Origin of the sequence: Bradyrhizobium diversitatis, assembly GCF_016031635.1 — a bacterium.
Taxonomy (GTDB): Bacteria; Pseudomonadota; Alphaproteobacteria; order Rhizobiales; family Xanthobacteraceae; genus Bradyrhizobium; species Bradyrhizobium diversitatis.
Genome location: NZ_JACEGD010000021.1, coordinates 164,866 through 218,973, shown reverse-complemented (window position 1 = coordinate 218,973; position 54,108 = coordinate 164,866). Strand labels below are relative to the sequence as shown.

At 65.3% G+C, this 54,108-nt stretch carries 59 protein-coding genes (2 of these 59 cut by a window edge); 34 read left to right on the top strand and 25 right to left on the bottom strand.

From position 1 onward, the window contains the following. Positions 1-810, bottom strand: partial view of a PAS domain S-box protein gene (locus H1B27_RS23995; protein ID WP_246515638.1) — the 5' portion only. Its footprint begins 2,016 nt before the window's first position; the window shows 810 of its 2,826 coding nt (coding positions 1-810); the start codon lies at positions 808-810; its stop codon lies beyond the left edge, outside the window. Positions 811-1,048: 238 nt separating this feature from the next. Between H1B27_RS23995 and H1B27_RS23990 the strand changes: the two genes are divergently transcribed. Next, entirely contained in the window at positions 1,049-1,435 is a 387-nt protein-coding gene (locus H1B27_RS23990; RefSeq protein WP_197967722.1) for a response regulator, read from the top strand. Positions 1,436-1,517: 82 nt separating this feature from the next. Here the strand turns inward: H1B27_RS23990 and H1B27_RS23985 are convergent, their stop codons facing one another. The 5 genes from H1B27_RS23985 to H1B27_RS23965 all read right to left on the bottom strand — a co-directional run bounded on the left by H1B27_RS23985 (position 1,518) and on the right by H1B27_RS23965 (position 6,611). Next, a complete protein-coding gene (locus tag H1B27_RS23985; RefSeq protein ID WP_061882924.1) occupies positions 1,518-2,636 on the bottom strand; it encodes a branched-chain amino acid ABC transporter substrate-binding protein in 1,119 nt (372 codons plus the stop codon). Between the two features lie 158 nt (positions 2,637-2,794). Continuing rightward, a complete protein-coding gene (locus H1B27_RS23980; protein ID WP_061882923.1) occupies positions 2,795-3,538 on the bottom strand; it encodes an ABC transporter ATP-binding protein in 744 nt (247 codons plus the stop codon). After that, positions 3,535-4,368: an ABC transporter ATP-binding protein gene (locus tag H1B27_RS23975; RefSeq protein WP_061882922.1), complete on the bottom strand. Its 834-nt coding sequence runs from the start codon at positions 4,366-4,368 to the stop codon at positions 3,535-3,537. The genes H1B27_RS23980 and H1B27_RS23975 overlap by 4 nt, the downstream gene beginning before the upstream one ends. Further along, entirely contained in the window at positions 4,365-5,666 is a 1,302-nt protein-coding gene (livM, locus tag H1B27_RS23970) for a high-affinity branched-chain amino acid ABC transporter permease LivM (RefSeq protein ID WP_197967721.1), read from the bottom strand. The genes H1B27_RS23975 and livM overlap by 4 nt, the downstream gene beginning before the upstream one ends. Positions 5,667-5,693: 27 nt before the next feature. Then, the gene (locus H1B27_RS23965) at positions 5,694-6,611 is read right to left on the bottom strand and encodes an ABC transporter permease subunit (protein ID WP_028179275.1); all 918 of its coding nucleotides are present in this window, start codon (positions 6,609-6,611) and stop codon (positions 5,694-5,696) included. Between the two features lie 290 nt (positions 6,612-6,901). Between H1B27_RS23965 and H1B27_RS23960 the strand changes: the two genes are divergently transcribed. Both H1B27_RS23960 and H1B27_RS23955 read left to right on the top strand, forming a co-directional pair. Beyond that, positions 6,902-7,087 (top strand): hypothetical protein, encoded by a 186-nt coding sequence (locus H1B27_RS23960; protein ID WP_197967720.1) that lies wholly within the window; start codon positions 6,902-6,904, stop codon positions 7,085-7,087. 274 nt (positions 7,088-7,361) lie between these two features. Beyond that, positions 7,362-7,946 carry a hypothetical protein gene (locus H1B27_RS23955; RefSeq protein WP_246515636.1) on the top strand — a complete coding sequence of 195 codons (585 nt, stop codon included), beginning with the start codon at positions 7,362-7,364 and terminating at the stop codon, positions 7,944-7,946. On the opposite strand, the gene H1B27_RS23950 is transcribed toward H1B27_RS23955, so the two are convergent. From H1B27_RS23950 to H1B27_RS23940, 3 genes are all read right to left on the bottom strand, one after another. Next, positions 7,908-8,300 carry a carboxymuconolactone decarboxylase family protein gene (locus H1B27_RS23950; RefSeq protein ID WP_197967719.1) on the bottom strand — a complete coding sequence of 131 codons (393 nt, stop codon included), beginning with the start codon at positions 8,298-8,300 and terminating at the stop codon, positions 7,908-7,910. The genes H1B27_RS23955 and H1B27_RS23950 overlap by 39 nt on opposite strands. A gap of 108 nt (positions 8,301-8,408) precedes the next feature. After that, positions 8,409-9,191 (bottom strand): 3-oxoadipate enol-lactonase, encoded by a 783-nt coding sequence (gene pcaD, locus H1B27_RS23945; protein ID WP_197967718.1) that lies wholly within the window; start codon positions 9,189-9,191, stop codon positions 8,409-8,411. A 27-nt stretch (positions 9,192-9,218) separates the two neighbouring features. Beyond that, the gene (locus tag H1B27_RS23940; RefSeq protein WP_197967717.1) at positions 9,219-10,574 is read right to left on the bottom strand and encodes a 3-carboxy-cis,cis-muconate cycloisomerase; all 1,356 of its coding nucleotides are present in this window, start codon (positions 10,572-10,574) and stop codon (positions 9,219-9,221) included. Between the two features lie 171 nt (positions 10,575-10,745). On the opposite strand from H1B27_RS23940, the gene H1B27_RS23935 reads away from it, so the two are divergent. The 11 genes from H1B27_RS23935 (at position 10,746) to adhP (ending at position 19,960) form a co-directional block, all read left to right on the top strand. Further along, complete coding sequence (locus H1B27_RS23935) at positions 10,746-11,192, top strand: SRPBCC family protein (protein WP_131871258.1); 447 nt, start codon at positions 10,746-10,748, stop codon at positions 11,190-11,192. A gap of 134 nt (positions 11,193-11,326) precedes the next feature. Then, complete coding sequence (locus tag H1B27_RS23930) at positions 11,327-11,812, top strand: (2Fe-2S)-binding protein (protein WP_028137319.1); 486 nt, start codon at positions 11,327-11,329, stop codon at positions 11,810-11,812. Positions 11,813-11,839: 27 nt separating this feature from the next. Beyond that, the gene (locus H1B27_RS23925; RefSeq protein WP_197967716.1) at positions 11,840-12,646 is read left to right on the top strand and encodes an FAD binding domain-containing protein; all 807 of its coding nucleotides are present in this window, start codon (positions 11,840-11,842) and stop codon (positions 12,644-12,646) included. 62 nt (positions 12,647-12,708) lie between these two features. After that, on the top strand, positions 12,709-13,632 hold the full coding sequence (locus H1B27_RS23920) for an AAA family ATPase (protein WP_061882914.1): 924 nt from the start codon (positions 12,709-12,711) through the stop codon (positions 13,630-13,632). Between the two features lie 160 nt (positions 13,633-13,792). After that, complete coding sequence (locus tag H1B27_RS23915; protein WP_197967715.1) at positions 13,793-14,995, top strand: vWA domain-containing protein; 1,203 nt, start codon at positions 13,793-13,795, stop codon at positions 14,993-14,995. Between the two features lie 9 nt (positions 14,996-15,004). Continuing rightward, complete coding sequence (locus H1B27_RS23910; protein WP_007602422.1) at positions 15,005-15,328, top strand: XdhC family protein; 324 nt, start codon at positions 15,005-15,007, stop codon at positions 15,326-15,328. A 2-nt stretch (positions 15,329-15,330) separates the two neighbouring features. Continuing rightward, the gene (locus tag H1B27_RS23905; RefSeq protein WP_197967714.1) at positions 15,331-16,032 is read left to right on the top strand and encodes an XdhC family protein; all 702 of its coding nucleotides are present in this window, start codon (positions 15,331-15,333) and stop codon (positions 16,030-16,032) included. Then, positions 16,029-17,633, top strand: coding sequence for an NTP transferase domain-containing protein (locus H1B27_RS23900; protein WP_197967713.1), 1,605 nt, complete (start codon positions 16,029-16,031; stop codon positions 17,631-17,633). Before H1B27_RS23905 ends, H1B27_RS23900 begins: the two co-directional genes overlap by 4 nt. 203 nt (positions 17,634-17,836) lie before the next feature. Continuing rightward, positions 17,837-18,226 carry a DUF4189 domain-containing protein gene (locus H1B27_RS23895; RefSeq protein WP_061882910.1) on the top strand — a complete coding sequence of 130 codons (390 nt, stop codon included), beginning with the start codon at positions 17,837-17,839 and terminating at the stop codon, positions 18,224-18,226. Between the two features lie 161 nt (positions 18,227-18,387). Beyond that, positions 18,388-18,798 (top strand): DUF2000 family protein, encoded by a 411-nt coding sequence (locus H1B27_RS23890; protein WP_197967712.1) that lies wholly within the window; start codon positions 18,388-18,390, stop codon positions 18,796-18,798. Between the two features lie 136 nt (positions 18,799-18,934). After that, entirely contained in the window at positions 18,935-19,960 is a 1,026-nt protein-coding gene (gene adhP, locus H1B27_RS23885) for an alcohol dehydrogenase AdhP (RefSeq protein WP_197967711.1), read from the top strand. Between the two features lie 217 nt (positions 19,961-20,177). Here adhP and H1B27_RS23880 read toward each other — a convergent pair whose 3' ends face one another. Genes H1B27_RS23880 through H1B27_RS23870 form a run of 3 tightly spaced genes read right to left on the bottom strand, consistent with a single transcriptional unit; the run spans position 20,178 to position 21,397 of the window. Continuing rightward, entirely contained in the window at positions 20,178-20,588 is a 411-nt protein-coding gene (locus H1B27_RS23880) for a GFA family protein (RefSeq protein WP_197967710.1), read from the bottom strand. 15 nt (positions 20,589-20,603) lie between these two features. After that, positions 20,604-21,065: an SRPBCC family protein gene (locus H1B27_RS23875; protein WP_197967709.1), complete on the bottom strand. Its 462-nt coding sequence runs from the start codon at positions 21,063-21,065 to the stop codon at positions 20,604-20,606. Further along, entirely contained in the window at positions 21,062-21,397 is a 336-nt protein-coding gene (locus H1B27_RS23870; RefSeq protein ID WP_197967708.1) for an ArsR/SmtB family transcription factor, read from the bottom strand. The genes H1B27_RS23875 and H1B27_RS23870 overlap by 4 nt, the downstream gene beginning before the upstream one ends. 108 nt (positions 21,398-21,505) lie before the next feature. Between H1B27_RS23870 and H1B27_RS23865 the strand changes: the two genes are divergently transcribed. The 9 genes from H1B27_RS23865 to H1B27_RS23825 all read left to right on the top strand — a co-directional run bounded on the left by H1B27_RS23865 (position 21,506) and on the right by H1B27_RS23825 (position 30,540). Further along, the gene (locus H1B27_RS23865) at positions 21,506-22,201 is read left to right on the top strand and encodes a TetR/AcrR family transcriptional regulator (RefSeq protein WP_197967707.1); all 696 of its coding nucleotides are present in this window, start codon (positions 21,506-21,508) and stop codon (positions 22,199-22,201) included. After that, positions 22,198-22,986 (top strand): HlyD family secretion protein, encoded by a 789-nt coding sequence (locus tag H1B27_RS23860; protein WP_197967706.1) that lies wholly within the window; start codon positions 22,198-22,200, stop codon positions 22,984-22,986. Before H1B27_RS23865 ends, H1B27_RS23860 begins: the two co-directional genes overlap by 4 nt. Continuing rightward, on the top strand, positions 22,983-23,915 hold the full coding sequence (locus H1B27_RS23855; RefSeq protein ID WP_197967705.1) for an ABC transporter ATP-binding protein: 933 nt from the start codon (positions 22,983-22,985) through the stop codon (positions 23,913-23,915). The genes H1B27_RS23860 and H1B27_RS23855 overlap by 4 nt, the downstream gene beginning before the upstream one ends. Further along, positions 23,912-25,075 (top strand): ABC transporter permease, encoded by a 1,164-nt coding sequence (locus H1B27_RS23850; protein ID WP_061882903.1) that lies wholly within the window; start codon positions 23,912-23,914, stop codon positions 25,073-25,075. Before H1B27_RS23855 ends, H1B27_RS23850 begins: the two co-directional genes overlap by 4 nt. Positions 25,076-25,182: 107 nt before the next feature. Continuing rightward, the gene (locus tag H1B27_RS23845) at positions 25,183-26,490 is read left to right on the top strand and encodes an adenylate/guanylate cyclase domain-containing protein (RefSeq protein ID WP_197967704.1); all 1,308 of its coding nucleotides are present in this window, start codon (positions 25,183-25,185) and stop codon (positions 26,488-26,490) included. A 77-nt stretch (positions 26,491-26,567) separates the two neighbouring features. Then, on the top strand, positions 26,568-27,299 hold the full coding sequence (locus H1B27_RS23840; RefSeq protein ID WP_197967703.1) for a GntR family transcriptional regulator: 732 nt from the start codon (positions 26,568-26,570) through the stop codon (positions 27,297-27,299). Positions 27,300-27,348: 49 nt separating this feature from the next. Further along, positions 27,349-28,590, top strand: coding sequence for an MFS transporter (locus tag H1B27_RS23835; RefSeq protein WP_061882900.1), 1,242 nt, complete (start codon positions 27,349-27,351; stop codon positions 28,588-28,590). Positions 28,591-28,710: 120 nt separating this feature from the next. Further along, a complete protein-coding gene (locus tag H1B27_RS23830; RefSeq protein WP_246515633.1) occupies positions 28,711-29,505 on the top strand; it encodes an amidohydrolase family protein in 795 nt (264 codons plus the stop codon). 120 nt (positions 29,506-29,625) lie between these two features. Next, positions 29,626-30,540: a PhzF family protein gene (locus H1B27_RS23825; RefSeq protein WP_197967701.1), complete on the top strand. Its 915-nt coding sequence runs from the start codon at positions 29,626-29,628 to the stop codon at positions 30,538-30,540. Positions 30,541-30,646: 106 nt separating this feature from the next. Here H1B27_RS23825 and H1B27_RS23820 read toward each other — a convergent pair whose 3' ends face one another. Further along, on the bottom strand, positions 30,647-31,108 hold the full coding sequence (locus H1B27_RS23820) for a DUF488 domain-containing protein (RefSeq protein ID WP_061882897.1): 462 nt from the start codon (positions 31,106-31,108) through the stop codon (positions 30,647-30,649). A 154-nt stretch (positions 31,109-31,262) separates the two neighbouring features. Continuing rightward, on the bottom strand, positions 31,263-32,084 hold the full coding sequence (locus tag H1B27_RS23815; RefSeq protein ID WP_197967700.1) for a DUF72 domain-containing protein: 822 nt from the start codon (positions 32,082-32,084) through the stop codon (positions 31,263-31,265). 114 nt (positions 32,085-32,198) lie between these two features. Between H1B27_RS23815 and H1B27_RS23810 the strand changes: the two genes are divergently transcribed. The 4 genes from H1B27_RS23810 to H1B27_RS23800 all read left to right on the top strand — a co-directional run bounded on the left by H1B27_RS23810 (position 32,199) and on the right by H1B27_RS23800 (position 35,803). Beyond that, on the top strand, positions 32,199-32,579 hold the full coding sequence (locus tag H1B27_RS23810) for a hypothetical protein (RefSeq protein ID WP_061883055.1): 381 nt from the start codon (positions 32,199-32,201) through the stop codon (positions 32,577-32,579). Between the two features lie 141 nt (positions 32,580-32,720). Next, a complete protein-coding gene (locus tag H1B27_RS40300) occupies positions 32,721-32,924 on the top strand; it encodes a hypothetical protein (RefSeq protein ID WP_061882895.1) in 204 nt (67 codons plus the stop codon). A 239-nt stretch (positions 32,925-33,163) separates the two neighbouring features. After that, a complete protein-coding gene (locus H1B27_RS23805) occupies positions 33,164-34,297 on the top strand; it encodes a glycosyltransferase family 2 protein (RefSeq protein ID WP_061882894.1) in 1,134 nt (377 codons plus the stop codon). Positions 34,298-34,303: 6 nt separating this feature from the next. After that, a complete protein-coding gene (locus H1B27_RS23800; RefSeq protein WP_197967699.1) occupies positions 34,304-35,803 on the top strand; it encodes a glycosyltransferase family 39 protein in 1,500 nt (499 codons plus the stop codon). A gap of 6 nt (positions 35,804-35,809) precedes the next feature. Here H1B27_RS23800 and H1B27_RS23795 read toward each other — a convergent pair whose 3' ends face one another. Beyond that, positions 35,810-37,699, bottom strand: coding sequence for a CHASE2 domain-containing protein (locus tag H1B27_RS23795; RefSeq protein WP_061882892.1), 1,890 nt, complete (start codon positions 37,697-37,699; stop codon positions 35,810-35,812). Between the two features lie 60 nt (positions 37,700-37,759). Then, entirely contained in the window at positions 37,760-38,299 is a 540-nt protein-coding gene (locus tag H1B27_RS23790) for a FecR domain-containing protein (protein ID WP_197967698.1), read from the bottom strand. A 621-nt stretch (positions 38,300-38,920) separates the two neighbouring features. On the opposite strand from H1B27_RS23790, the gene H1B27_RS23785 reads away from it, so the two are divergent. Further along, a complete protein-coding gene (locus tag H1B27_RS23785) occupies positions 38,921-40,021 on the top strand; it encodes a DUF2778 domain-containing protein (protein ID WP_197967697.1) in 1,101 nt (366 codons plus the stop codon). Positions 40,022-40,028: 7 nt separating this feature from the next. On the opposite strand, the gene H1B27_RS23780 is transcribed toward H1B27_RS23785, so the two are convergent. Together H1B27_RS23780 and H1B27_RS23775 are read right to left on the bottom strand one after the other, a co-directional pair. Beyond that, a complete protein-coding gene (locus tag H1B27_RS23780; protein ID WP_061883054.1) occupies positions 40,029-40,658 on the bottom strand; it encodes a glutathione binding-like protein in 630 nt (209 codons plus the stop codon). Between the two features lie 11 nt (positions 40,659-40,669). Further along, positions 40,670-41,263 (bottom strand): cysteine hydrolase family protein, encoded by a 594-nt coding sequence (locus tag H1B27_RS23775; RefSeq protein WP_197967696.1) that lies wholly within the window; start codon positions 41,261-41,263, stop codon positions 40,670-40,672. Positions 41,264-41,393: 130 nt separating this feature from the next. Here H1B27_RS23775 and H1B27_RS23770 point away from each other — a divergent pair, with 130 nt between their 5' ends. From H1B27_RS23770 to H1B27_RS23760, 3 genes are all read left to right on the top strand, one after another. Continuing rightward, a complete protein-coding gene (locus H1B27_RS23770; RefSeq protein WP_061883053.1) occupies positions 41,394-42,233 on the top strand; it encodes a LysR family transcriptional regulator in 840 nt (279 codons plus the stop codon). Between the two features lie 137 nt (positions 42,234-42,370). Beyond that, the gene (lepB, locus tag H1B27_RS23765; RefSeq protein WP_197967695.1) at positions 42,371-43,117 is read left to right on the top strand and encodes a signal peptidase I; all 747 of its coding nucleotides are present in this window, start codon (positions 42,371-42,373) and stop codon (positions 43,115-43,117) included. Between the two features lie 71 nt (positions 43,118-43,188). After that, positions 43,189-43,476 carry a GIY-YIG nuclease family protein gene (locus H1B27_RS23760; protein WP_061882887.1) on the top strand — a complete coding sequence of 96 codons (288 nt, stop codon included), beginning with the start codon at positions 43,189-43,191 and terminating at the stop codon, positions 43,474-43,476. A gap of 320 nt (positions 43,477-43,796) precedes the next feature. Here the strand turns inward: H1B27_RS23760 and groL are convergent, their stop codons facing one another. Further along, complete coding sequence (gene groL / locus H1B27_RS23755; RefSeq protein ID WP_035696468.1) at positions 43,797-45,437, bottom strand: chaperonin GroEL; 1,641 nt, start codon at positions 45,435-45,437, stop codon at positions 43,797-43,799. 45 nt (positions 45,438-45,482) lie between these two features. Then, positions 45,483-45,797 carry a co-chaperone GroES gene (locus H1B27_RS23750; RefSeq protein ID WP_028137285.1) on the bottom strand — a complete coding sequence of 105 codons (315 nt, stop codon included), beginning with the start codon at positions 45,795-45,797 and terminating at the stop codon, positions 45,483-45,485. Positions 45,798-46,172: 375 nt separating this feature from the next. Between H1B27_RS23750 and H1B27_RS23745 the strand changes: the two genes are divergently transcribed. After that, positions 46,173-46,460, top strand: coding sequence for an usg protein (locus tag H1B27_RS23745; RefSeq protein WP_028177340.1), 288 nt, complete (start codon positions 46,173-46,175; stop codon positions 46,458-46,460). 130 nt (positions 46,461-46,590) lie between these two features. Here H1B27_RS23745 and H1B27_RS23740 read toward each other — a convergent pair whose 3' ends face one another. Beyond that, positions 46,591-48,720, bottom strand: a complete 2,130-nt coding sequence (locus H1B27_RS23740; protein ID WP_197967694.1) for an O-linked N-acetylglucosamine transferase, SPINDLY family protein — start codon at positions 48,718-48,720, stop codon at positions 46,591-46,593. 219 nt (positions 48,721-48,939) lie between these two features. On the opposite strand from H1B27_RS23740, the gene H1B27_RS23735 reads away from it, so the two are divergent. Beyond that, positions 48,940-49,467, top strand: a complete 528-nt coding sequence (locus H1B27_RS23735; RefSeq protein WP_197967693.1) for a cupin domain-containing protein — start codon at positions 48,940-48,942, stop codon at positions 49,465-49,467. A gap of 114 nt (positions 49,468-49,581) precedes the next feature. Here the strand turns inward: H1B27_RS23735 and H1B27_RS23730 are convergent, their stop codons facing one another. Next, a complete protein-coding gene (locus H1B27_RS23730; RefSeq protein WP_197967692.1) occupies positions 49,582-50,832 on the bottom strand; it encodes a NupC/NupG family nucleoside CNT transporter in 1,251 nt (416 codons plus the stop codon). A 47-nt stretch (positions 50,833-50,879) separates the two neighbouring features. On the opposite strand from H1B27_RS23730, the gene H1B27_RS23725 reads away from it, so the two are divergent. Beyond that, positions 50,880-52,073 (top strand): MFS transporter, encoded by a 1,194-nt coding sequence (locus tag H1B27_RS23725; protein WP_197967691.1) that lies wholly within the window; start codon positions 50,880-50,882, stop codon positions 52,071-52,073. Between the two features lie 210 nt (positions 52,074-52,283). Here H1B27_RS23725 and H1B27_RS23720 read toward each other — a convergent pair whose 3' ends face one another. From H1B27_RS23720 to H1B27_RS23710, 3 genes are all read right to left on the bottom strand, one after another. Next, positions 52,284-53,042, bottom strand: a complete 759-nt coding sequence (locus tag H1B27_RS23720) for an SDR family oxidoreductase (RefSeq protein WP_197967690.1) — start codon at positions 53,040-53,042, stop codon at positions 52,284-52,286. A gap of 26 nt (positions 53,043-53,068) precedes the next feature. After that, entirely contained in the window at positions 53,069-53,827 is a 759-nt protein-coding gene (locus H1B27_RS23715) for a proteasome-type protease (RefSeq protein ID WP_035678903.1), read from the bottom strand. A gap of 184 nt (positions 53,828-54,011) precedes the next feature. Next, positions 54,012-54,108: the 3' end of a carboxymuconolactone decarboxylase family protein gene (locus H1B27_RS23710; protein WP_197967689.1), read on the bottom strand. 311 nt of this gene lie beyond the right edge of the window; 97 of the gene's 408 nt are visible here — the last part of the coding sequence; its start codon lies beyond the right edge, outside the window; the stop codon is at positions 54,012-54,014.

Sequence of the window (54,108 nt, the reverse complement as noted above, 5' to 3'; positions counted from 1 at the left end):
ATAGAAGCCGAGATCGAAGCGTGCGACGTTGACGATCGCCGACAGCGCGATGTCGAACAGCCAGGCGCACATGACCACCATGAGCCAGACGTCGATCACTGTATGCGGCCTGCGGAACCAGAGCGAGACCAGTGCGGCAAAGCTCAGCGACCACACGAAGGACACGACGCCGATCATGGTTGGCGTGTACCGGCCGTCGCGCAACAGGACCGGCAGCAGATCGTGCTGCGCGGTCACGATCCAGGTGAAGACCGCCACCGCGGCGATGACGCCGAGCAGGCTGGCGTAAATCGCCCGGCTTGCCGCGCCGCGGATCCGGGGGCCACCGTCCTTTTCTTTCAGCCAGGCATAGCCCATCACGCACAGCGGAAAGACGGCGTGCCAGATCATGTAGAGCCAGACCGTGGTCTGCCGGCCCGCGCCGAAGAGCCCGGCGGGTGCGAACAGTCCGGGGAAGGTGAGGGCATGAACCAGCGCCGCCGCGGCGGTGAAGAGATAGCCCGTCGCGAGCCACAGCAGCGCGCGGGTCCGCAAGACCGCAAACTGCGACAGCAGCAGCACCGCCGTGACGATGTCGCTTACGGCGAGCGCCGATTGATAACTCGCGACGAAGGCCGGCACCGGCAGGAGCGGGGTACCCGCGAAGGGCACGGCCGCTGCGAACAGGAGCGAGGACATGCCGACGATCGTCGACGCTGCGGTGCGGTCGGCCGAAGTGGCCGGCAGGGTCGAGAGAAATGTGCTCCGGTCGACCGTCGCAGGCACATCCACCTCTCGCGGGTCGGTCTTGAGCTGGTCGGGTCTGAGCATCTCCGCAGGTCTCATTCGGCCGGCAGTCCGTTCATGGTAGCGGTTCTGGGCGCGGATCGTGAACAGGACCGGCCACGACTCAACCGAAGGTTACAGCTTTCTTAATCTCGGTGGGAACACGGAATAGGGCTTGGGTAAGGTGCGCTTTACCGGGGCGATGCCACAATGCCGCTCCGCCACGGCGGGTTCCAGGTTCGAACCTGGCGATTCTGATCTCGATATCGGGAGTTGTTCCCCCATGCCCCGCGTTCTCATCATCGACGACCAGAAGGACGTCCGTGCGATGGTCGCGATCGTGCTTCGGGTCAATCATTTCGAGGTCGCGGAGGCCGAAAGCGGCGCGGCGGGACTGAAGGCCTTCGCAGAAAGCCCCTTTGACGCGGCGATCGTCGACATCTTTCTCGGCGACACCAGCGGCGCCGACGTCATCGCGACCCTGCGCGAGCGCGCACCGGCGCTGCCCATCATTGCGATATCCGGCATGACGACGCTCGACTTCGTGGACCAATCGCCTCACCTCGCCAACGTGGTCTGCCTGCAAAAGCCGTTTCGGCCGAACGACCTGCTGCAGGCCTTGCGGAACGCCCAGGCCGCGGCCGGCGGCAAGCTGGCCGCAGCCGTCTGATCCTGCCGCAAGAAGAAACGCCCCGGGCCAGGCCGGGGCGCGATGATGCTTGGATGGCGGCCCAAAGGCCCGGCAAGCGCGCTCAGGTGCCGTTGCCGCTGATCTCGGCGTAGCCGCCCTTGGCGTCCCACTTGTAGACGACGTAGTCGATCTGCTTGATGTCGCCCTTGGCGTCATATTCGACCGGGCCGATCACGGTGTCCCACTTGCCGGCCTTCATCGCCGCCATGACCTTCTTGGCGTCGGTGGTGCCGGCCTTCTTGGCCGCCTGCGACCACACCTGCATCGCCGCGTAGGTGTAGAGGGTGTAGCCCTCGGGGTCGATGTTCTTGGCCTTGAATGCCTCGACGATCTTCTTGGCGGTCGGCTTGTTGCGCGGGTCGGGGCCGAAGGTGAACAGCGTGCCTTCGCCGGCGGGGCCGGTGATGGAGGCGTACTCCTTGTCGGCGAGCGCGTCGCCGGCCATCAGCACGGTCTTGAGGCCCTGGTCCCGCATCTGGCGCAGGATCAGGCCGCTTTCCTGATGATAGCCGCCGACATAGACGAGGTCGATGTTGTCGCGCTTCAGGCGGGAGACGATCGCGTTGAAATCCTTGTCGCCCTTGTTGTACGACTCGTACATCTTCTCGGTGACGCCGGCCTTGTTGAGCGCCTTCTTGGTCTCGTCGGCAAGACCTTTGCCGTAGGTGGTCTTGTCGTTGAGAATCGCGATGTTCTTGCCCTTGTAGTTCTTGGCGATGTACTGCGCGGCGATCAGGCCCTGCTGATCGTCACGGCCGCAGACGCGAGCCACGTTCCAGAGCTTGCGCTCGGTGAACAGCGGGTTGGTCGAGGCCGGCGTGATCTGGAGCACGTTGCCGTCGGCATAGGCTTCCGAAGCCGGGATCGACGACGACGAGCAATAGTGCCCGGCCACGAACGGGATTTTCGCGCCAGCGATCTTCTCGGCGATCGAGCGCGCCTGTTTCGGATCGCAGGCGTCGTCTTCGACGGAGAGCGCGAGCTTCTTGCCGTTGACGCCGCCGGCGGCATTGATATCGGCCACGGCCATCTCGGCGCCGTTCTTCATCTGGCGGCCGAAGGCGGACTCGCCGCCGGTCATCGGGCCTGCGACTGCGACGGTGACATCCTGCGCGAATGCCGCGCCCGACAGCGCGAGCGATGCGCCGAATGCCAGACCGATGAGCTTCAGTGATTTCATGAGATACCTCGCGGGTGGTCGCCTGTGGAAGTTGCCGGGAATGCCCGGTTCAAACCGGCGCCATTCTTGAATGAATTCGAGGAGAAGTCACCGGCAAAATACGGGCATTTGCGGAGATATCTCGCCACATTCGGCCGCACTTGTCGGTCTTGGCTCCGTCAGCCGTGGCGGCCGCCTTCCAGATAGGCGGCGCGAATCTCCGGGCGCTGCAGCAATTCGGTGCCGGTCCCGGCCAAAGTGATCAGGCCATTGACCATGACGTAACCGCGATGGGCGAGCTTGAGGGCATGGTTGGCGTTCTGCTCGACGATCAGGACGGTCAGACCGTCCTGCCGGTTCAGGGTCCGGATCGCATCGAAGATCTGGCGTGCGATCAGCGGTGCGAGGCCGAGCGAAGGCTCGTCGAGCAGGAGCAGGCGGGGGCGGCTCATCAGCGCGCGGCCGATGGCCAGCATCTGCTGCTCGCCGCCGGACAGGGTTCCACCGCGCTGGGCATAGCGTTCCTTCAGCCGCGGAAACAGCGCGAACACGCGTTGCAGCGTCGCCTCGCTCTCGGCGTCGGTGCATTCGGTCGAGTCCGCCCCCATCTGAAGATTTTCCGCAACGCTCATGCGCGGGAAGATGCGGCGGCCTTCCGGCGATTGCGCGATGCGCAAATGCGCGATCTCGTGGGTGGGAACATCGGTGATGTCGCGGCCTTCATAGAGGATCTGGCCGGCGCGGGCGCGCGGCTTGCCGAAGATCGTCATCATCAGTGTCGACTTGCCGGCGCCGTTGGCGCCGATCAGCGCGACGATCTCGCCGGCATTGATCTCGATGTCGACGCCCTTCAGCGCCTCGATCTTGCCGTAGGCGGCGCGAAGACCGCGGATCGCTAGCAGGGGAGTGGGCGCCGATGTCACGTCCCGTTCTCCATCACGGCCACGGCCTCGTCCTCGTCGGCGCCGAGATAGGCGGCGATCACCTTCGGATCGTCGCGGACCTCGCGCGGCGTGCCCTCCGCGATCTTCACGCCATGGTCCATGACCACGATGTGGTCGGAGATCTCCATCACCACCGACATGTCGTGCTCGATCAGCAGGATCGAGGTGCCGAGTTCGTCCCGGATCGAGAGCAGGAGCTCACTCAAGGCCGCGCTCTCGCGCGCATTGAGGCCGGCCGCGGGTTCGTCCAGGCACAACAGGGCGGGCTCGGTGCACATTGCGCGGGCGATTTCCAGCCGGCGCTGGTCGCCATAGGCGAAATTGCCGGCGGCGTCGTCGGCGCGGTCGAGCAAATTGACCCGCTTCAGCCAGTCGGTGGCCAGATCGATCGCACGCTTTTCGGCGTCACGGTAGGTGGGAACGCCGAGGAGACCGAGAAGGGTGTAGCCGGAGGCGCGCATCAGCGCGTTGTGCTGCGCCACCATCAGGTTCTCCAGCGCGGTCATGCCGGGAAACAGGCGGATGTTCTGGAAGGTGCGCGCGACCTTGGCCTGCTTGGCGATGCGGAAGTCGTTCAGCCGCTCCAGCGCCATCACCCTGCCGTCGTCGTGGGTGAGGCGAATGGTGCCGCCGCTCGGCTTGTAGAACCCGGTGATGCAGTTGAAGACCGTGGTCTTGCCGGCGCCGTTCGGCCCGATCAGCGCGGTGATCTTCTTCCGCTCCGCCGAAAATGACAGGTCCTGCACGGCAACGATGCCGCCGAAGCGCATGACGAGCCGGTCGACGCTCAGAATCTGGTCGGCGCTCATCCGTGCCCTTCCTTGACGAGGTCGGACGAGATCGCCTCCGCCTTGGCCAGATACACGGTGGGTGCGCGATGGCCGATCAGGCCGCGCGGCCGCCAGATCATGATCAGCACCATCGACATGCCGAACACCAGCATGCGGTAGGTCTCGAGGCCGCGGAACAGCTCGAAGCCGCCGATCATGGCGAGCGCGGCAAGCGCCACGCCGAGCTGCGAGCCCATGCCACCGAGAACGACGATGGCGAGCACCAGTGCCGATTCCTGGAAGGTGAAGGATTCCGGGCTGATGAAGCCCTGGCGGGTGGCGAAGAACGCGCCGGCGAAGCCGCCGAACATGGCGCCGGTCGCGAACGCCGTGAGCTTGGTGGTCGTGGTGTTGATGCCGAGCGCACGGCAGGCGACCTCGTCCTCGCGCAAGGCCTCCCATGCCCGCCCGATCGGCAGGCGCCGCAGCCGGATCGTCACCCAGTTGGTGAGGAGCGCCAGCGCCAGGATCAGGTAGAATAGGAAGACGATGCGGTGGGTCGGCGAATACTCGATGCCGAGCCTGGCGGCGAGCCCTTCGTCGCTGTTGTCGAGCGGGATGCCGAAGAAGGAGGGGCGCGGAATGCCGGAGACGCCGTTCGGACCGCCGGTCAGCTCCTGCCAGTTGATGATGACGAGGCGGATGATCTCGCCGAAGGCGAGTGTCACGATGGCGAGATAGTCGCCGCGCAGGCGGAGCACGGGGAAGCCGAGCAGCACGCCCCAGAACGCGGCGAGGATGCCGGCGAGCGGGAGGCAGATCCAGAACGACCAGCCGAAATTGGTGGCGAGCAGTCCGTAGGAATAGGCGCCGACCGCATAAAACGCGACGTAGCCGAGATCGAGCAGGCCGGCGAGTCCGACCACGACGTTCAACCCCCAGCCCAGCATCACATAGGTGAGCACGAGGATCGCGAGGTCGAGGATGTAACGCTGGTCATAGAAGATGACGGGCACCAGCACCGTAAAGATCAGAAGTGCCGGCGCGAGGTAGCGGCCGATGAAGGACATGCCGCTCTGCACCGCCGGCGGCACCAGCTTCTCGGCGCTGGTCGGGCCGATCCATTGCCGCAGCAGCTCGATCACGATCGAGCCGCCGAACACCGCCCCGACGAGGGAGGCGAGTTCGCCGAAGCGCGTCCAGTAGGTGAGCTGGCCGTCGGGGCCCGCCTCGGTGCGGATACCGACCATCAACGAGAACAGCACCAGCGCGATCAGCGCGTTGATGAAAGCCGTCTTCAGGAGGGAGGTGATGCCTGTTGCGGGTTTTGCCGTCATGGTCGAGGGAGCTGCCACGCGTGACCGTCAGACTTTTTCGACTTCGGGACGACCGAGCAGGCCGGTCGGCATGAAGATCAGCACGACGATCAGGATCGAGAACGCCGCGACGTCCTTGTATTCGACCGAGAAATAGGCCGACCAGAACGTCTCGATCAGGCCGATCGCAAGCCCTCCGAGCATGGCGCCGGGCAACGAGCCGATGCCGCCGAGCACGGCAGCGGTGAACGCCTTGATGCCGGCGACGAAGCCCATGAAGAAATCGACCAGGCCGTAATAGAGCAGGTACATCAGGCCCGCGACGGCGGCGAGCGCGGCCCCGATCACGAAGGTCATGGAGATTGTGCGGTCGACGTTCACGCCGAGCAGGGCCGCCATGGTCTGGTCCTGCTCACAGGCGCGCATGTCGCGCCCGAGCCGGGTGCGGGAGACCAGCCAGGTGAAGATCGCCAGCAGCACGATGGTCGTGACGACCACCATGATCTGGATGTTGGAGAGCTGGATCACGAAACCGTCCGCGCTCTCATGCAGCGTGTAGCCGCCGGTGATGAAGGGCGGGATCGGCTTGACGCGGGCGCCTTGCGCCACCTGCGAATAGTTGGTGAGCACGAAGGACATGCCGATCGCCGACAGCATCGGGGCGAGACGGAAGGAATGGCGCAGCGGCCGGTAGGCGATGCGCTCGATGGTCCAGCCATAGAGCGCCGTGATCGCCATCGAGACCAGTAGCACGACGAGCAGGATCACGGGGATGGCGGTCAGCCCGAGCGAGATCAGGATCACGAAGGTGATGAGCGCGATGAAGCCGCCGATCATGAAGACGTCGCCATGGGCGAAGTTGATCATGCCGACGATGCCATAGACCATCGTGTAGCCGATCGCGATCAGGCCGTAGATCGAGCCCAGGACGAGACCGTTGATGAGCTGCTGGGCGAAATAATCCATGGGCTGCCGTTACCAAACCTGACGCCGCTCAAAGGGAGCTATTCGAGAGAGAGTCTTGAGTTTCTTCTCGGGCCCCGGCAGCCCTTGAGCCTTCTTCAGGTTTTGTAACAGGAGGGAACTGGCGGCTGCAACTGGCGAAGCCGCGGCAGACGGGCTTGTACAATGGTCATTTCGTTACGACTGTCGTCTACTCCGGTTCCGCAACTGCGAGGAACCGGGTTCCCTCAGGCAACCAAAGCGGATGCCGGCCGTTATCTCAGCTCTGACGTCCAACAAGGGAGTTTCCCGAAATGACGAAACAGCAGAACCAGAATCCGGGCCAGCAGAGTCAGAACCCCGGCCAGCAGCGCCCCGGTCAACAGCCTGGGCAGCAGCAGGGCGGCGGCCAGAAACCCGGACAGCAGCAGCAGAACGATCCGATGCGCGAAGGCGATCGTCCAGGCCAGCAACAGGGCGGCCAGCGCGGTCAGGAATAGCGAGTTTGGGAGCCCAGGAGTGAGGAGGCCCTGCCGAGAGGCGGGGCCTTTTTTATTTAGTGATCGTTTGCCTGCGTCATTCCGGGATGGTGCGCCAGCACCAGACCCGGAATCTCGAGATTCCGGGTTCGGCTCCGCGAGCCGCCCCGGAATGATGGGTGCGAGGGCAGTTAAGGTAAACAAAGGGTTTAAATTGCCGCCACGGTCTGATGCGAGTTAGCTCGGCGAAGCCGCGGCCTTTTCGTCGAAGGCCGGCAAACAGGCGGGAAGCGGCATGTTCGGGAATTGGCGGATCGGTTCGGTCAACGGCGCGCTGCTGGCGGCCTATTTCATTCCGGCCTGGGCGATGGTTGCCTTCAACATCATTGTCGCCCCGGTGCACGGCCTCTACGAGCGCCCGAGCGTTGCGGTCGCGCTGTTCCTGAGCGACCATCTCCAGATGGCGGGGATGGACACGGTGCGCGCCGCCTGGCTGCTTGCGCTGGGCCGGCTGACGGTCGTGGCGTTCTTTGCATTCTTCCTCGTGCTGCTGTGCATTCCCCGAATCCGCAAGAACGGCGGCAGCGACGAGGCGCTCGGCATCGCGCTGGCGATCGGCAGCCTGATCTCGTTTGCCAGCATGGTGATGGCCTCGAAGGTCGGCGAGATGGCTGCGCTCCGGCTGCATGCCACCGAGCTCCTGCTCTTGCTCGGTGCCGCGATCGTTGTGGTGATCGAGAAGCCGGCGCCAGCGCCGAAGACGTCGGAGATCGCCGCGCCGCCAAGCCTTAAGCCGCCAAGCCTTAAGCCGCCAAGCCTTGAGCCGCCAAGCCTTGAGCCACTAGGCCTTGAGCAGGCCGAGCTCCTGCACAATCGCTGAGGCTTCCTTGACGGCGTGGTTCACCGCCGGCACGCCGCAATAGATTGCCTGCTGAAGAAGGATTTCCTTGATGTCGTCAGGCGTGAAGCCACCCTCGGCGAGCGCGGCGCGCACATGCAGGCGAAACTCGTCCCATTGCCCGAGCGCCACCATGGTGCCGATCACCAGCACGCGCCGCGTGCGCTCGTCGAAATGCGGCCGCGTCCAGATCTCGCCCCAGGCGTAGCGCGTGATCATGTCCTGGAAGTCGGTGTTGAAGGCGTTGCGGTTCGCGATCGACTTGTAGACCCAGGCATTGCCCAGCACCTTGCGGCGCACATTCATGCCGGCATCGCGGCGCTTCTGGTCGTCCATGGTGTCTCTCCGGATCAGTCATTCCGGGGCGATGCGAAGCATCGAACCCGGAATCTCGAGATTCCGGGTTCGCCTCTTCGAGGCGCCCCGGAATGACGGTGATAACAACTAGCGCTGCGTCAAAAATCCCACCACCGCATCCGTGAACGCATGCGGCTGCTCGACGTTGGAAATGTGCGCGGCGTCGATGATGGTCATGCTCGCGCCGGGAATGTTCGAGCGGATCAACTCGGCCGCCGAGATCGGCGTCGCCATGTCGTGGCGGCCGGCGATCACCAGCGTCGGGCTCTTGATCCTGGGCAGCAGCGCGCGTTGGTCGAGTGTCGACAGCGCCTCGCAGCAGGCGAGATAGCCCTCGACAGGGGAGGCGAGCAGCATCGCCTTCATCTTCGCCGTGATCTCAGGCTCGCGCTCGCGGAAATCTTGCGTCAGCCAGCCCGCGATCACGGCGTCGGCGACCGCCGCGATGCCGCCCTCCTTCACCGTCTTGATGCGGTTGTGCCAGTTTGTTGGATCGGGATAGTAGCAGGACGTGTTGGCAAGGATGAGCTTGCCCATGCGCTCCGGCGCGTTGGCGCCCAGCCATTGCCCGACCATGCCGCCCATCGATAGGCCGCACCAATGCACCTTCTCGATGTTGAGATCGTCGAGGATCGCCAGTACGTCGCGGCCGAAGCGCTCCATCGTGTAGGGGCCGGGCGGGAAGTTGGACTTGCCATGGCCGCGGCGGTCGTAGCGGATGACGCGGAACACCTGCGTCAGCGCCTTCATCTGCGGCTCCCACATCTGGAGCGTGCAGCCCAGCGAGTTGGACAGCATCAGGGTGGGCCCGCCGTCGCGGCCCTCGACGGAGACGTTGAGCAGGCAACCGTCGGCATCGATCATGGGCATGCGGCGTCTCCGTCGTATTTGCGGTTCTTATTCGCGGTCGAGGCTGTCGAGCAGCCGGTCGATCAGGGCTTGGGAGGCCCCTTGATAGGCCATCGGCTCGAACAATGCCGCAATTTTTTCCGGAGAAAGGTGCGCGTTGACCTGCGAATCGGCCGACAGCACCTCGCGCAGATGCTTCCTCTCCGCGACCGCGCGCTTGCTCGCGGCCTCGATCAGATGATGCGCATCGCTCTTGCCGATCTTTTCGGCCAGCGCGAAGGTGACCGCTTCGGCCATGATCAGCCCCTGCGTCGCATCGAGATTGCTGCGCATGCGCGCCGCATCGACCTCGAGGCCTTCGGCGATGTCGACGACGGCCGCAAGCGCGCCTGATGTGACCAGCATCAGTTGCGGCAGCGTCGGCCATTCCGCGTGCCAGGGGCCGGCGCTGCGCTCGTGGTCCTGCACCTGCGCGGCGAAAATCGTGGCGGCGAGCTGCGGGGCCATGGTGGCGGCGCCCAGCGCGCTCGCAGCGGCGACCGGGTTGCGCTTGTGCGGCATGGTCGAGGAGCCGCCGCGGCCTTCGCCGGCGGGCTCGAACGCTTCGGCGACGTCGGTCTGCATCAGCAGCGAGACGTCGCGCGCGATCTTGCCGCAGCTGCCGGCGAGAATTGCGAGGCAGGATGCAGCCTCGGCGATGCGGTCGCGATGGGTGTGCCAGGGCGCCTCCGGCAGCGGCAGACCGAGCTCCTGCGCCAGCCGTTCGGCCACCGCGAGCCCCTTGTCGCCGAGTGCGGCGAGCGTGCCGGCGGCACCGCCGAATTGCAGCGCCAGGCCCTCGCGGGAGAGCCGCCGCAGGCGGCAGCGGGCGCGGGCAAGGCTCGCGGCATATTCAGCCGCCTTCAGCCCGAACGGCATCGGCAGCGCGTGCTGGAGCCAGGTCCGCGCCACCATCGCGGTGTTGCGATGGCTGCGCGCCAGCGCGGCAAAGCCCTTGATGGCGCGGCTGAGGTCGACATCCAATGCATCGATGCCGGCACGAAGCGTCAGCATCGTCGCGGTGTCGATGACGTCCTGGCTGGTCGCGCCCCAGTGCACGTAGCGCGCGGCCTCCGCGTCGGTCTGGCCGACATGGGCGGTCAGCATCTTGACCAGGGGAATTGCGAGATTGCCCGATCGCGTCGCGGCCTCGGCTAGTGCGGCCATGTCGAAGGAATCGGCCTTGCATGCGGCCTCGATCGAGCCGATGGCGGATGCCGGAATCACAGCCGTGGCGGCCTCGGCGCGTGCCAAGGCTGCCTCGAAATCGAGCATGTTCTGCAGGGCAGACCGGTCGTCGCAGACCGCGCGCATGGCGGCGCTCGACAGCATCGGCGCGAGCAGGGGGGAGAGGGATGTGCTCATCTTGCGCGCGACCTAACCATCATGGCCCGGCTGTGCCAATCCCCAACCGGCCCCACACGTTTTTTTGCAGTTGCGAATATGCATTGCACGTGACCCGGCCCCGCCCTTTCCTTTGCCGCGCCGCTGCGTTACTTGATCAGCACTATAGTTGTCCGATCCGGGAGGCACCTCATGGCCATGACGATGAACGGCGAAGTCGAGCTTGCGGCGCCGCGCGAGGCCGTGTGGGCCAAGCTCAACGACCCCGAGGTGCTGAAGGCCTGCATCCCCGGCTGCGAGGAGCTGGAGAAGACCGACGATGGCGGCTTCCGCGCAACGGCTAAAATGAAGGTCGGCCCGGTGTCGGCGCGCTTCAAGGGCAAGGTCACGCTGTCCGATCTCGACCCGCCGAATGGCTACAAGATCTCCGGTGAGGGCGAGGGCGGGGTGGCCGGATTCGCCAAGGGCGGCGCGGTGGTCAAGCTCGCGGAGAAGGACGGCGGCACGCTGCTGTCGTACGACGTCGAGGCGCAGATCGGCGGCAAGTTGGCGCAGCTCGGCCAGCGCCTCATCAACGGCGCCGCCAAGAAACTGGCCGACGAATTTTTCGCGAACTTCGCCAAGGCGGTACAAGGCTGACACCTATCGCTTTCGGCATGGCGCCTTGCATTCCGGGCGATGTTGCCCCCGGGCATATTGGCCCATATGATGGGTTGGAATAATTATAAGAACCGCTTCGACGGGACCCGTCGGGGCGCTGATAGAGAGTGCTTATGGCAAAAATCTCCCTCATCGTGAACGGCAATCCTGTCACGGCCAATGTCGATCCCCGCACGCTTCTGGTGCAGTTTCTGCGCGAGAATCTGAAGCTGACGGGCACCCATGTCGGCTGCGACACCTCGCAGTGCGGCGCCTGCGTCGTGCATCTCGACGGCAAGGCCGTGAAGTCCTGCACCACGCTTGCGGTGATGGCCGACGGCCACGAGGTCAAGACGATCGAGGGGCTGGCCGCCGACGGCGCGCCGCTGCATCCGATGCAGGAGGCCTTTCGCGAACACCATGGCCTGCAGTGCGGCTTCTGCACGCCGGGCATGATCATGACCGCGATCGACATCGTGCATCGCAAGGGCCACGAACTCGACGACCACACGATTCGCGAGGAGCTCGAAGGCAATCTCTGCCGCTGCACGGGCTATCAGAACATCGTCGCTTCGATCTCCGCCGGCGCGAAGGCGATGGCGAAATCCGACCTCGCGTAACGCGCATCCCGCGATCAGGACATCCAGATGTACGAATTCAAATATCATCGCCCTGGGACGGTTCGCCAGGCGGCCAACCTCCTGGTGAAGAACGAAGACGCCAAGGTGATCGCCGGCGGCCACACGCTGATTCCCGTCATGAAGCAGCGCCTCGCAAGCCCTCCGCATCTGGTCGATCTCTCCCATATCGAGGGGCTCGACGCGATCGAGATGAAGGGCCGCGCGCTTGTGATCGGCGCCACCGCCAGGCACGCCGAGGTCGCCACCTCCGCAATCGTCGGTGAGGCGATCCCGGCGCTGGCGGATCTCGCCAGCGGAATCGGCGATCCGGCCGTGCGTCACAAGGGCACGATCGGCGGCTCGCTCGCCAACAACGATCCGACCGCCGACTACCCGGCCGCGGTGCTGGCGCTGGGCGCCACCATCGTCACCAACAAGCGCCGCCTGAAGGCCGAAGAGTTCTTCCAGGGCCTGTTCACCACGGCGCTCGAAGCCGACGAGATCATCACCAAGGTGATGTTTCCGCTGCCGAAAAAGGCAGCCTACATCAAGTTCCGCAACCAGGCCTCTCGCTATGCGCTGGTCGGCGTGTTCGTGGCGCGGCGTCCTTCGGACGTGCGCGTTGCCGTCACCGGCGCCGGCTCCGAAGGCGTATTCCGCGTCACCGCATTCGAGGAGGCCCTGAAGAAGCGCTTCGCCTCGAAGGCGCTGGAAGGCATCGCGGTGCCGGCGGAAGGTCTCAACAGCGATATCCACGGCAGCGCCGAATACCGCGCGCACCTCACCGGGGTGCTGACGCGGCGTGCCGTCGATGCCGCCAACGCCAAGGCGTGAGGTGACCTCACGCATCGGCCCCGAACATGTCCCGATGAGGGCGTAGTAAGACTGGCTTTCTCATGACTTCAACGCCCAATTCGTCCGGTGCTTTGCCGGCATCGGTCGATGCGATGCTCGAACTTCTGACGTCGCGGGGCTACCTCGCCGAGCGGTCGCTTGCGACGGTGACCTACCTCTCCTTGCGCATGGGCCGGCCGCTGTTCCTGGAGGGCGAGGCCGGCGTCGGCAAGACCGAGATCGCCAAGGTGCTCTCGGCGGCGCTGGGGCGGAAGCTGATCCGCCTCCAGTGCTATGAAGGCCTCGACGTTTCCTCCGCGGTCTACGAGTGGAATAGCGCCGCGCAGATGATCGCGATCCGGATGGCGGAAGCCGCCGGCGACACCGATCGCGACCAGCTCTCGAGCGATATCTTCGCCGACCGCTACATGATCAAGCGGCCGCTGCTTCAGGCACTGGAGCCCGACGTCGCCGGTCCGCCGGTGCTGCTGATCGACGAGCTCGACCGCGCCGACGAGGCGTTCGAGGCCTACCTGCTCGAGATCCTCAGCGACTTCCAGGTGACCATTCCCGAATTCGGCACCGTGAAGGCGCCGCATCCGCCGATCGTCATCATCACCTCCAACCGCACCCGCGAGATCCACGACGCGCTGAAGCGGCGCTGCCTCTATCACTGGGTGGATTATCCTGCCGCTGAGCGTGAGCTTGCGATCGTCAAGACGCGCGTGCCCGGCATCTCCGCCAAGCTCTCGCAGCAGGTGGTGCGCTTCGTGCAGGCGCTGCGCAACCAGGATTTCTACAAGTCGCCGGGTGTCGCCGAGACCATCGACTGGGCGACCGCCTTGTCCGAGCTCGATGCCCGGTCGCTGACCCCGCAAGTGGTCGGCGACACGCTCGGCGCGCTGCTCAAATATCAGGACGACATCACCCGGATGCAGGGCGATGCGTTGCAGAAGGTGCTGAAGGAAGCGACGAGCGAGAATTGACGCGCGTGCGTCATAACTAACCCGTCATTCCGGGGCGCGCGTCAGCGCGAGCCCGGAATCCATAACCACGATCGGGAGTATGGATTCTCAGGTGCGCAATTGCGCACCGTAGCTCGCGCCAAGAGGCGCGCCCCGGAATGACGACCGAGAGTGTGGACCCATGGCCATCAACCACCTTGCCCCGGAGCAAACCGAGCAGTTCGCCGACAACATCGTCGGCTTTGCCCGTGCGCTGCGTGCCGCCGGCATTCCCGTCGGGCCGGGTGCGATGATCGATGCCATGAATGCGCTGGAGGTGATTGACATCGGCAACCGCGCCGACGTCTTCACGACGCTGGAGGCGATCTTCGTCAAGCGCCACGAGCATGCGCTGATCTTCAAGCAGGCCTTCAACCTGTTCTTCCGCGCCTCGGAGGAATGGAAGCACATGCTGGATTCGGTGCCGCTGCCGGTGCAGGCCAAGAAGAAGCCGCAGGCGGGTGCGCGCCGCGTGCAGGAGGCGATGTCGCAGCCGCGGATGACCGAGACGCCGCAGCACCAGGAGCAGGATCTGCGCCTGTCCGTCTCCGACAAGGAGATCCTTCAGAAGAAGGATTTCGCGCAGATGAGCGCGGCCGAGATCACCGAGGCGCTCCGCGCCATCGAGCGGATGCACCTGCCGCAGGCCGAGCTTCTGACGCGCCGTCGCCAGCCCGACGCCCGGGGCCTGCGGCTCGACCTGCGCCGCACGCTCCGCGCATCGCTCCGCACCGGCGGCGACATCATCGACATCCATCGCCTCGGGCGGATCCAGAAGCCGGCGCCGATCGTCGCGCTGCTCGATATCTCGGGCTCGATGAGCGAGTATACCCGCCTGTTCCTGCACTTCCTCCACGCCATCACCGACGCGCGCAAGCGCGTCTCGGTGTTCCTGTTCGGCACCCGTCTGACCAACGTCAGCCGCGCGCTGCGCCAGCGCGACCCCGACGAGGCGCTGGCGAGCTGCTCGGCCTCGGTCGAGGACTGGGCCGGCGGCACCCGGATCTCGGCCTCGCTGCACAACTTCAACAAATTGTGGGCGCGGCGCGTGCTGAGCCAGGGCGCCATCGTGCTGCTGATCTCCGACGGGCTGGAACGGGAGGCCGATTCCAAGCTGGCTTTCGAGATGGACCGGCTGCACCGGTCCTGCCGGCGGCTGATCTGGCTCAACCCGCTGTTGCGGTTCGGCGGTTTCGAGGCCAAGGCGCAGGGCATCAAAATGATGCTTCCCCACGTTGACGAATTCCGCCCGGTACATAATTTGAGTTCGATCCAGGAGCTGATCACGACGCTCTCCCAGCCGCTGCCGCCGCATCACCGCAGCCTGATCCGCTCCGCAGCTTGAGAGGCACCCATGCTCGATCGCGACGAGGATATCCTGAAGGCGGCGGAGGACTGGCAGAAGGCCGGTCGTGGCGTCGCGCTCGCCACCGTTGTGGAGACCTGGGGTTCGGCGCCGCGCCCGGCGGGCTCGAGCCTCGTCATCAACGATGAGGGCACCTTCCTCGGCTCGGTCTCCGGCGGCTGCGTCGAGGGCGCCGTGGTGACCGAGGCCATGGACGTGATCCAGAGCGGCAAACCGAGAATGCTGGAGTTCGGCGTGGCCGACGAGACCGCCTGGAATGTCGGCCTGTCCTGCGGCGGCACCATCCGCGTCTTCGTCGAGAAGGTCGGTTAATCGTGAAGCTCGAGATCCTGCACGAACTCAATGCCGAGCGCGCCGGGCGCCGGCCGGTGATCCTGGTGACCGACACCGAGAGCGGCGAGCAGCGGCTGGTGAAGGCGAAGGATTTTGCCAGGGATCCGCTGCGCACCGAGCTGGAGAAGCAGCTTCGCATGGGCAGGAGCGCCAGTGTCGAGGCCGGTGGCAAGAAGCTGTTTCTCAACGTCTACGCGCCGACGGCAAAGCTCGTCATCGTCGGCGCGGTCCATATCAGCCAGGCCCTGGCGCCGCTGGCGCGCTCGCTCGGCTACGACGTGACCGTGGTCGATCCTCGCACGGCCTTCGCAAGCCCCGAGCGCTTCCCGGACATTCCGCTGATCGCCGAATGGCCCGACACGGCGCTGCCGCCGCTCAACGTCGATGCCTATACGGCGTTCGTCGCTGTGACGCACGATCCGAAGATCGACGATCCCGCGCTGCTGCACGCCTTCGAGCGCAACTGCTTCTACATCGGCGCGCTCGGCTCGCGGAAGACGCATGCCAAGCGCGGCGACCGCTTGCGGGCGCAGGGCGCGAAGGAGAGCGACATCGCGCGCATCCACGCGCCCATTGGCCTTCCGATCGGCGCGGTCTCTCCATCCGAGATCGCGGTTGCGATCATGGCCGAGATCACGGCCGCGCTTCGGCTGCCTCCGAAGGAAAAAGAAGAAGCGGCATGAAATTCGGACCGGCGAGCCCGAGGGATGCGATTGGCGGGGTGACCGTCCACACCCTGCGCCAGGGGCCGCTGGTGCTGAAGAAAGGCACGACGATCGGCGCCGCCGAGGTCGAGGCGCTGGAGCGTGCCGGCATCAAGGACATCGTCGTGGTGCGGATGGAGGCGGGTGACGTCTCCGAGGACGTCGCAGCTGCCAGCATCGCACTCGCCGTCGGCGGCGAGGGCATTCATGTCGAGCGCGCCTTCACCGGGCGCGCCAATCTGTTCGCCGCGCGCCCGGGCGTGCTGGTGATCGACCGCGCTGCGGTCGACCGCATCAACAATGTCGACGAGGCCATCACCTTTGCGACGCTCACCGCCTACAAGCCGGTGGTCGAGGGCGAGATGGTCGGTACCGTCAAGATCATCCCGTTCGGCGTCGAGGGCGCGTTGCGCGATGCGGCGGTGAAGGCGGCCGGCAAGGACGTGCTGAAGGTCGCGCCTTACGTGATCAAGCGCGTCGGCGTGGTCTCGACGCTGCTGCCGGGCCTGTCCTCCAAGGTGATCGACAAGACCCTGCGCGTCACCGCCGAGCGGCTGGCGCCGGCCGGCGCCGGCATCATTGCCGAGCGGCGTGTCCCGCATGAGGAGCAGGCGCTATCGGCCGCGATCAAGGAAGTGCTGGGCCTCGGTGCCGAGCTCGTCATCGTGTTCGGCGCCTCTGCGATCGCCGATCGCCGCGACGTGATCCCCGCGGCCGTTACCGGTATCGGCGGCGAGATCGAGCATTTCGGCATGCCGGTCGATCCCGGCAATCTGCTGCTGATCGCCCGCGCCGGCGGCGTCCCGGTGCTGGGCGCGCCGGGTTGTGCGCGCTCGCCGGTCGAGAACGGTTTTGACTGGGTCTTGATGCGGCTCCTCGCCGGCATCAAGGTGACGCGGTCCGAGCTGATGGGCATGGGCGTCGGCGGTCTCCTGATGGAGATCGTGACGCGGCCGCAGCCGCGCACACAGCCGGAGACGGAGGGCAACAGCCAGGTCGCGGCCATCGTGCTCGCGGCGGGCCGTTCGACCCGCATGGGCGGCCCGAACAAGCTGCTCGCCGAGCTCGACGGCAAGAAGCTGGTGCGCCTTGCGACCGAGCAGGCGCTGGCCTCGAAGGCATCAGAGGTGATCGTCGTCACGGGGCATCAGGCCGAGCTGGTCGAGCAGGCCCTGCAGGGCCTGAACGTGAAATTCGTCCGCAATCCGGATTTCGCCGGCGGCATCGCCAGCTCGGTCAAGGCGGGCATCGCGGCCGTGCCGGAGACCTGCAGCGGCGCCGTGGTGTGCCTCGGCGACATGCCGCTGATCGATGCCGGTCTGATCGACCGCCTGATCGACGGCTTTGCCCCCGACCGCGGCAATCTCATCGTCGTTCCCGTCAGCGAAGGCCGCCGCGGCAATCCCGTGCTGTGGTCGCGCCGCTTCTTCAAGGAGCTGATGACGCTCGACGGCGACGTCGGCGCGCGGCATCTGATTGCCAAGCACACTGAGGCGGTCGCCGAAGTGCCCGTCGACGGCGAGAGCGCCTTCCTCGACATCGACACGCCGCAGGCGCTGGAAGCGGCAAGGCGGGGATGAAGGTGCGTAAGGCGGATTAGCCGAAGGCGTAATCCGCCGCTGTGTTTCTCCGCGGAAACAAAAGAGGCGGATTACGCTTCGCTGATCCGCCCTACGGGACTACGGCATCCTCCAAGCCTGGCGAATTCAACCACCCGTTCACCATCTGGAAACGACCGCGGCTTAGAGTCAGCCGCACCTGCCTTGGGGGGAGGGGATTTTCCATGGTTTCGAACGTCGTCGCGCGCCGTTGCGCGATGTTTTGCTTTGTCTTGTCAGTTGCCATCACGGGTGCCCGCTACATCACGGAAGCCCATGCCGCCGGCGCCTTTGCAGTCGGCAAATGCGGCGCTTATGGCCAGGCCTATGACTATGGCCACGAGCACGAGGCTCGCGCCGCGGCGCAGAAGCAGTGCAAGGGCGATTGCACCACCGTGACGATGAAGCGCGCCTGTGCCGCGATGTCGGTCGATATGACAAATCCCTGCGGCGCCTATGGCTATGCCGTCAAGCCGAAGATATCGGCCTCGCTCAATGCCGCCACGCGCGAATGCTACAAGTACGGCGGCAAGGAATGCGTGATCCGCGCCTGGGCCTGCGACGCCAAGGGTTGATTCCATCCATCTCTCTTGCTGTCATTCCGGGGCGATGCGTAGCATCGAACCCGGAATCCATTCGTCCACTTGCTCGGTAGCGCGATGGATTCTCAGGTGCGCAATTGCGCACCGTAGCTCGCGCCAAGTGGCGCGCCCCGGAATGACAATCGAGGGAATACATGCAGTTCGACACCAAGATCGCGGTCGTGATCCGCACCGATCTTCAGACCTGGCAGAAGCTCAACGTCGCCTCCTTCCTCACCAGCGGCATCGCCGCCACTTTTCCCGAATGCATCGGCGAAGCCTACGAAGACGCCTCGGGCACGAAATATCATGCGCTGATCGGCCAGCCGATCCTGATCTATGGCGCCGACGGTCCGGCGTTGTCGCGCGCGCTGGACCGCGCGCTCACTCGGAACGTTAAGCCAGCCGTCTATACCGAGGACATGTTCAAAACCACGCACGATGCCGCCAACCGCGAGGCGGTGAGGGCGGTCGCGCGCACCGAGCTCAATCTCGTCGGCATCGCCATGCGCGCCGAGCGCAAGGTGATCGACAAGATCGTCGACGGCCTGAAGTTCCATGGTTGATGTCCGCCTGCGAAGTCCTGTCACCGCGCTGTCATGACGGCGGCACGCTGCGCAACGATTGGGCGGTTTGACCCGGATCAAGTGCCGGCCGCGTGCGGCCGCTACTCTGCCATTCGCAATGCGAAGGAGCAGAGATATGCCGACCATGAAAGCCGCTATCGTCAAGCAATTCGGCAAGCCATTGGTGATCGAGGACGTGCCGGTGCCGCAGCCCGGTCCCGGCGAGGTTCTGGTCAAGGTCAAGGCCTGTGGCGTCTGCCATACCGATCTGCACGCCGCCTCCGGCGACTGGCCGGTCAAGCCGGTGCCGCCCTTCATCCCCGGCCATGAGGTCGCTGGCATCGTCGCCGCGCTCGGGCCCGGCGTGAAGAACCTCAAGGTCGGCGACGCCGTCGGCGTCGCCTGGCTGCATGATGCCTGCATGGCTTGCGAATATTGCGAGACCGGCTGGGAAACATTGTGCAAGCACCAGCACAACACCGGCTACAGCGTGAACGGCGGCTTCGCCGAATATGTCATCGCCTCGGCCGCCTTCGCCGCGAAGCTGCCGGCGACGGTGGACTTTGCTGCCATCGCGCCGATCCTGTGCGCCGGCGTCACCACCTACAAGGGATTGAAGGAGACCGAGGCCAAGCCCGGCGAGTGGGTGGTGATCTCCGGCGTCGGCGGGCTCGGCCATGTCGCGATCCAGTACGCCAAGGCGATGGGGCTCAAGGTGGCCGCGGTCGACATCGCCGAGGACAAGCTCGCGCTTGCACGTGAGGCCGGCGCCGATCTCGCGGTCGATGCGCTCGCAGCCGGCGCTGTTGACAAGGTGCTGGCCGCGACCGGGGGCGGAGCCCACGGCGTGCTGGTGACGGCCGTCTCGACGGCCGCGTTTGCGCAGGCGCTCAAGATGGTGCGCCGCAAGGGCACCGTCAGCCTCGTCGGCCTGCCGCCGGGTGAATTCCCGACGCCGATCTTCGACGTCGTGCTCAAGCGCATCACGGTGCGCGGCTCCATCGTCGGTACGAGGCGCGACCTCGACGAAGCCATCGCGTTTGCCGCCGACGGCAAGGTGAAGGCCGAGGTGGCCAAGGTGCCACTCGCGGAGATCAATCACGTCTTCGATCGGATGAAGGCCGGCAAGATCGAGGGCCGCATGGTGCTGGACTTCGGCTAGTACGTCGCAAGGGAAGGCTCAAGCGCTTCCAAGAGTGAGGTGCGCTCCCTCTCCCGCTTGCGGGGGAGGGCTGGGGTGGGGGCTTTCTCCGCGGTGGGATTGTGGAGAAATGCGGAGGCTATCCCTGAGTGGCAAGAACCCTCACCCGCCGCGCTCTGCGAGCGCGCCGGCCTCTCCCGCAAGCGGAAGAGGCGAAGCAAGCCCGCAGACTTGCCGCTCATCCCGGCATGCCCTCGAATTTCATCAGGCCAGCGTCAAGAGGGTCCCACTCCTGACCGCGCGCGGCGAAAGTGACCGCCTGCGGCCTGTAGCGGGCGGGCTCGTCGAGGCTTGCCGCCCGGATCGTGAAGACGGCGGGCTGTGCTGCGAAGGTCATGTAGACGGGCACGCCGCATTGCGTGCAGAAGCCGCGCGTCTTGACGTTGCCGCTGTCGGCGACCATGTCCCAATGCTTCGCATCGCCGGTCAGGGTGACGCCGGCGCGCGCGAACGTCGCGTACGAGCCGTGGCCGCTGCCGCTCTCCCGCTGGCAGTCCCGGCACTGGCAGTGATTGCTGAACAGCGGCTCGCCGGAAATCGAATAGCGGATCGCGCCGCAGGCGCAGCCGCCGGTATAGGGCTTGTCCATCGCGATATCTCCCATTCACTCTTCGCCGCTGATCTCGTCGAGCTTGCGCACAACCTTTTTCCAGCCGCCGCTCATCACCGTGTAGGCCGACTCGTTCCTCGGCAGGACGAAGCCCGCATGGACCAGGCGGATCCGCGTGCCGGCTTCGACCGGCGTGAGCGACCACGTCACGACGGTGTCGAGCGGTGCGCCATAGCCGGTGTTGCGCTCATCGCCGCCCTTCCAGGCGTAGACGAGGCGGCGGTTTGGTACGACCTCCAGAACCCGGCAATGGATCACGCCGTCCCAGTTGCCGCCCGGCGTGGTCTGGAACGTGAAGCTGTTGCCTTCGACGGCCTCGAAGCCGGTCGGCTGCATCAGCCAGCGCGCGATCAACTGCGCGCTGGTCAGTGCCCCCCAGATCGTCTCGGGCGTGTGAGGGAAGACCTCGTCGATGACGATGTCCCTTGTTTCGGCTTTTAACGCGGCAGCACTCACGGATCGATCTCCTTCAAGAGGTCACGCAGGTTCTGGAAACGCTCGCGCCAGAAGACGCCGTAATGATCCATCCAGGTCACCAGGGGTTCGAGGCCTTGCGGTGCGGCGCGGTAATAGACGTTGCGGCCCTCGGCGCGCTCGGCGACGAGACCAGCCTGCTTGAGGGACTTCAGGTGTTGCGAGATCGCGCCCTGAGTGACGCCGCTGCCGCGCGTCAGCTCGGCGACGCTGATCTCCGTGCTCTCGAACACGCGCTCGAACACGGCGCGCCGTGTCGGGTCGGCGAGGGCGCGCATCACGGTGGTGACGGGGTTTGGGGCAGCTTCGGTCATGCCGATCAATTAGCATCAGCTAATGCATTAGTCAAGACTAATCTAACCTCAAAGGCGGCTGCGCTCGATGAACTTGACAATGACTGACTAGTCAGTCATAAACTTCGAATGACCAGGAAGCCGACCAAAGCCGCCTTGCCGCCAGCAACTCGCGCCAGTGCCAAGGGCCCTGAGCCCGCTCGCAGCGAGGAGGCGCCTGCCACGAACCGCGCTACGCGCGCGGCGGAGCGGCGTGCGGCGATCGTGGAGGCGGCGATGGAGGAATTCATCGCGCGCGGGTTTGCGGCGACGCGGCTCGACGACATCGCCAGGCGCGCCGGCGTGGCAAAGGGCACGATCTACCTGCACTTCAAGGACAAGGAATCGATGTTCGAGGAGCTGGTGCGTATCGTCATCGTTCCTGTGGTCGCGCGACTGACCACGCTGCCGCCGCCGGCGGGCTCGGTGCGCGACCTGATCGAGGCTTTCGCGAGCAACTTCCTGAACGAGGTGATCGGCACGAGGCGCGGCGATCTGGTGCGCCTGATCGTGGCGGAAGGCCCGCGCTTTCCGTCCGTTGCCGACTTCTATTACCGCGAGGTCGTCTCGCGCGGGATCGCCGCCATGCGCGCGCTGATCGAGCTCGGCATCGCCCGCGGCGAGATCCGGCAGAAGGACCTCGCGCGCTATCCGCAGATCCTGGTCGCACCCGCGATGATCGCGGTGATCTGGCAGAGCCTGTTTGCGCGGCACGCGCCGCTGGACGCGCAAGAGATGCTGCGCGTTCATCTCGATCTGATTTTTGGCGAACGGAGCACGACATGACGTCGTCGCAGGCAATTTCAGTCTTGGCATTGGTCGCCGTGCTCGCAACCGGGCTTGCCGGGTGCACGGAGAAGCGCGATCCGGGCTTCCAGGGCTGGGTCGAGGCCGACATGATCTTCGTCAGCCCGGACGAAGCGGGGCGGGTCACCAAGCTCAACGTCCGCGAAGGCGACGAGGTCAAGGTCGGTGATGCCCTCTATTCCGTCGACGACGATCTCCAGCGCGCCGATCTCAATCAGAACAAGGCGACACTGGCGAACGCGCAGCAGACCTACGACCGGGCGGCCTCATTGAGCAAGACCGGCTCGGGCACGCAGGCCAATCTTGATGCCGCCGTGTCGGCCTTGCGCGTCGCGGAAGCGCGGGTGGCGACGTCGGAGACGCGGATGGCGCGGCGCAAGGGCTTTGCGCCCGTCGCCGGCACCATCCAGCAGATCTATTTCCGTGAGGGCGAGATGGTGGCGGCGCAGCGTCCGGTGCTGTCGATCATGCCGCCCGGCAACATGAAGCTGCGTTTCTTCGTGCCGGAAGCCGAATTGCCCAAGCTCGCGATCGGCGACACGGTGCGCGTCTCGTGCGACAATTGCGCTGCCGACCTCACCGCAAAGATCTACTTCATCGCAACCTCGGCCGAATACACTCCGCCTGTCATCTACAGCCTCGATGAGCGCAACAAGCTGGTCTATCTGATCCAGGCGCGACCCTCGCGGCCTGACGCTTTGCGCGTCGGACAGCCGATCGACGTCTATCTCAACCCGAAGACACCGGTGGCGGACAAGCGATGAGCGGCGGCAACGGCATCGCGATCGACGTCAAGGGCCTGACCAAGTCGTTCGGCGGCCGCGAGGTCGTGCACGATCTGTCGATGCAGGTGAAGCGCGGCTCGATCTACGGATTCCTCGGTCCCAACGGCTCGGGCAAGACCACGACCATCCGCATCCTCTGCGGGCTGCTCACGCCTGATAGCGGCGAGGGCACCTGCCTCGGCTACGACATCCGCCGCGATGCCGAGAAGATCAAGCGCCAGGTCGGCTACATGACCCAGCGCTTCAGCCTGTACCAGGACCTGTCGGTGCGCGAGAACCTCGAATTCGTCGCGCGGCTCTATGGCGTCACTGACGCGCGCGGCGCCGCACGCGACATGATCAGGCGGCTCGGGCTCTCGGGGCGCGAGGAGCAGCTTGCGGGCGAGCTCTCCGGCGGCTGGAAGCAGCGGCTGGCGCTGGGGGCCTGCACGCTGCCCAATCCGCAATTATTGCTGCTCGACGAGCCCACCGCCGGCGTCGATCCCAAGGCGCGGCGCGATTTCTGGAACGAGATCCACGCACTCGCAGCCGAAGGCCTCACGGTGCTGGTCTCGACCCATTACATGGACGAGGCCGAGCGCTGCCACGAGATCGCCTACATCGCCTACGGCTATCTGCTGGCGCACGGCACGGTGGAGGAGGTGATCGCGAAATCCGCGCTGACGACCTACACCGTTACGGGCGAAGGCCTGAACGAGCTTGCGGCCGCGCTCTCGGGTAAGCCAGGCATCGATATGGTGGCGCCGTTCGGCAGCTCACTGCATGTTTCCGGCCGCGACGTCCCGGCGCTCGAAGCCAGCATCGCGTCCTGGCGCGAGAAGGGCGGACTGCGCTGGCAGCAGTCGCAGCCCTCGCTCGAAGACGTGTTCATCGAGCTGATGGGGCGCTCCAAGGATAATTTCCAATGAGCGCCGTCGACCATCCCGCACCGCGGCGCGAGATCCGCGAGCGCTTCGGCTTTCTGCGGCGCTCCTACGCGATGCTGGTCAAGGAGTTCATCCAGCTCAAGCGCGATCGCGTCTCGTTCGCGATGATCGTGATGTTGCCCGTGATGCAGCTGATGCTGTTCGGCTATGCCATCAACACCACGCCGCGCCATTTGCCGAGCGCGGTGCTGCTCCAGGAGGATTCCGATCTCGCCCGCTCGATCCTGAAGGCCCTGGAGAATACCGCCTATTTCCGCTTCCTCTATGAGGTGCACGACGTCGACGACTTCGACAATCTCCTGAAATCCGGCAAGGTGCTGTTCGGGGTCGAGATCCCGCGCGGCTTCGAGCGGGCGGTGCGGCGCGGCGACAAGCCGGCGCTGCTGGTCGCCGCCGACGCCACGGATCCGGTCGCGGCGAGCGCGGCGATCGGCTCGCTCGGCATGATCGTGCAGACCGCGCTCAAGCACGATCTCTACATCGGCGATCCCCCCGAGATGCCGTTCGAGATTCGCGCGCACGCGCGCTATAATCCGGCCGCGGCCTCCAGCCTCAACATCGTGCCGGGACTGGTCGGCACCATCCTGACCATGACCATGCTAATCTTCACCGCGCTGTCGGTCACGCGCGAGGTCGAGCGCGGCACCATGGAGAGCCTGCTGTCGATGCCGATCAAACCAGTCGAGGTGATGCTCGGCAAGATCATCCCTTACGTGCTGGTCGGCTTCGTCCAGGCCTTCCTGATCATCAGCATCGGCGTCGGCCTGTTCGGCGTACCCGTGCTGGGCAGCCTCGTCCTGCTGGCGCTGCTCTCGACGCTGTTCATCACCACCAATCTGTCGATCGGCTACACCATATCGACACTGGTGCAGAACCAGCTCCAGGCGATGCAGATGTCGATGATGTTCTTCCTGCCCAGCATCCTGCTCTCCGGCTTCATGTTCCCGTTCGCGGGCATGCCGGCGTGGGCGCAATATCTCGGCGAAGCCCTGCCGCTGACCCATTATCTGCGCATCGTCCGCGCCATCATGCTGAAGGGCGCGACCATGCAGAACCTGCACTTCGACACGCTGGCGCTGGCGGCCCTGATGCTGCTCGCCATGACCATCGCCGTGACGCGCTTCCGTCGCACGCTGGATTGAGGCAGACTGTCTCGAAGTCATTCTGGGGCGATGCAAAGCATCGAACCCGGAATCTCGAGATTCCGGGTTCGCGACTTCGCCGCGCCCCGGAATGACAAGAGGGCGGAATGGTCAGGTTTGCGAGCAGGAAGACGCGGCACCACGCCGCGTTATCGGAGGAATTCGAGCGCGAGCTGACGCGGGAGGTGCTGCGCACCGAGCTGCTCCGGGTGCGGGCGCTGATCATGACCGGCTGCGTCCTGATGCTGCTGCTCACCGCGATCTATCTGATCGACCCCGCCGTGCTGAACCGGGTCTGGCGCGGAACGGAAGGGCTCGTCGAGGTCTACGGCCTCCTCGGCGGCTTCATCCTGTTCGAGCTCTGGGTCCACACCCAGATCAGGAGGAATCTCCGGCTCGATCGCGATCTGCCGGTGATCCGACGCTATATCGGCACGCTGATCGAGACCTCGCTGCCGACGTTGATCCTGATCCTGCAGACCCGGACCATGGGTCCAAGCCAGGCTCTCGGCTTTGCCGTGCCGCTGATGTATTTCATCTTCATCATCCTCTCGACCCTGCGGCTCGACTTCTGGCTCTCGGCATTCACGGGCATCGTCGCCGCGGCCGGGCTTCTGTCGGTCGCGCTGTACTACAACGCGGCTGACGAGGCCGGCGATCCCCTGATCTATTTCCACGCCGTGCGCAGCGTCGTCATCCTGATCTGCGGGGTGCTTGCGGGTGCCGTGGGCGCGCAATTGCGCCGGCAGTTCGCCGCGAGCATCGCGGCGGCGACCGCGCGCGACCGCGTGACGAACCTGTTCGGCCAGCACGTCTCCCCGCAGGTGGTTGAGCGGCTGATGCAGGCAAGCACCAGCGGCGGCGGCGACGTCCGCCGCGTCGCGGTGATGTTCGTCGATTTCCGCGGCTTTACCGCCGGCGCGCAATCGCGCACGCCGCAAGAGGTAGTCGACCGGCTCGACGGTGCCTTCGCCGTGCTGGTCGACATCCTCGACCGCCACGGCGGCATCGTGAACAAGTTTCTGGGCGATGGTTTCCTCGCGCTGTTCGGGGCGCCGCTGGAGGCTTCCGACGCCGCGCACCGAGCGGTCGCCGCCGGCCGCGAGATGCTGACCGCGATGGACCGCATCAACGCAGAGACGAGCTGGCCGCTTCGCATCGGCATCGGCATCCATTTCGGCGAAGTCGTCGCCGGCAATATCGGCTCACCCCGCCGCAAGGAGTACACGGTGATCGGCGACACCGTGAACTTTGCTTCGCGCCTGGAGGCGCTGAACAAGGAGTTCGGCTCGCAGTTCCTGATCTCGGCATCCGTGCGCGAGGCGCTGGGCGACGACGGCAGCGACGCCGTCGCGCTCGGTGAAGTCGAGGTGCGCGGCTATGAGCGGAAAGTGCCGGTGTTTCAGCTGGGGTAACTCTCCGAGGCATTTGAGTCGTCCTGGTATCATGGTAGCGCTTGACTCGTTTGTCATATAGTCATCTATATGACTATATGAATCCAGCGCCGCTCGACGACCGCCTGCCACGCTACCAGCGCCTGCGCGACGACCTCGCGGCGCGGATCAACCGCAATGAATGGCGGCCGGGCGAGCCGATCCCGTCTGAAGCCGAGCTGGCTGCGCATTACGGCGTTGCCATCGGCACCGTGCGCAAGGCGATCGACCAGCTCGTCAGTGACGGCGTGCTGGAGCGGCAGCAGGGCCGGGGCACGTTCGTGCGCCGGGCGCGGTTCAACTCGTCGCTGTTCCGCTTCTTCCGCTTCCAATCCGAGAGCGGCGAACGGCGCGTACCTAAGAGCCGGATCATTCGCCGCCGAAGCGTTCCGGCGACGTCGGCAGTCGCATCCGCGCTACGCATTCCCGTCGGTGAGCCCGTGATCAGCCTGTCGCGCCTGCGCCTGATTGATGACGTCCCGCTGCTCGCGGAAGAGATCTGGCTGCAACAATCGCGCTTCGCGAAGATCCTGGAGATCGACACCGCCGAATTCGGCGATCTCCTGTATCCGCTCTACGAGGAGCGCTGCGGCGAGGTCGTTGTCTCGGCCGAGGAAATCCTCACGGTCGAGACCGCCAACGAGATGCAGGCGCGCCTGCTCAGGCTCGAGGCCAACGCGCCACTGATTGTGATCGAGCGTCTCGCGCTCGACCTCGAGCGCCGGCCAATCGAATGGCGCAGGTCGCGCGGGCCGGCCGACCGCTTCCGCTATCACGCCGAGATCCGGTGAGGCGGTTTTTCAACGACATCAACCAATAATGCGTACAGGGGTAGGAAACATGTCGAACTGGTACAGCGAAAGCTCGCCGCTGGAGCGGCGCACATTCTGGGCAAGCTTTGGCGGCTGGGCGCTCGATGCGCTCGACGTCCAGATGTTCGGCCTTGCCATCCCCGCGCTGATCGCGGCCTTCGGCATCAGCAAGGCCGATGCAGGCCTGCTCGGCTCGGTCACGCTGTTCTTCGGTGCGTTCGGCGGCTGGTTCGGCGGCGCGCTCGGCGATCGCTTCGGCCGCGTCAAGGCACTTCAGATCACCGTCGCCACCTTCGCGCTCGCGACCTTCGCCTGCGCCTTCGCGATGACTTACACGCAGCTCTTGGTGTTGAAGGCGATCCAGGGCCTCGGCTTCGGCGCCGAATGGGCCTGCGGTGCGGTGCTGATGGCCGAGATCATCCGGCCCGAGCATCGCGGCAAGGCGCTCGGCTCGGTCCAGAGCGCCTGGGCCGTGGGCTGGGGCGCGGCCGTGCTGCTGTCGGCCCTGGTCTTCACCTACGCGCCGGCCGAGATCGCCTGGCGGCTGCTGTTCGCGCTTGGGCTGTTGCCCGCGCTCCTCATCATCTTCATCCGCCGCGGGCTGAAGGAGCCGCCGCGCGCGGTCGCGGCCGAGAAGACGCCATTCTTCGCCACGCTCTCAGGCATCTTTCATCGCGACGTGCTGCGCTCGACCTTGATCGGCGGCCTGTTCGGCATCGGCGCGCATGGCGGCTATGCCGCGCTCACCACTTTTCTGCCGACGTACTTGCGTGAGGTGCGGCATCTGTCGGTGCTCGGCTCCAGCGGCTATCTCGCCGTGATCATCGTTGCCTTCTTCTGCGGCTGCGTGACGAGCGGCATCATCAGCGACCGCATCGGGCGCCGCGCCAACGTCGCCTTGTTCGCCACGGCCTGCATCGTGACAGTGCTGATCTACATCTTCGCGCCGCTGACGAACGGCCAGATGCTGGTGCTCGGCTTTCCGCTCGGGTTCTTCTCCGCCGGCATTCCCGCCAGCATGGCGGCGCTGTTCAGCGAACTCTATCCCGCCGGTGTGCGCGGCACCGGGGTCGGCTTCTGCTACAATTTCGGCCGCATCGTCTCCGCGGCGTTCCCGTTCCTGGTCGGTTTCCTCAGCGATCATATCGGGCTTGGACCTGCGATCGGCATCGATGCGGCCCTTGCCTATTCGCTGGTGCTGATCGCAGTGCTGCTGCTGCCGGAGACGCGTGGCAAGGTGTTCGAGCAGACCGCTGCGACGCGCGCCTGACGCGGGATGGACAGCAAGCGACATGACATTCGTCTTGCGCGACCTCACGCTACGCCATTTGGTGCGGGCCTCGGCGCGCTCGTCACGATGGCCGCGGCTACAGCCAAGAGTGAGGCGGCCTTGCCGACGATCGATACCCATGCTCACGTCTTCCATCGCGGTCTTCAGCTCGCGCCGGGGCGGCGTTATGCGCCCGACTACGACGCGCCGCTGGCGCTCTATCTGGAGCAGCTCGACCGGAACGGCATGAGCAATGGTGTGCTGGTGCAGCCGAGCTTTCTCGGCAGCGACAATTCTTATCTGGTCGCGTGCCTGAAGCAGGCAGGCGGTCGTCTGCGCGGCATCGCCGTGGTCGATCCCGCGGCGACCACGGACGAGTTGCGCGCGCTCGATCGCGCCGGCGTTGTCGGCATTCGGCTCAACCTCGTCGGCCAGCCCTTGCCGGATCTCGCGGCCAGTGAATGGAAGGCGCTGCTCGCGAACCTGAAGGCGATGGGCTGGCAGGTCGAGATCCAGCGCAATGCGGCCGATCTCGCCGCGCTTGCGCCGCAGCTGCTCGATCCCAGCGTCGCCGTCGTGCTCGATCACTACGCGCTGCCGGATCCGAAGCTCGGTGTCGCTGATCCCGGCTTTCAGTCGATGCTCAAACTCGGTGCGACACGAAACGTCTGGGTCAAGATCTCTGCGCCATACCGCAACGGTGCGGCGGGCGAGGAGTTTGCCAAGGCGGCCTATCCTTTGCTCCGCGAAGCCTACGGCCTCGATCGCCTGTTGTGGGGCAGCGACTGGCCACACACGCAGTTCGAGGCGACGCAGACTTACGCGAAGAACCGGGAATTTCTCGATGCGCTGATCGCCGACAAGAGCGAGCGCGCGCAAGTGCTCGCGTCGCCGCTTCAGCTCTTTCGCTTCTGAAGCTCTTTCCCCGATTGCTCCGATTGCACTCAATTTTGGGGCATGACGAGCGGCGTTTTCGGCTTGTAGAGTGCTGCGCGTGCGGCCGGTCGCGGCCGCGACTTGCATGAGGAAACGAAAATGCAGCGCCGCTACGTCACCGTCGACGTGTTCACCGATCGCGCCTTTGGCGGCAACCAGCTCGCCGTGGTGCTCGATGCCGGCGGGCTGACGACACAGCAGATGCAGGCGATCGCGACCGAGTTCAACTATTCCGAGACCACCTTCGTGCTGTCGCCGCGCGACAAGGCCAACGACGCCGAGGTGCGCATCTTCACCCCCGTCAGGGAGCTACCGTTTGCGGGCCATCCCAATGTCGGCACGGCCTTCGTCCTGGCGGGAATCGCGAAAGAGCCGAAGCCGCGGCTGCTGTTCGAGGAGAAGGCTGGTCTGGTCCCGGTCGATATCGTGCGGGAGCAGGGCAGGGTGATCAGCGCCGAGCTCACCGCGCCACAGCAACTGTCGAGGCTTGCGCAGCTATCCGCGGCTGACGTCGCCGCCTGCATTTCGCTGGCGGCTGATGACATCAAGACCGATCATCACGCGCCGCAGGTCGTCGGCGTCGGAACGCCGTTCGTGGTGGCGGAGGTGGGATCGCGCGAAGCCGTGCGCAGGGCCAAGCCCGACGCGGCAGCGTTTGGCCGGATGCTGCCGCGCGACGGCGCTTTCTCGGTCTACTTCTACACGCGCGATGTGCCGGCGGCGGAGGCGCCCTGCGAGCGTCAGGCGCGGATGTTCTTTCCCGGCGCAAGCGGCCTGATCGAAGACCCCGCCACCGGCAGCGCGACGGTCGCCGCCGCCGCGCTGTTCGCCGATCTCGATCCCATGCGCGACGGCGAATTGAAGCTCACCATCGGCCAGGGCTTTGACATGGGCCGTCCGAGCATGCTTCTCACCCGCGTGCGCAAGCAGGACGGCAAGATCGTCTCCGCCCATGTCGGCGGGAGCTGCGTTCAGATGATGGAAGGGACGTTCGGGCTGGTGGGGGAGGGGTAGCTCGTCATTCCGGGGCGCGACGCAGTCGCGAACTGCGGTGCGCAATTGCGCACCTGAGAATCTCGAGGTTCCGGGTTCAGCCCTGCGAGCTGCCCCGGAACGACCGTCAGACCTGCCGTCCCGCCAGATTCTTCACCGTCACCCCGTCGCGCTCCTCGATGATCTCCGCGATCATCTGGCGGTGGCAGTGGGTGTGGTCGCGCTCGTAGCAGAGCAGGCAGACGGGGCCGGCCTTCTTCACCAGCGCCGAGAGCTCGTCCATCGCCTCCCTGGCTTCTGGCGCCGTCAGGTGCTTTGAGAAGATCCTCTCCAGCACGTCGTATTGGCCGCTGCGGGCGGCGAGGCGGCCTTCCTTCGGTGTGCCGAGCGCGGCGAGATGGACATAGGCGATGCCGCGCTCGTCGAGGCCTGCCGCAAGCTGCTTCTTGGAAAAGCCCGGCCGGCGCGATGACGTCACCGCGCGTACGTCGACCACGAGCTTGACGCCGGCCTGTTCCAGCTCGTCCAGCACGGCCTTGGGCGGCGTCTGCTCGTAGCCGATGGTGAACAGCTTCCTCGCCTTTGCCATGGGGACTCCTCAGGTCACGACACGTGAGGTCGTCATGCCCGGGCTTGTCCCGGGTATCCACGTTCTTCGCGCCGCGCGGCAAGTCGTGGATGGCCGGGACAAGCCCGGCCATGACGTGAGGAAGCCTTGGTGCTCCCAATTGGCCATAGCCCGCTCACATCACCCGCGCGATCAGTTCCATGGCGCCGGCCGGCGCGCGCACCTTGCCCTCGTGGATGACATAGGCGAACACGTCCCGCGGCTCCTTGTTCGGCTTGGCCTTGTCAACCTTCGGCAGGTCGTCGGGTTCACCGCCCGAAGCCCAATCCTGCAAGCGCTTGGCCCAGGCGTCGAGCTGCTTCGGCGGATAGCAGGTCTTGATCTCGTCATTGCCCTTCTGCAGCCTTGCATAGACGAAATCGCCGGCGACATCGGCGATAGCAGGATATTTGCCGTGCTCGGCGAACACGACGGGCGTCTCGAACTCGCGGATCAGCGCGACGAAGTCCGGCGTGCAGAAGCTGTCATGGCGCACTTCCACGACATGGCGCAGCGCGCGCCCTTCGAGCTTGCGCGGCAACAGCTCGAGGAATTTTCCAAAATCGGCGCCGTCGAACTTCTTGGTCGGTGCGAACTGCCACAGCACCGGCCCGAGATGGTCGCCAAGTTCCAGCACGCCGGAATCATAGAACCGCTTGATGGAATCGCCGGCCTCGGCGAGCACGCGGCGGTTGGTGGCGAAGCGCGGTCCCTTCACCGAGAACACGAAGCCATCGGGAACTTCGCTCGCCCATTTGCGAAACCTCTCCGGCTTCTGCGAGCCGTAATAGGTGCCGTTGATTTCGATCGAGGTGAGCTTCGAGGCGGCATACGACAGCTCCTTCGCCTGCGCCAGCTTCTCCGGATAGAACACGCCGCGCCAGGGCTCGAAGGTCCAGCCGCCGATGCCGATGAAGATGTTGCCGGATTTTCTTGACGCGGTTTTTGCTTTGGCCACGGAATTTCTCGCATCGACGGGGAGGGACCCCATCCTAGTCAAACCAGTTGTGATTGGCCAGTTGGCCCGCCCCGTCTAAGCTTGCGCCCGGACCCGCGAAAAAAGGAGAACAAGATGCGGATGCTGTCGGTGGGAGCGGCGCTCTTTATGATGACATCTGCTGCCATGACATGGCCCGCATTGGCCGATGATGACGACGCGAGAAGCGCACAGAAGCTCGCCCAGCAGGGCCGCGACGATTACTGGCATTGCCTGGCGCGGGAATATTCGCGCGACTCCAATCAAGGCCTGTCGGAGCAGGATTTCGGCCGCTCGGTTGCGGGCGCCTGTCCATCGGAGCGGCAATATTACCGGGTCGCGCTGCTCGACTATCTCACCACGCAGTATCCGAACATCGATGCCGGCGCCCATCTCGCCACCGCGAACAGGGCGGTGGAGGCGGCGCAGAAAGACATCGTGATGGCCTTCGTCAAGCACCGGCCGCCGGCGAAGTAGGGGCCAGGGGGAGTAGCGAGTGGCGAATAGCGAGTAGGGCAGGAGCCCGGTTCGAGGTATTCGCCACGCGCCATTCGCCTTTGGCGCCGCGCGCTCATCCATGGTATCACTCGCCGCATCTGGAGCAGGGATGGGACTTGCATGTCGTCTGAGTCGGTGGGGGGCATTCTGGGGGCGATCGTGGGGGCGATCGTGCTTGCGGCTGCCGTCATGTTCGGGCCGATCGGCCAGTACGGCAAGCCGCCCAGGCCGACGAAAGTCGAACCGGCCCCGGCGGCGGCGCCGTCGGCCCCAGCCGCACCTGCCCCGCGTGGGCCGATAATTCGGGAAGTGCCCAACCAATAGAGCAGGAAAACGAGCTTTCTGCCCCTTGCGAAGCGCTTCTGCCGTCCCCATCTAGCTTGTAACGGCGACGTTGAGCGAAGAGCTCCGTCGCTGGGACGACCTTGGAATAGCTCAGGCCTGCGCCGGATGTACGCGCGGTCCGCCGTTCCGGGGTCGTTGGCATTTTAGGGCCCCTTTTCGGCCGTTCCCCAGAGACCCCGGCTTGGCAGCGCAGGACGCGGCGGATATACGCTGCCGTCATGAACGAAGCGATCAGACCCGGCGCCGACATCCCGCCGCAGGCTCAAGAGGGGCCGGAACTGTCGGTCATCGTCCCGACCTTCAACGAGCGCGACAACGTCACGGTGCTGTACCGGCGGTTGGAGGCGACGCTCGCCAATATCGCGTGGGAAGTCGTGTTCGTCGACGACAACTCGCCCGACGGCACCTGGGACGTCGTGCGCGCGCTGGCGCAGCGCGACAGCCGCGTGCGCTGTGTCCGCCGCATCGGCCGTCGCGGCCTGTCGGGCGCCTGCATCGAGGGCATCCTCGCCTCGAGCGCTCCCTATGTGGCCGTGATCGATGCCGACCTCCAGCACGACGAGACGCAGCTGCCGAAGATGCTGCTGCTCCTCGCCAGCGATCAGGCCGACCTCGTCGTCGGCAGCCGCTACATCGAGGGCTACAAGAGCGAAGGCTTCGACAAGCAGCGCGCCGGAGCCAGTGCGCTCGCGACCGAGGTTGCCAGGAAGATGCTGCGGGTCGAAATCGCCGATCCCATGAGCGGCTTCTTCATGATCCGCCGCGACCGGTTCGAACAGCTCGCGCCGAAGCTGTCCGTGCACGGCTTCAAGATCCTGCTCGACGTCGTCGCGAGCGCGCACGGCAGCTTGCGCGCCGTCGAGATCCCCTACACTTTCGGCGCCCGCCAGCACGGCGAGAGCAAGCTCGATTCCATGGTCGCACTCGACTTCCTGGGTCTCGTGCTGGCCAAGCTGACCAACGACATCGTCTCGCTGCGCTTCATCCTGTTCGCCATGGTCGGCGGCATCGGCCTCGTGGTGCACTTGACCACGTTGTTCATCGCGCTTCAGCTGTTCAACGCGCCGTTCGCGGAGGCGCAGGCCGCCGGCGCCATCGTCGCCATGACCAGCAATTTCATCCTCAACAACTTCCTCACCTATCGCGACCAGCGGCTGAAGGGCTTTGCGCTGCTGCGCGGCCTCATCGCCTTCTACATCGTATGCAGCGTCGGCCTGCTCGCCAATGTCGGCGTTGCCTTCTCGGTGTACGATCAGGAGCCGATCTGGTGGCTGGCCGGCATGGCCGGCGCGCTGATGGGCGTGGTGTGGAACTACGCGATGTCCGGACTGTTCGTCTGGCGCAAGAAATAGCACGCCATGAGCGGGGCCGACGCGCGGATCGTCCGCAACACCGCGCTGCTGATTCTCGCGCTGGTCGGATTGCGGCTCGTTGCGGCCGCATTCACGCCGATCACGTTCGACGAAGCCTATTACTGGATGTGGTCGAAGAATCTGGCGGGCGGTTACTACGACCATCCGCCGATGGTCGCCTATGTGATCCGCGCCGGCACCATGATTGCCGGCGATACCGAGTTCGGCGTCCGCCTCGTCTCGATCCTGCTGGCGCTGCCGATGAGCTATGCGGTCTATCGCTCTGCCGCGATGCTGTTCGGCGGGGTGCGCGTGGCCGCGACCAGCGCCATCCTGCTCAACGTGACGCTGCTGGCTTCCGTCGGCACGCTGATCGTCACGCCCGATGCGCCGCTGCTGGTCGCCTCCAGCTTCGTGCTGTTCTTCCTCGCCAAGGTGCTGGAGACCGGCCGGGGCGCCTGGTGGCTCGCGGTCGGCGCGGCGGTCGGCGCGGCACTGCTGTCGAAATATACCGCGATGTTCTTTGGGCCGGCGATCCTGATCTGGCTCGCTTCCGTGCCGAAGCTGAGGCGCTGGTTTCTCTCGCCCTGGCCCTATCTCGGCGGCCTTGTTGCCTTGGCGCTGTTCTCGCCGGTGATCCTGTGGAATGCGGACCATCAATGGGTCTCGTTCGCAAAGCAGCTCGGCCGCGCCAGGATCGAGGACTTCCGCCCCGTCTTCATTGCCGAGCTGATCCCGACCCAGATCGCGTTCGCGACGCCGCTGGTCTTCATCCTCGGCGCGATGGGGCTGCACGCGCTGACCTGGCGGCGCGCCGGCGCGCTGGCCTCGCGCGTGCTGATCGAGACGATGTTCTGGACCATCGTCGTCTACTTCGTCTGGCATTCGCTGCATGCCCGCGTCGAAGCCAACTGGTTCGCGCCGGTCTATCCGCCTTTCGTCATCGCCGCGGCGGCCGCCGCCAACCTCGTGCAGTGGAAGCCTCGCCAGCGGCGCCTGGTCGATTTCTGCCTGCGCTGGGCGGCGCCAACGGGCATCGTGATGTTTGCAGCTCTGATCGTGCAGGCCAATACCGGCTGGCTGTCCGGATATCGCCGCGATGCCACGGTGCGCAGCGTCGGCGTCGGCTGGCGCGAGCTTGCCGCCGAGATCGAAACGGTGCGCGCACGCAGTGGTGCGACCTGTGTGCTGGCGCAGGACTACGGCACCACGGGCTGGCTCGCGTTCTATCTGCCGCGCGGCACCTGCGTTGCGCAGCAGAGCCAGCGCATCCGCTGGGTCAACATGCCCGAACCCGATCCCAGGCTGCTCGCCGGCAAGCTGCTCTATGTCGACGAGCTGCGCGGAGGCCATCCCGCCCTCGATGCTCTCTTTGCGCAGGTGACGCAGATCGCACAATTGCAGCGTAAGCGCGGGCCGCTCGTGGTCGAGACCTATGGCATCGACCTGCTCGAGGGCGCCAAGGGCGAGCTGCTGGATCGCTCGCCGCCGCCGGAAGCGCGGTAGCGGGCCTCAGCCGATCATTTCGGCCCTGGTCGAAGGCTGACCCGGCCCATCCCGGTCGCGCCAGAACCAGACCGTCACGATGCCGGAGCGGCCGCGGACCTGGGCGAGCAGGGGCCCGGACAGGACGCCGTCGGGAGCGCCGCTGAAATCGGCCGTGTCGAGCAGCGTATCGCTCAGCGCGAGCTGCGCATCATTCTGGGCGGCGATCTCCATCAGACGGCTTGCGACATTGACGGTGTCGCCTGTCGCCGTGATGTGCTGATGGCTTTCGCCGAGCCGGGATGCGACGATCGGGCCGCAATGCGCGCCGATCTTGAAACCGAGCTGACCTGCGATCGCCGGCGGCAGCGAAGCGATCCAGCGTTCGAGGCTGCGATGCAGATCGATCGCGCATTTCAGCGCGCGCGCCGCGTCGTCGGGCATCGCGCGCGGCAGCCCGAACAGGATCATGGCGCCGTCGCCGAGAAAGCCGGTGATCATGCCGTCATAGTCGATCGCCGCCTTGTCGATCAGTGCATGAAACGCCTTCAGGAGAGTCCTGAGTTCGTTCGGATCAATTCGCTCGCTCAGTCCGGTGAAGCCGGAGAGATCGACGAAGACCACGGCTGCGTCCTGCCGGACCGGCTTCGACAGGAAGTTCGGATCTCGCGCCAGCCACTCCTGCAGCGCCGGAGCCTGGAATTGCGCAAGCGACCGGCTCTTGGCGGCAAAATATTGCGTGCGGCGGCCCCCGGCCCACAGCTGCACGCCGGCAAAGACCGCAACCGGCGGCATTGCCGCGGCGAGCGTGGTTGCGGCGTTCAGCCAGACACCGTGCGTGAACGCGAACAGGTTGACCCCGGCCCAGGCGATCATCACCGCGGCCGCCGTCATGATGCCCAGCGCGCTGCGCCGCCAGGCGAGCAGCCCGACCAGCAGCATCGGCAGCAGGATCGCAGTGAGCGCGTCGGCAATGCGGACCCTGCGGTCGCGCACCATGGCGTCGCCGGCGACGAGATGCGTGATCGCGGTCGAGACCACCTCGACCCCGGGCATCAGGGAATCGAAGGGCGTCGGATAGAAGTCGCCGCCGCCGGCGACCGAGGCGCCGATCACGACGATCCGGTTCTCGATCGCCGCGCGATCGAGCGTGCCGTCGAAAATGCTCTGTGCGCTGACGGTACGGATCGTGCGGCGCGGGCCGTAATAGGTGATCGGCAACGCCAGATCGCCGTCGGTCGGTACCGCGCGATCGCCCAGCATGAGATGGTCCGGCGCGACCGTCAGCGGCTGGTCGAGCGCGCGGGCTGCGACGCGCAAGGGGAAGGACAGCTCGACCTTGTCGCGCGTCCGGAACAGCATCGGCACCGATAGCGGTGAGCCCGATTGTCCCGTCGCGACGTTGACGACGCCGACCTCGGCGTGTTCGGCGAACGCGGGCAACGGCCGCAGGAAGCGCTCGGCCTGCGGCAGAGCGGCGAGGGGACCTTCGCTGCTCGGATCCACGGTTTCGCTGGCGGAGGGGAAGATCGCCGCGGCGGCGAGCACCATGGGACCGGTGGCGAGGGTGCTGGCGAGCGTGGCATCGCCGATCGCAGCGCTGCGGTCGACGAGCAGGAGATCAATCCCGATGACCTTCGGCTTGAACTGCACGATGGTGTCGACGACACGGGCGAGATCGGCGCGCGGCAGCGGATAGCTGCCGCCGCGCTTCACCACGGTGTCGTCGATCGCGACGATGGTGACGAGGTCGGGTGGACGCCGCACGCCGCGGGCTTGCGTCCGCCAATCCGTCAGCGTGGCTTCGAGGCGGTCGAGAAAACGCAGACGGCCGTTGGCGTGCGCGGCAAAGATGCCCGCGCCCCACAGCGCGGTGAGGACGAGTGCCACCAGGATCTGAACGCGTCGGTTGCGCATGCGCTCGTTCTGCAATCTTCTATCGTCCAAATTTCGTGGGCGAGTGTTGTTGACCCGGTCTTATTGCCCGAGTCTCGCCATGAGCGCGTCGACGCGCGGCTGGCCCCAGGTCTTGACGGTCAACGGGCCGGTTGCCTCGACATCGACGCCTTCGCCGGGTCCAAGCACGACGCCGCGCCCACGAGCCCTTCGGGTCACGCCGACCCGGCCGTCGGCGACGAACACGGAGGTCTTGGCGTCGGAGGTCTTGGCGTCAGCGACATCGACCGCCCATTTCGTGCCGCGCACCGCGGCGATCGCTTGCGGCGTCAGTACCTTGAACGGATTGCCCCGCGGCTTCCGGGGCACCTCGACCAGCAGGGCTTTGCTGCTCAACTCCACCGAGTCTATATGTCCGTCGCGGTTGGCGTCCTTAAGTTCAAATCTGGCACCATTTTCCGCAACGATGGTGATGCCGTTGTCGCAGCGCCAGGTCTGCGTCCCGGCAGCCGACGGCGATGCCCTACAGCCCAAATTGGCACCAGGCTGCGCAGTCGCAGATCCAATCAACAGAAACGACCCCGCCAGGGCGAAAAACCCGGCGCGCGCGATCCCTCTCATGCCAGCCTCCGTTTGCGTGCACGGCACAGTTCAGGGCAAATCGATACGGTACCGTATGACGCGCAGAGGCTGCTGAAAAGTGCCGAGGTAGGAGCTACTTTCTCGCGGCGGCGATTACCAGAACCGACGTGATCAACTTTCGGTCACGGCGCCGTGCCGCGTGAGGGCGCAGGGCCCGACGGACGCCCAGCCCACCAGCCTCGCGCAACGCTTCCGCGCTACGGTCACGGCCAGTTGGCGACCACGAAAATGACGTTGTTGAATGTCTCGTGGGTGCGGCCGCAAGCGTCGAAGAACCGACGTGAGCCGGTCGAGAAACATGGTTAACAGATGCGTCTAAGTCCGTAATTCTGCGGGATTTTTCTCAAAACGGGACAGCATTAACGAGTTGCCCCATATCCGCCCGAACTTAATCTGCATTTAACTAAAAGTCGCCTTAATGACGCTCCGACCCTCTGCGAGATGCTGTTCCCGGATCGTGACCAGCGGCACTTTGAAGGGGGACCGAGTGACACCGTCCTGGACGCAAGGCGAATGAGTACGAGTATCGCTGCGCAAAGCATCGCGGCACGGAAGTCCAAAAATCCTGGCAAGAATTCTCTTCGGAAGCCTTCCCGGAAAATGACCACGGCCAATTGGCTGGGCACCGCGGCGATCGGCTGCGTGCTGATGGGCGCCGGCTGGATCATCTACAGCAACATCCTCGGCGCGAGCGTCTACCCCACCGTCGGCAGCATCGGCTACGACGAGCCGGTGGTCAGGCGCGCGCCCAAGGTCGTGCTGCGCGAGGCCGGCGAGGCCATCCGGGAAACCTTCGCGCTGCTGCCCGACCGGCTCCAGGTCGCAGCTCCGATCTCGCGCGAGATGTTCAACGAGCGCTTTGCCGCGGCCGCGACGCAAGGCGTGCCGTCGAATGCGGCGAGCGCAGCGCCCCCGACCCAGGTTGCGCTGGCCAAGGAGACGTCGAAGGACGCCCCGAAGCAGAGCGTGGTCGCGAGGGTCGCCGACGCGCTGAAGCCGGCGGCCAAGACCTCTGACAAGACCTCAGACAAGACCGCTGACAAGACCAGGCGCGCGCCGGATGCCCAGATGCAGCTGGCCTCGGCCGATCCGGCCCAGATCGTGCCGGCGCCCGAGGCGCAGCCGAAGTCGTTCGCCGATCGCGCCAAGGCCGCGGTAATGTCGATCACCGGACCGCGCCAGTCGATGGTGGAAAAGCTCTGGGGCAAGCGCGAGCCGTCCGGCGGGCTGCTCGCCTACGCCTCGGCCGATGCCAGCGTGACCGCGTCCATCGCGCCGAAAGAGCAGAATCCGATGTTCGGCGGCGCGCCGCCCTATGAGCGCGACACGGCGGTGTACGACATCACCGCCAAGACCGTGTATCTGCCCGACGGCACCAAGCTCGAGGCGCATTCGGGCCTCGGCTCCAATCTCGACGATCCGCGCTCCTCGAAAATCCGCATGCGCGGCGTGACGCCGCCGCACATCTACACGCTGAAGCCGCGCGAGGCGCTGTTCCACGGCGTGCCGGCGCTGCGCCTGACCCCGATCGGCGGCGAGAGCGCGATCCACGGCCGCGACGGCCTGCTCGCGCACACCTTCATGCTCGGGCCGAACGGCGACTCCAACGGCTGCGTGTCGTTCAAGGACTATTACGCGTTCCTCGACGCCTACCGCAACAAGGGCATCCGCAAGCTCGCGGTGCTGGCGCGGGTGGAGTGAGGCGCGCTCACGCCGCCATCGCCTTGCGCAGCGACATCTCAGTCGCGATCGCGTCCCGCACGGCCGGCCGCGCCTGCATCCGCTCGAGATAGGCCGACAACGACGGCCATCGCGCGATGTCGATCCCTGCGGGACGGAGCAGCAGCAAGGCCCAGGTGAGATGGGCATCCGCGACGGTGAAGCCGTTGCCGACGAGGAATTCGCGGTCCGCCAGATGCGCTGCCGGCACCGACAATGTCTGCGCGATCCGTGCCCGCGGCTTGGCGAGCGAGCCGTCGTCCTTGTACCAGAAGGTCGGAAACAGGAACGCCTTGTGGATCTCGGCGCCGATGAAGCTCAGCCATTCCTGCAGACGATAACGATCGAAATCGCCGGGCGGCGGCGCAAGACGCGTCTCCGGCTTCACATCGGCGATGTATTGCAGCACTGCTGCGCTCTCGGTCAGCCGTTCGCCGCTCTCCAGCACCAGGACCGGCACCGCACCCTTCGGCGACAGGTCGCGGAAATCGCTGCCGTCTTTCACGACCTGCTTGGTCCAGATATGGGCGAGGTGATACTGCGCCTCGATACCGGCCTCCATCAGCGCGATGCGGCTCGAGAGCGAGCAGGCCATCGGGAAGAAATAAAGCTGCAGCATCGCACGCTCCATCAAGTCAGTGCTTCGACTTGCGCGATGATCGCGAAGCGGTCCGACAATTCGGCCAGCGCGACCTGATGGATCGTCCGGGCGTCCAGCGTGCCGCCGCGGCCGTCGGGCAGGTCGCGGGTGGCGCAGGCGTCGGCCGCGATCGTCGTGCGCAGGCCGAGGTCGAGCGCGGCGCGGGCGGTCGAGGAGACGCACATGTGGGTCATGAAGCCGGCCAGCACGATGTTCTTGAGTCCGGTCGCCGCCAACCGGGCGTGCAGATCGGTGCCGGCGAAGGCATTCGGCAGCGCCTTCTCGATCACGGGCTCGCTGGCGAGCGGCGTCAGGCGCTCGACGATCGCGCCGCGCGCGGCCTCGCGGTCGAACAGGCCGCCGGCGCGGCCCTTGTGCGCGACATGGAAGATCGCGGCTCCGCTTTCCCGTGCGCGCGCGAGCAGGCGCGCAGCCGCAGCGATCGCCGCTTGCACATCGGGCAGGGCCAGCGGACCGGCGCAATATTCGTTCTGGATGTCGATCAGCACGAGGCAGGCCTCGTTGAGCTTGGGCGGATCGAGATCGGCGCCGGCGAGTTCGAGCAGCGTCTTTGGAGCGGTCATGCTGGTGAGGCCTTCTGGGGAATGTCGATGAGGCGACACTAGCGCAGCCGGAGCCTGCCAATGCGCAGGAATATTGCGGCATATGGCTGCAAATTTGCAGGACAAATTCGTGCCTGCTAGGCTCAGCTTCATGAACTGGGACGATCTGCGCATCATCGCCGCGGTCAGGGACGAGGGCACCTATGCCGGCGCCAGCGCGCGGTTGCGCATCGACGAGACCACCGTCGGCCGCAGGCTTGCGCGCATCCAGCGCGATCTCGGCGTGCCGCTGTTCGATGCGGTGGATGGCGTGCGGCGGCCGACGCGCCAGTGCGAGGCGGTGCTCGCGCATGTCGGCGCGATGGCGGCGCATGTGGCGGCGATCGACCGTATCAAGGACACTCAATCCGGCCCGGTCGGCCGGCTGCGCATCGCCTCGACCAATGCGGTCGCCGAAGAGCTGCTGGCGCCGCATGCGGCAAGCTTCCTGCGCGATCATCCGGGGCTGACGCTGCAATTCCTCACCTCCAGCGGCAACGTCAAGTTCTCGCGCTGGCAGGCCGATCTCGCCATCCGCCTGCGCAAACCGGAGAAGGGCGACTTCACCATCTCCAAGCTCGGCGAGGTCAGGCTGTATTTCTTCGAGCCCGCGGACCGCAGCGGAGCCGAGCCGGTCGCGTGCATCTATCCCGACGAGCTCGACGCGATCCCGGAAGCGCAGTTCTTGCGAGCGAAGCGGCTGACCAACGTGCGCTGCATCACCGACAATATCCGCATCATCCGCACCATGATCCAGTCGCATCAGGCCATCGGCGTGCTGCCCGAGCACAGCTGCGGGCCGCTGCTCGCCGACCGCAGCCTGCGCGCCACGCTGCTGCCGAAACGCCGCGACGTCTGGCTCCTGGTCCAGAATCATCTGAAGCGCGATCCGGCGACGCGCGTGACGATCGAGTGGGTGCGGCACTGCTTCAGGGATTTGTCGCAGGGCTGACCGCTGGCGACGTTCATGGCCTCGCATTGAACGCGGGCCGCGCGACGTGCGACCAAATTCGCAAGTTCGCCGGGGATTGCACGCGCGCGCAGGTTGCGTAATCTCGCGACGACTATGTCTTTGAACAGGGCAGCTGCATGACCACTCTTGAGCAAACGATCCGTCCCTCGGCACGATCGCGGGAATGGAAGGCGATTCTCATCCTGATCCTGCTGATCCCGGTGCTGTGGTCGCCGCCGTTCCTGTTTCGATACTTCCTGTATCAGCCGTTCAACATCCCCTCGAATTCGATGGCACCGACGCTGATGGTCGGCGACTACGTCTTTGCGGCGAAATATGCCTATGGCTACGGCCGCTATTCCTTCCCCTTCGCTTCGTCCTGGATTTCGGGCCGCGTCTTTGCCGCCGAGCCCGAGTATGGCGACCTGGTCGTTTTCCGAACGCCAAGGGATACCTCCGTCGATTACGTCAAGCGCGTGGTCGGGCTGCCCGGCGACCGCATCCAGATGCGGCAGGGCCGGCTCATCCTCAACGACCGTCCGGTGACACGCGTCGCGCTGACGGAGGCACAAGCCGGCGCCTCCTGCGGAGGCGATGACGGGGCGAAGGTCAAGCGCTGGCGCGAGACGCTGCCGAGCGGCGTGAGCTATGTGACCTACGACTGCCTCGACAATGGCTTCCTCGACAACACCAGCGTCTTCACGGTGCCGCCCAGCCACCTCTTCGTGCTCGGCGACAACCGCGACAATTCAACCGACAGCCGGATGATGTCGACGTTCGGTTTCGTGCCGATCGACAATCTCGTCGGCAGGGTCACACGCATCATCTGGTCGCTCGATGAGGATGGCGAGCCGCGCTTCGAGCGGTTGGGGAACGTGGAGTGAGGCTTGCTCCGTCATTCCGGGGCGCGCCCTCTTGGGCGCGAGCCCGGAATCCATAACCACAGGCGGATGTTTTGACGTACTATGTCTACATCCTCGCGAGTAAGAAGCACGGCACGCTCTATATCGGCGTGACCCGCGACCTCGTGCGCCGTGTGTACGAGCACAAGACAAAGGCCGTCCCTGGCTTCACGAGCAAGTACGGCGTCAACAAGCTCGTCCTGTTCGAAATCTATGACGATCCCGCGACGGCCATTGCCCGCGAGAAGGAGCTCAAGAAATGGCGGCGCGACTGGAAGACGCGCCTGATCGAGGAGCAGAACCCGAACTGGGATGATCTTTATCCCGGGATCACCAAATGAGGTTCATCCTGCACTCCTTGTCATTCCGGGGCAGCGCGAAGCGCTGAGCCCGGAATCCATAACGACAGGCGGACGGAATGGCCCGCTATGCCTGTCGCCCGTAAGAAGAAGTGCAAGAAGTGGCGGCGGGATTGGAGGACTTTAAACCGGGCTGATCTCCATCCCGGGATAACCAACTGAGGTTCGTGGTTATGGATTCCGGGCTCGCGCCCAAGAGGGCGCGCCCCGGAATGACGACGGGAGAGAGTTTGCCCCAAAAACAAAAACCCCGGCATCGCTGCCGGGGTTTCGCATTTCTCGACTGTGCCTGAGGGGCTGGATCAGAAGTCCATGCCGCCCATGCCGCCGCCCGGGGGCATTGCGGGGCCGGCGCCGCCCTTCTTGGGCAGCTCGGCGACCATGGCCTCCGTGGTGATCAGGAGCGCGGCAACCGAGGCTGCGTTCTGGATCGCGGTACGGACCACCTTGGTCGGGTCGATGATGCCCTTCTTGACGAGGTCGGCATATTCGCCGGTCTGGGAGTCGAAGCCGTAATTGTAGGCCTTGTTCTCCAGGATCTTGCCGACGATCACCGAGCCGTCTTCACCGGCGTTGATCGCGATCTGGCGGGCGGGGGCCGACAGCGCCTTGCGCACGATCTCGACGCCGGTCTTCTGGTCGTCGTTCTTGGTGCGCAGGCCCTTGAGCTGCTCGGAGGCACGGAGCAGGGCGACGCCGCCGCCCGGGACGATGCCTTCTTCCACGGCCGCGCGGGTCGCATGCATCGCGTCATCAACGCGATCCTTGCGCTCCTTCACCTCGACCTCGGTCGCGCCGCCGACGCGGATCACCGCGACGCCGCCCGCGAGCTTGGCGAGACGCTCCTGGAGCTTCTCACGGTCGTAGTCCGAGGTGGTCTCCTCGATCTGCGCCTTGATCTGGGCCACGCGCGCCTCGATGTCGGCCTTCTTGCCGGCCCCGTTGACGATCGTGGTGTTCTCCTTGTCGATCATCACCTTCTTGGCGCGACCGAGCATGTTGAGGGTGACGTTCTCGAGCTTGATGCCGAGATCTTCCGAGATCGCCTGGCCGCCGGTCAGGATCGCGATGTCCTGCAGCATGGCCTTGCGGCGATCGCCGAAGCCCGGAGCCTTGACGGCCGCGACCTTCAGGCCGCCACGCAGGCGGTTCACGACGAGGGTCGCGAGGGCCTCGCCTTCGACGTCCTCGGCGACGATGACCAGCGGCTTGCCGGTCTGCACCACGGCCTCGAGCAGCGGCAGCAGCTCGTTCAGCGAGGAGAGCTTCTTCTCGTTGATGAGGATGTAGGCGTCGTCCATCTCAACGCGCATCTTGTCGGCGTTGGTGACGAAGTAGGGCGAGATGTAGCCGCGGTCGAACTGCATGCCCTCGACGACGTCGAGCTCGGTCTCCAGCGACTTGGCTTCCTCGACGGTGATGACACCCTCGTTGCCGACCTTCTTCATGGCGTCGGAGAGGAACTTGCCGATCTCCTGGTCGCCGTTGGCCGAGATGGTGCCGACCTGGGCGATCTCGTCGTTCGAGGTGACCTTCTTGGAGTTCTTCTGGAGGTCCGCAACGACCGCCTCGACCGCGAGGTCGATGCCGCGCTTGAGGTCCATCGGGTTCATGCCGGCGGCGACCGACTTGGCGCCTTCGCGCACGATCGCCTGGGCCAGCACGGTGGCGGTGGTGGTGCCGTCGCCGGCCGCATCAGCGGACTTGGAGGCGACTTCGCGCACCATCTGGGCGCCCATGTTCTCGAACTTGTCCTCGAGCTCGATCTCCTTGGCGACGGTGACGCCGTCCTTGGTGATGCGGGGAGCGCCGAACGACTTGTCGAGCACGACGTTGCGGCCCTTCGGGCCGAGCGTGACCTTCACCGCGTTGGCGAGAATGTCAACGCCGCGCAGCATCTTGTCGCGCGCATCAACCGAGAATTTGACTTCTTTGGCTGCCATCTGGATTTTTCCTTGGAATGATTTGACTGGAGGGAGAGGGGGCTCTTAGGCCGCCTTCTTCTTGGACTCGCTGACCTCGAGAACGCCCATCACGTCGCTCTCCTTCATGATCAGCAGGTCCTGGCCGTCGATCTTGACCTCGGTGCCGGACCACTTGCCAAACAGCACGCGGTCGCCGACCTTCAGGTCGATCGGGATCAGCTTGCCGGACTCGTCGCGGCCACCCGGGCCAACGGCGACGATTTCGCCCTGGGAGGGCTTTTCCTTGGCAGTGTCGGGAATGATGATGCCGCCAGCGGTCTTCTCTTCTGCGTCGATGCGCTTGACCACGACGCGGTCGTGAAGCGGACGGAATTTCATGCAGTCCTCCTAAGCAATTGCACGTGTTGAGGATTTTGAGATTGTTAGCAGTCGTTGCCCGCGAGTGCTAGCACAGGCGAGGCTGAGATAAGCCAGGAATTTTGCGGGGGCAAGGCCTTCTAGCAGAAAAATTAGCAGCCGAAAGCGCGGACTGCCAGAATCTCTTTGCCATCGTTAACCGACGCCAAGCCCGTATTAGCACGGAGCTGTATCTGCTGCTAACGCATTGAATTTCAACAGCTTGTTAAACTTTTAGGCTTGAGATGGGTTGTCAGTTTGCGTCACATTTCTCTCATGTGAGCGCATCGATTCCGGGTGGCTCCCGGGGCACCGAGCAAGCCACCCCCGAATGCGCTCCTGCAAAGGAGGTTTGGCATGGGACTGCGGAGCGGGGGCGTTTCCGAGGATTTCCGGAAGCAGATGCTGGGCTACGGACTGACGACGGCGCAAATTCTCTATCGGATGCCGGATCATCCTTCGCTGCTCCAGACCTACGTCTGGCAGAACTACGACATGTTTCCGAAATTTCCGGCGCTGAAGGATTTCCTGGCGTTCTGGCAGGAAAAGCTCGATGGCCCCCTCCATTCGGTCACGGTGGCGCATTCCAAGCTGATCAAGCCGGCCGAGCTGCGCGCCGTGGATGGCGTGTTCCGGCTGCATTGAGGCAGCGTAGGGTGGATTAGCCCGCGACGGCGCGAAGCGCTGTCGCTTGCGTAATCCACCGCATGTCTGTCCGCCGAAGCAGAAATGGTGGATTACGCCTTCGGCTAATCCACCCTACGAAATCACGCAATCAGACCCCGCCGCTGCAATAGCGTTTCCACATCGCGCGATAGGCGTCATCCACGGCTCGCGCGTATGAGACGGGGTTGCCGGTGGCCGCAGCGTTGATCTGTGCGGGCAGTTCGCGGCGCAATCGATCGAGATCGCCGATCCGCGCCGCGCGGCCGACTGCGATCTCGACATATGCCTCCTCGCTGTCTGCGACCCAGTCCGGCAAGCCGAGCGCGGAGAGGATGGCGCCGGCGGCACGGCTGGGCAGACTGCTCCCGAGCTTCGCCACCACGGGCACGCCCATCTGCAGCGCTTCCAATGTGCTGACGCCGCCGTTCTGCGGGAACGGGTCGAGCGCGATATCGATACGATTGAACGATGCCAGATGTTCGCTCCGCAAGGTGGCTCCGAGCAGATCGACGCGTTCGGCCGGCAATCGACAAGCCGCAAATCGCGCCAGCAGCTTGTCGCGAACCAGCTGATCGTCCAGCGCAACATCCTTGATCAGCAGTCGCGAGCCAGGGACCCGCTCGAGAATCCTGGACCAGACTTCCGCAGCCTCGTCCGAAATCTTGCTGATGCGGTTGAAGACACCGAACGTGACGAAGCCGTTCGAGACAGCCGGCGCCTGCGCCCGCGCAATCCCGGCCGGCAGCGGCGCCAGCGTCACGAAGCACGGCAGGTCGACGACAGTCTCCGCAAACAAATGCCGAACCGCGGCGGGAATCGCGACCGGATCCGAGAACAGATAATCGATCGTCGGCAACCCGGTGCCGGTGCCGTGGCCCCAGCCGTGCACCTGGATCGGCGCCGGTTTGCGCGCAAACACGCCGAGGCGGTTTCCTCTGGTGTGGCCGGACAGGTCGATCAGGATATCGACGCGATCGGCGCGAATCTGAGCGGCGAGGCGCTCGTCGGTCCATTGCGAGGCGTCACGCCAGCGGTCGGCGATCCCCTGAAATTCGCTCGTCGTCGCATCCGCTTTCGACGAGCAGGAGTAGCACACGATCTCGAACTGCGCGCGGTCATGGTGTTGCAGCACGGGCTTGAAGATGAACGCGGCCGAATGTGCGTTGAAATCCGACGAGACATAGCCAAGCACCAGACGCCGAGCCGGATCGCGGCTGTTGTCATGGGCCGCCGCCACCTCTGCAGCGATCTTCGCGCCGATCCGCTCCCACCACACTTGCCGCGCTTGCTGATGCTGTTCGACGCTGGCGTCGGCCACGAAATCGAGCGTGAATATCTTGCTGGAGATCGCGCTCTGCAGGTCAGGCCGGATGTCGAGAGCTCGGTCGAAGCTGGCGAGGGCTTCGTCGACCCGGCCCAGCCCGGCGAAACAAAGGCCCAACACAAGGTGGGCTTGGTCGGAATCGGGAGCGATCGCGAGAGCCCTCTCGCAATCGGACAATGCCTCGGCAATTCGCTGGGTCTGGAGCAGGACATTGGCGCGCCAGAGCCATCCGTTCACGTCGTCGGGTGCCAGAGCGATTGCCCGATTGCAATCCGCCATGGCCTCGTCAAATCGCTGAAGCTCCCGCAATGCGACGGCGCGGTTCGCCAGTGCCGCGGCATAGTCGGGCTTGATCGAGAGCGCGCGGTTCAGGCTTGTGAGAGCCTCGTCATAGTTGCGCAGACGGCAGAGCGCAGAGCCGCGGCCGTTGTAGGCTTCGGCAAGGTTTCCGTCCAATGCGAGCGCCTGATCGTAGCTATCGAGCGCTTCGAGGTGCAGATCAAGCGCCGCGCTTGCGTTGCCGAGATTGGACAGGGCCAGGGCGTAATTGGGCTTTAAGGCGAGTGCCTTTCGATAGCTTGCTCGGGCCTCATCGTGGCGTTTCAGCCCGTTGAGCGCGACGCCCAGGCCCATGTGAGCTTCGGCAGATCGCGGATCCGCGGCAACCGCCCGGCTCAGTAGCATTTCAGCCAGCTGATAGTTCCTGGCATTGGACTCCATGACGCCGAGCATATGCAGCGCGATGAATTGATCGGGCGCGATCTGCAGCAATTGTCGATAGGCGGCCCGGGCCTCGGACAGGAGTCCCTTCTTGTGCAACTCGAGTGCGCGCCCGAGCAATGGCAGCACTTCGGCCTTCTGCCGTTTCTGAAGCCGGGCATTCTGAAATGCACGCTGACCGACGCTGCTGCCCATGAATCAATTCCCCCCGATCTCCCGGCGAGATTAATTCAGCGAGAGAGTGAATACGAGACGATGGCCGCTCGCCACGACAGCCTGGGACAAGCTACGGCCGGTTGGGTTCGTCGAGCTCATTGCCCGAGGCCCCGCAATTGCTGCCTCGCCCAAGACTGGGTAATCTGCCTTCGGGTTGGTCCCGTCAGGCGGACGCGGCTCGGATCAGGGAGGCAGACAATGGCCAAGCAAAAGGCATCGAGACCCGCAACGAAGACCGCGGTGAAGAAGCGGAGCGGCGTGAAGGCAGCGGCGCGATCCCCGGCGCGCGCGGCGGTGAAGGCGAAGGCGCGCACCGTCGCTCCGAAGAAGCCCGTGCGGCCGAAGCAGCGTGTCGCCGTCAGCCATCACCGCGAGGAAGACTTCAAGGCCGACGGCCTGCGCGCCTATGCCAGCTACCGCGATCTCGGGATCGCCGACGCGACCCATGGCCTCGCGCAGGCACATGTGATCCGCTTGCAAGGCCCCTGCAATCCGGCCGAGGTGTCCAAGCTCCACTATCACGACGTCGAATTCCAGATGGTCTACGTGCTCAAGGGCTGGGTGAAGACCTATATGGACGGCCAGGGCGAGACCCTGATGAAGCAAGGCAGCGCCTGGACCCAGCCGCCGAAGATCAGGCACATGATCCTGGATTATTCCGATGATGTGGAACTGCTGGAGGTGATCCTGCCGGCGGAGTTCAAGACGGTCGAGTTGAAGGCGTGATGTCATTCCGGGGCGCGCGTAGCGCGAACCCGGAATCCATTTCTCCGCTTGTGTCGTGGCGATGGATTCCGGGCTCGCGACTTCGTCGCGCCCCGGAATGACGGCGGGAGAGACCTACGCCACCACGCCCACCACGGCGCCCATCAAGCACGTGGTCAGCGTGCCCGACACGATCGACTTCAGCCCCAGCGCGTTGATCTCCTCGCGCCGCTCCGGCGCCATCACGCCCAGGCCGCCGATCATGATGCCGAGGCTGGCGAAATTGGCGAAGCCGCACATCGCATAGAGCATGATCAGACGCGAGCGCGGATCGAGCGCGTCGGGTGGCAGCTTCGAGAAGTCGACATAGGCGATCAATTCGTTGAGCACGGTCTTGGTGCCCATCAGGCTGCCGGCGGTGATCGCCTGATCCCACGGCAATCCCATCAGCCAGCACACCGGCGCCATGACGAGGCCGAGCAGGCGCTGCAGCGAGATCGCGGCGCCGCCAATGTTCGGCAGGAGGCCGAGCATGGCGTTGACGAGATAGACCAGCGCCACCAGCACCAGCAGCATGGCGACGATGTTGAGCAACAATTCGAGGCCGGCCGTGGTGCCCTTCACGATCGCGTCCATCGTGCCGGACACGTCCATCTCGGGATCCTCCAGCGCGCCGCCGGTGCGCTTGTCGGAGGTCTCGGGCACCATGATCAGGCTGACCAGGATCGCGGCCGGCGCGCCCAGCACGGAGGCGATGACGAAATGCGCGGCGGCGTCGGGGATGATGGGAGCAAGCAGCGTCGCATAGAGCACCAGCACCGTGCCGGCGATGCCCGCCATGCCGCCGGTCATCACCAGGAACAGTTCGCTGCGGGTCATCTGTGCCAGATAGGGCCGCACGAACAGCGGTGCCTCGACCATGCCGAGAAAGACATTGGCGGCGGTCGACAGCCCGACGGCGCCGCCGACGCCGAGCGTGCGCTCGAGCAGCCAGGCCAGGCCGCGCACCATCGGTGGCAGCACGTGCCAATAGAACAGCAGCGTCGTCAGCACGCTCATCACCAGCACGATCGGCAGCGCCTGGAACGCCAGGATGAAATCGGCGCCGGGCACCTTCAGATCGAATGGCAGGGCGCCGCCGCCGATATAGCCGAACACGAAGGCGGAGCCTGCGCGGGAGGCCGCCGAGATCGCGCCGACCGCGTCGTTGATGGTGCCGAACGCATGCGCGACGACCGGCAGCTTCAGCAGCACGACCGCGGTGACGAAGGTCGCGGCGAGGCCGATCGCCGCCTGGCGCAGCGATACCAAGCGACGATTCTCCGCCAGCGCGAAGGCGATCAGCAGCAATGCGAAAATGCCGAATGCCGATTGCAAGCGCAGCATGATGTCCAGAGCAACCAACAGCCGCGGATTCGCCGGTTACGGCCCGCGTGCTCCTGTCCCACCGCGCCTTCCTGTTCTTCCTGTTCTCGCGCAGCCTGTCTCGCTTTTCCAGCCAGATCGCGGCGGTCGCGATCGGCTGGCAGATCTACGATCTCACCGGCTCGGCGTTCGACCTCGGCATGGTCGGCCTCGTGCAGTTCCTGCCCACCGCGCTCCTGGTGTTCGTCGCAGGCCACGCCGCCGACCGCTACGAGCGCAAGCGCGTGGTCCAGCTCTGTCAGCTCGTGGAAGCCGCGACCGCGCTTTATCTTGCATTCGCCACCTATTTCGGCGCGGTCGGCGAGGTGCAGATATTCATTGCAACCTTCGTGCTCGGCATTGCCGGCGCATTCGAGAGCCCGACCACGGCGGCGTTGTTGCCGCTGATCGCACCGCAAGGGTCGCTCCAGCGTGCCACGGCCATTTCCAGCGGCGCGGCGCAGGTCGCGACTATCACCGGGCCGGCGCTCGGCGGCTTCGCCTACGCGGTCGCCCCGCATCTGGCCTATGCCGGGATGGTGCTGTTCTGGGTTTTGGGGATGATTCTGACCGGCTTCATCCGGCCGCGCCCGCAAGCGGTGCTCAAGGAGGGGACGAACTCGGACAATATCTTTGCCGGCGTCCGCTTCATCCGCAGCAATCCCGCGATCCTGGGCACCATCTCGCTGGACCTGTTCGCCGTGCTGTTCGGCGGCGTCACGGCATTGCTGCCGATCTACGCCCGCGACATCCTGCAGACCGGCCCGGTTGGGCTCGGCGTGCTGCGCGCGGCGCCCGCGGTCGGCGCGCTGTTGATGACCATGGTGCTGGCGCGTCACGCCATCTCCAGGCATGTGGGCCTGCGGATGTTCCAGGCCGTGATCGTGTTCGGCCTTGCCACCATCGTGTTCGCGCTGTCGTCCTGGATGTGGCTGTCGGTGCTGTCGCTCGCTGCTTTGGGCGCGGCCGATACGATCAGCGTCGTGATCCGCTTCTCGCTGGTGCAGCTCTCTACGCCCGACGAGATGCGCGGGCGGGTCGGCGCGGTGAATTTCCTGTTCATCAACGCCTCGAACCAGCTCGGCCAGTTCGAGAGCGGAGTGGCAGCCGCGCTGCTCGGCGCCATGCCCGCCGCCGTGCTCGGCGGCGTCGCCACCGTCGCAGTGGCGCTGCTCTGGATGAAGCTGTTTCCGGCCCTGCGAAAGGTGGAGAGTTTGGAGTAGGCCTCCGCTCTCTCCTCCGTCATTGCGAGGAGCCCTTGCGATGAAGTAATCCAGAATCTCCCCGCGGAAAGATTCTGGATTGCTTCGCTGCGCTCGCAATGACGAATGTGGTGGCAGTGCAGGATGTTAGCTCACATTACCCCCGCAGCCCGGCAACAGCAGGCGCCTCTTGACGCCTACTGTGCATGGGGTTGTTTTCGCAGTTTTAGTTCAGCCCCGCCCCACGAACGGCATCTTGGTCGCCATCACCGTCATCGTCAGCACGTTGGCGTCGAGCGGCAGGCCGGCCATGTAGGCGACGGCGTCGCCGACCGCCTTGGCGTCCATGCGCGGCTCGTGCTTGGTGGTGCCGTCGGGCTGCAGCACGCCGGGGCCGTTGACCATACGGTCGGTCATCGGCGTCGCCGCATTGCCGATATCGACCTGGCCGACCGCGATGTCGTACATGCGCCCGTCGAGATTGCTGGCCTTGGTCAGGCCCGTGATGGCGTGCTTGGTCGAGGTGTAGGCGGCCGAGAACGGCCGCGGCGCATGCGCCGAGATCGAGCCGTTGTTGATGATGCGGCCGCCGCGCGGGGTCTGGTCCTTCATGATGCGGAAGGCGTGCTGGGTGCACAGGAACGGGCCGGTGAGGTTGGTGTTCACCACCGCCTGCCACTGCTCGAGGCTGAGGTCCTCGAAGTTCACGGCCGGCGCGCCCATGCCGGCATTGTTGAACAGCACGTCGAGGCGACCATAGGTTGCCTTCACCTTGTCGAACAGCGCGGCGATCTGCTCCGGCTTGGTCATGTCGGCGGTGACGCAGAGACTCTTTCCGGCGGGGCCGAGCTTCGCCGTGTCCTCGAGCATGTCGAGCCGGCGCCCTGCGAGCACCACGGTGAAGCCGGTGTTCATCAGCGCCAGCGACGCTGCGCGCCCGACACCGGTGCCGGCGCCGGTCACCAACGCGATCTTTTTCGCTTCACTCATCGTTTCCTGCCTTTTCTCTTTTGCTGTCAGGTTTTGGGTTCTTTTTCGTTCTTGTAGGGCGGGCGCGGAATGTTCTGGTGCGCGGCGCGCAACGCCGCCGACCAGCGCGAGCGCAAATCGTGGAAATAGGGTTCGCCCGCCTCGATGCGGTGGTTGAGATCGGCTTCACAGGCGTCCGTGCGCACCACCAGCACGTCGATCGGCAGGCCGACGCCGAGGTTCGAGCGCATCGTCGAATCCATCGAGATCAGGCCGGTCTTCAGCGCCTCGTAAAGTTCGACGTCGTAATGCATGGCGCGGTCGAGCACCGGCTTGCCGTATTTGTGCTCGCCGATCTGCAGGTAGGGCGTGTCGGTGGTGCACTCGATGAAATTGCCGGCGGTGTAGACCATGAACAGACGCATGCGCGCGCCCTTGATCTGGCCGCCGAACAGGAAGGAGACGTCGAAGGACACGTCCTCGGACTTCAGCGCCGGTCCTTCGGTGGCATGCACCGCCCGGATCGCCCGGCCGATGCGCTGGGCGGCCTGGAACATGGTCGGCGCGTTCATCAGCGTCTCGATCTCGCCCGTGTTGGGATCCTCCAGGCCTTCGGTCAGGGTGGAGAGCACCGACTGGCTGATGGCGAGGTTGCCGGCGCTGGCGATCGCCATGATGCGCTCGCCGGGCTTGGAGAAGATGTGCAGCTTGCGGAAGGTCGAGACGTTGTCGAGGCCGGCATTGGTGCGGGTGTCGGCGATCATCACCAGACCGTCCCGAACCAGGATTCCGCAACAATAGGTCATTTCCAGTCCCCGAACGCGTTTGCGCGGAATTACTAGCCAATTTCGAGGTCCGGTCCAACCCCCGATTCCGGCCGTCATTCCGGGGCGCGCGCCAGCGCGAACCCGGAATCCATTCATCCGCTAACCGTGCCGCTTGATGGATTCCGGGGCTCGCAACTTCGTCGCGCCCCGGAATGACGGTCGCTCAATCCGCCGCGTCCACCAGAAACGCCTCGTCGACGGGCACGCCGAGCGCCGTGACCAGCCGGTTCGTCTCCGCAGCCATGCCGACGATGGCGAGC

What these genes read in the sequence shown, in the direction of transcription:
- H1B27_RS23990 (WP_197967722.1), top strand. Translation starts at nt 1,049, where the DNA reads ATGCCCCGCGTTCTCATCATCGACGACCAGAAGGACGTCCGTGCGATG.
- H1B27_RS23985 (WP_061882924.1), bottom strand. Translation starts at nt 2,636, where the DNA reads ATGAAATCACTGAAGCTCATCGGTCTGGCATTCGGCGCATCGCTCGCG.
- H1B27_RS23975 (WP_061882922.1), bottom strand. Translation starts at nt 4,368, where the DNA reads ATGAGCGCCGACCAGATTCTGAGCGTCGACCGGCTCGTCATGCGCTTC.
- livM (WP_197967721.1), bottom strand. Translation starts at nt 5,666, where the DNA reads ATGACGGCAAAACCCGCAACAGGCATCACCTCCCTCCTGAAGACGGCT.
- H1B27_RS23965 (WP_028179275.1), bottom strand. Translation starts at nt 6,611, where the DNA reads ATGGATTATTTCGCCCAGCAGCTCATCAACGGTCTCGTCCTGGGCTCG.
- H1B27_RS23960 (WP_197967720.1), top strand. Translation starts at nt 6,902, where the DNA reads ATGACGAAACAGCAGAACCAGAATCCGGGCCAGCAGAGTCAGAACCCC.
- H1B27_RS23955 (WP_246515636.1), top strand. Translation starts at nt 7,362, where the DNA reads ATGTTCGGGAATTGGCGGATCGGTTCGGTCAACGGCGCGCTGCTGGCG.
- H1B27_RS23950 (WP_197967719.1), bottom strand. Translation starts at nt 8,300, where the DNA reads ATGGACGACCAGAAGCGCCGCGATGCCGGCATGAATGTGCGCCGCAAG.
- pcaD (WP_197967718.1), bottom strand. Translation starts at nt 9,191, where the DNA reads ATGCCCATGATCGATGCCGACGGTTGCCTGCTCAACGTCTCCGTCGAG.
- H1B27_RS23940 (WP_197967717.1), bottom strand. Translation starts at nt 10,574, where the DNA reads ATGAGCACATCCCTCTCCCCCCTGCTCGCGCCGATGCTGTCGAGCGCC.
- H1B27_RS23935 (WP_131871258.1), top strand. Translation starts at nt 10,746, where the DNA reads ATGGCCATGACGATGAACGGCGAAGTCGAGCTTGCGGCGCCGCGCGAG.
- H1B27_RS23930 (WP_028137319.1), top strand. Translation starts at nt 11,327, where the DNA reads ATGGCAAAAATCTCCCTCATCGTGAACGGCAATCCTGTCACGGCCAAT.
- H1B27_RS23925 (WP_197967716.1), top strand. Translation starts at nt 11,840, where the DNA reads ATGTACGAATTCAAATATCATCGCCCTGGGACGGTTCGCCAGGCGGCC.
- H1B27_RS23920 (WP_061882914.1), top strand. Translation starts at nt 12,709, where the DNA reads ATGACTTCAACGCCCAATTCGTCCGGTGCTTTGCCGGCATCGGTCGAT.
- H1B27_RS23915 (WP_197967715.1), top strand. Translation starts at nt 13,793, where the DNA reads ATGGCCATCAACCACCTTGCCCCGGAGCAAACCGAGCAGTTCGCCGAC.
- H1B27_RS23910 (WP_007602422.1), top strand. Translation starts at nt 15,005, where the DNA reads ATGCTCGATCGCGACGAGGATATCCTGAAGGCGGCGGAGGACTGGCAG.
- H1B27_RS23900 (WP_197967713.1), top strand. Translation starts at nt 16,029, where the DNA reads ATGAAATTCGGACCGGCGAGCCCGAGGGATGCGATTGGCGGGGTGACC.
- H1B27_RS23895 (WP_061882910.1), top strand. Translation starts at nt 17,837, where the DNA reads ATGGTTTCGAACGTCGTCGCGCGCCGTTGCGCGATGTTTTGCTTTGTC.
- H1B27_RS23890 (WP_197967712.1), top strand. Translation starts at nt 18,388, where the DNA reads ATGCAGTTCGACACCAAGATCGCGGTCGTGATCCGCACCGATCTTCAG.
- adhP (WP_197967711.1), top strand. Translation starts at nt 18,935, where the DNA reads ATGCCGACCATGAAAGCCGCTATCGTCAAGCAATTCGGCAAGCCATTG.
- H1B27_RS23880 (WP_197967710.1), bottom strand. Translation starts at nt 20,588, where the DNA reads ATGGACAAGCCCTATACCGGCGGCTGCGCCTGCGGCGCGATCCGCTAT.
- H1B27_RS23870 (WP_197967708.1), bottom strand. Translation starts at nt 21,397, where the DNA reads ATGACCGAAGCTGCCCCAAACCCCGTCACCACCGTGATGCGCGCCCTC.
- H1B27_RS23865 (WP_197967707.1), top strand. Translation starts at nt 21,506, where the DNA reads ATGACCAGGAAGCCGACCAAAGCCGCCTTGCCGCCAGCAACTCGCGCC.
- H1B27_RS23860 (WP_197967706.1), top strand. Translation starts at nt 22,198, where the DNA reads ATGACGTCGTCGCAGGCAATTTCAGTCTTGGCATTGGTCGCCGTGCTC.
- H1B27_RS23855 (WP_197967705.1), top strand. Translation starts at nt 22,983, where the DNA reads ATGAGCGGCGGCAACGGCATCGCGATCGACGTCAAGGGCCTGACCAAG.
- H1B27_RS23850 (WP_061882903.1), top strand. Translation starts at nt 23,912, where the DNA reads ATGAGCGCCGTCGACCATCCCGCACCGCGGCGCGAGATCCGCGAGCGC.
- H1B27_RS23845 (WP_197967704.1), top strand. Translation starts at nt 25,183, where the DNA reads ATGGTCAGGTTTGCGAGCAGGAAGACGCGGCACCACGCCGCGTTATCG.
- H1B27_RS23840 (WP_197967703.1), top strand. Translation starts at nt 26,568, where the DNA reads ATGAATCCAGCGCCGCTCGACGACCGCCTGCCACGCTACCAGCGCCTG.
- H1B27_RS23835 (WP_061882900.1), top strand. Translation starts at nt 27,349, where the DNA reads ATGTCGAACTGGTACAGCGAAAGCTCGCCGCTGGAGCGGCGCACATTC.
- H1B27_RS23825 (WP_197967701.1), top strand. Translation starts at nt 29,626, where the DNA reads ATGCAGCGCCGCTACGTCACCGTCGACGTGTTCACCGATCGCGCCTTT.
- H1B27_RS23820 (WP_061882897.1), bottom strand. Translation starts at nt 31,108, where the DNA reads ATGGCAAAGGCGAGGAAGCTGTTCACCATCGGCTACGAGCAGACGCCG.
- H1B27_RS23810 (WP_061883055.1), top strand. Translation starts at nt 32,199, where the DNA reads ATGCGGATGCTGTCGGTGGGAGCGGCGCTCTTTATGATGACATCTGCT.
- H1B27_RS40300 (WP_061882895.1), top strand. Translation starts at nt 32,721, where the DNA reads ATGTCGTCTGAGTCGGTGGGGGGCATTCTGGGGGCGATCGTGGGGGCG.
- H1B27_RS23805 (WP_061882894.1), top strand. Translation starts at nt 33,164, where the DNA reads ATGAACGAAGCGATCAGACCCGGCGCCGACATCCCGCCGCAGGCTCAA.
- H1B27_RS23800 (WP_197967699.1), top strand. Translation starts at nt 34,304, where the DNA reads ATGAGCGGGGCCGACGCGCGGATCGTCCGCAACACCGCGCTGCTGATT.
- H1B27_RS23795 (WP_061882892.1), bottom strand. Translation starts at nt 37,699, where the DNA reads ATGCGCAACCGACGCGTTCAGATCCTGGTGGCACTCGTCCTCACCGCG.
- H1B27_RS23790 (WP_197967698.1), bottom strand. Translation starts at nt 38,299, where the DNA reads ATGAGAGGGATCGCGCGCGCCGGGTTTTTCGCCCTGGCGGGGTCGTTT.
- H1B27_RS23785 (WP_197967697.1), top strand. Translation starts at nt 38,921, where the DNA reads ATGACCACGGCCAATTGGCTGGGCACCGCGGCGATCGGCTGCGTGCTG.
- H1B27_RS23780 (WP_061883054.1), bottom strand. Translation starts at nt 40,658, where the DNA reads ATGCTGCAGCTTTATTTCTTCCCGATGGCCTGCTCGCTCTCGAGCCGC.
- H1B27_RS23775 (WP_197967696.1), bottom strand. Translation starts at nt 41,263, where the DNA reads ATGACCGCTCCAAAGACGCTGCTCGAACTCGCCGGCGCCGATCTCGAT.
- H1B27_RS23770 (WP_061883053.1), top strand. Translation starts at nt 41,394, where the DNA reads ATGAACTGGGACGATCTGCGCATCATCGCCGCGGTCAGGGACGAGGGC.
- lepB (WP_197967695.1), top strand. Translation starts at nt 42,371, where the DNA reads ATGACCACTCTTGAGCAAACGATCCGTCCCTCGGCACGATCGCGGGAA.
- groL (WP_035696468.1), bottom strand. Translation starts at nt 45,437, where the DNA reads ATGGCAGCCAAAGAAGTCAAATTCTCGGTTGATGCGCGCGACAAGATG.
- H1B27_RS23750 (WP_028137285.1), bottom strand. Translation starts at nt 45,797, where the DNA reads ATGAAATTCCGTCCGCTTCACGACCGCGTCGTGGTCAAGCGCATCGAC.
- H1B27_RS23745 (WP_028177340.1), top strand. Translation starts at nt 46,173, where the DNA reads ATGGGACTGCGGAGCGGGGGCGTTTCCGAGGATTTCCGGAAGCAGATG.
- H1B27_RS23740 (WP_197967694.1), bottom strand. Translation starts at nt 48,720, where the DNA reads ATGGGCAGCAGCGTCGGTCAGCGTGCATTTCAGAATGCCCGGCTTCAG.
- H1B27_RS23735 (WP_197967693.1), top strand. Translation starts at nt 48,940, where the DNA reads ATGGCCAAGCAAAAGGCATCGAGACCCGCAACGAAGACCGCGGTGAAG.
- H1B27_RS23730 (WP_197967692.1), bottom strand. Translation starts at nt 50,832, where the DNA reads ATGCTGCGCTTGCAATCGGCATTCGGCATTTTCGCATTGCTGCTGATC.
- H1B27_RS23720 (WP_197967690.1), bottom strand. Translation starts at nt 53,042, where the DNA reads ATGAGTGAAGCGAAAAAGATCGCGTTGGTGACCGGCGCCGGCACCGGT.
- H1B27_RS23715 (WP_035678903.1), bottom strand. Translation starts at nt 53,827, where the DNA reads ATGACCTATTGTTGCGGAATCCTGGTTCGGGACGGTCTGGTGATGATC.